This window comes from Streptomyces sp. L-9-10 (assembly GCF_004151105.1).
Lineage (GTDB): Bacteria > Actinomycetota > Actinomycetes > Streptomycetales > Streptomycetaceae > Streptomyces.
The window spans coordinates 1-56,770 of record NZ_PHRF01000161.1; the positions used below are offsets into that span (position 1 = coordinate 1).

At 70.0% G+C, this 56,770-nt stretch carries 53 protein-coding genes, 1 tRNA gene, 1 pseudogene and 1 riboswitch; of the genes and pseudogenes, 21 read left to right on the plus strand and 34 right to left on the minus strand.

Annotated features, from left to right (window positions below; genetic code table 11):
• Both CU044_RS38915 and CU044_RS32410 read left to right on the plus strand, forming a co-directional pair.
• Nucleotides 1–375 (plus strand): hypothetical protein (locus tag CU044_RS38915; RefSeq protein ID WP_165372036.1); only part of this gene is annotated, 375 nt, incomplete at its 5' end.
• 291 nt (nt 376–666) lie between these two features.
• Entirely contained in the window at nt 667–1,761 is a 1,095-nt protein-coding gene (locus tag CU044_RS32410; RefSeq protein ID WP_129772313.1) for a glycoside hydrolase family 5 protein, read from the plus strand.
• A gap of 262 nt (nt 1,762–2,023) precedes the next feature.
• Here the strand turns inward: CU044_RS32410 and map are convergent, their stop codons facing one another.
• Nucleotides 2,024–2,806: a type I methionyl aminopeptidase gene (gene map, locus CU044_RS32415; RefSeq protein WP_129772314.1), complete on the minus strand. Its 783-nt coding sequence runs from the start codon at nt 2,804–2,806 to the stop codon at nt 2,024–2,026.
• A 145-nt stretch (nt 2,807–2,951) separates the two neighbouring features.
• Nucleotides 2,952–3,143 (minus strand): annotated as a pseudogene (locus CU044_RS39890) (TetR/AcrR family transcriptional regulator); the annotation flags it as partial.
• Nucleotides 3,144–3,235: 92 nt separating this feature from the next.
• On the opposite strand from CU044_RS39890, the gene CU044_RS32425 reads away from it, so the two are divergent.
• Entirely contained in the window at nt 3,236–4,216 is a 981-nt protein-coding gene (locus tag CU044_RS32425) for a D-cysteine desulfhydrase family protein (RefSeq protein ID WP_129772488.1), read from the plus strand.
• 7 nt (nt 4,217–4,223) lie between these two features.
• Here CU044_RS32425 and CU044_RS32430 read toward each other — a convergent pair whose 3' ends face one another.
• The gene (locus tag CU044_RS32430) at nt 4,224–4,700 is read right to left on the minus strand and encodes a DUF6194 family protein (RefSeq protein WP_129772489.1); all 477 of its coding nucleotides are present in this window, start codon (nt 4,698–4,700) and stop codon (nt 4,224–4,226) included.
• A 47-nt stretch (nt 4,701–4,747) separates the two neighbouring features.
• Here CU044_RS32430 and CU044_RS32435 point away from each other — a divergent pair, with 47 nt between their 5' ends.
• The gene (locus tag CU044_RS32435) at nt 4,748–5,485 is read left to right on the plus strand and encodes a MerR family transcriptional regulator (RefSeq protein WP_129772315.1); all 738 of its coding nucleotides are present in this window, start codon (nt 4,748–4,750) and stop codon (nt 5,483–5,485) included.
• An 82-nt stretch (nt 5,486–5,567) separates the two neighbouring features.
• Here the strand turns inward: CU044_RS32435 and CU044_RS32440 are convergent, their stop codons facing one another.
• Entirely contained in the window at nt 5,568–6,707 is a 1,140-nt protein-coding gene (locus tag CU044_RS32440; protein ID WP_165372037.1) for an amidohydrolase family protein, read from the minus strand.
• 303 nt (nt 6,708–7,010) lie between these two features.
• Complete coding sequence (locus CU044_RS32445; RefSeq protein ID WP_129772317.1) at nt 7,011–8,267, minus strand: amidohydrolase family protein; 1,257 nt, start codon at nt 8,265–8,267, stop codon at nt 7,011–7,013.
• A gap of 80 nt (nt 8,268–8,347) precedes the next feature.
• On the opposite strand from CU044_RS32445, the gene CU044_RS32450 reads away from it, so the two are divergent.
• Nucleotides 8,348–8,794, plus strand: coding sequence for a MarR family transcriptional regulator (locus CU044_RS32450; protein ID WP_129772490.1), 447 nt, complete (start codon nt 8,348–8,350; stop codon nt 8,792–8,794).
• Between the two features lie 249 nt (nt 8,795–9,043).
• Here the strand turns inward: CU044_RS32450 and CU044_RS32455 are convergent.
• Nucleotides 9,044–9,120, minus strand: a tRNA-Pro gene (locus tag CU044_RS32455).
• Nucleotides 9,121–9,258: 138 nt separating this feature from the next.
• On the opposite strand from CU044_RS32455, the gene CU044_RS32460 reads away from it, so the two are divergent.
• The 3 genes from CU044_RS32460 to CU044_RS32470 all read left to right on the plus strand — a co-directional run bounded on the left by CU044_RS32460 (nt 9,259) and on the right by CU044_RS32470 (nt 11,708).
• Nucleotides 9,259–9,960, plus strand: a complete 702-nt coding sequence (locus CU044_RS32460) for a transketolase (protein WP_129772318.1) — start codon at nt 9,259–9,261, stop codon at nt 9,958–9,960.
• Nucleotides 9,961–10,072: 112 nt separating this feature from the next.
• Nucleotides 10,073–10,975 (plus strand): transketolase, encoded by a 903-nt coding sequence (locus tag CU044_RS32465; protein ID WP_129772319.1) that lies wholly within the window; start codon nt 10,073–10,075, stop codon nt 10,973–10,975.
• 220 nt (nt 10,976–11,195) lie between these two features.
• A complete protein-coding gene (locus CU044_RS32470; protein WP_129772320.1) occupies nt 11,196–11,708 on the plus strand; it encodes a DUF664 domain-containing protein in 513 nt (170 codons plus the stop codon).
• Here CU044_RS32470 and CU044_RS32475 read toward each other — a convergent pair.
• Nucleotides 11,680–12,669: a LysR substrate-binding domain-containing protein gene (locus tag CU044_RS32475; RefSeq protein ID WP_129772321.1), complete on the minus strand. Its 990-nt coding sequence runs from the start codon at nt 12,667–12,669 to the stop codon at nt 11,680–11,682. The two genes, CU044_RS32470 and CU044_RS32475, sit on opposite strands and share 29 nt — an antisense overlap.
• Nucleotides 12,670–12,884: 215 nt before the next feature.
• Between CU044_RS32475 and CU044_RS32480 the strand changes: the two genes are divergently transcribed.
• From CU044_RS32480 to CU044_RS32490, 3 genes are all read left to right on the plus strand, one after another.
• Nucleotides 12,885–13,742: an aldo/keto reductase gene (locus CU044_RS32480; protein WP_129772322.1), complete on the plus strand. Its 858-nt coding sequence runs from the start codon at nt 12,885–12,887 to the stop codon at nt 13,740–13,742.
• A gap of 322 nt (nt 13,743–14,064) precedes the next feature.
• Nucleotides 14,065–17,589, plus strand: a complete 3,525-nt coding sequence (locus CU044_RS32485; protein WP_129772323.1) for a ThuA domain-containing protein — start codon at nt 14,065–14,067, stop codon at nt 17,587–17,589.
• A 17-nt stretch (nt 17,590–17,606) separates the two neighbouring features.
• The gene (locus tag CU044_RS32490) at nt 17,607–18,485 is read left to right on the plus strand and encodes a sugar phosphate isomerase/epimerase (RefSeq protein WP_193564128.1); all 879 of its coding nucleotides are present in this window, start codon (nt 17,607–17,609) and stop codon (nt 18,483–18,485) included.
• 101 nt (nt 18,486–18,586) lie between these two features.
• Here the strand turns inward: CU044_RS32490 and CU044_RS32495 are convergent, their stop codons facing one another.
• From CU044_RS32495 to CU044_RS32515, 5 genes are all read right to left on the minus strand, one after another.
• On the minus strand, nt 18,587–19,111 hold the full coding sequence (locus CU044_RS32495) for a GNAT family N-acetyltransferase (protein WP_129772324.1): 525 nt from the start codon (nt 19,109–19,111) through the stop codon (nt 18,587–18,589).
• Nucleotides 19,108–19,647, minus strand: a complete 540-nt coding sequence (locus CU044_RS32500; RefSeq protein WP_240045988.1) for an XRE family transcriptional regulator — start codon at nt 19,645–19,647, stop codon at nt 19,108–19,110. Before CU044_RS32500 ends, CU044_RS32495 begins: the two co-directional genes overlap by 4 nt.
• Before the next feature lie 131 nt (nt 19,648–19,778).
• Nucleotides 19,779–20,576, minus strand: coding sequence for an ABC transporter ATP-binding protein (locus CU044_RS32505; RefSeq protein ID WP_240045982.1), 798 nt, complete (start codon nt 20,574–20,576; stop codon nt 19,779–19,781).
• Between the two features lie 86 nt (nt 20,577–20,662).
• Nucleotides 20,663–21,682: an ABC transporter substrate-binding protein gene (locus tag CU044_RS32510; RefSeq protein WP_129772327.1), complete on the minus strand. Its 1,020-nt coding sequence runs from the start codon at nt 21,680–21,682 to the stop codon at nt 20,663–20,665.
• A gap of 37 nt (nt 21,683–21,719) precedes the next feature.
• The gene (locus CU044_RS32515) at nt 21,720–22,562 is read right to left on the minus strand and encodes an ABC transporter permease (RefSeq protein WP_129772492.1); all 843 of its coding nucleotides are present in this window, start codon (nt 22,560–22,562) and stop codon (nt 21,720–21,722) included.
• 279 nt (nt 22,563–22,841) lie between these two features.
• Here CU044_RS32515 and CU044_RS32520 point away from each other — a divergent pair, with 279 nt between their 5' ends.
• Nucleotides 22,842–23,891: a LacI family DNA-binding transcriptional regulator gene (locus tag CU044_RS32520; RefSeq protein ID WP_129772493.1), complete on the plus strand. Its 1,050-nt coding sequence runs from the start codon at nt 22,842–22,844 to the stop codon at nt 23,889–23,891.
• A 33-nt stretch (nt 23,892–23,924) separates the two neighbouring features.
• Here the strand turns inward: CU044_RS32520 and CU044_RS32525 are convergent, their stop codons facing one another.
• From CU044_RS32525 to CU044_RS32550, 6 genes are all read right to left on the minus strand, one after another.
• Entirely contained in the window at nt 23,925–24,455 is a 531-nt protein-coding gene (locus CU044_RS32525; RefSeq protein WP_129772328.1) for a GAF domain-containing protein, read from the minus strand.
• A gap of 13 nt (nt 24,456–24,468) precedes the next feature.
• The gene (locus CU044_RS32530; protein WP_129772494.1) at nt 24,469–25,068 is read right to left on the minus strand and encodes an ATP/GTP-binding protein; all 600 of its coding nucleotides are present in this window, start codon (nt 25,066–25,068) and stop codon (nt 24,469–24,471) included.
• Nucleotides 25,069–25,129: 61 nt separating this feature from the next.
• Entirely contained in the window at nt 25,130–25,501 is a 372-nt protein-coding gene (locus tag CU044_RS32535; RefSeq protein ID WP_129772329.1) for a DUF742 domain-containing protein, read from the minus strand.
• A gap of 2 nt (nt 25,502–25,503) precedes the next feature.
• A complete protein-coding gene (locus tag CU044_RS32540) occupies nt 25,504–25,941 on the minus strand; it encodes a roadblock/LC7 domain-containing protein (RefSeq protein ID WP_129772330.1) in 438 nt (145 codons plus the stop codon).
• 7 nt (nt 25,942–25,948) lie between these two features.
• Nucleotides 25,949–27,958, minus strand: coding sequence for an ATP-binding protein (locus CU044_RS32545; protein WP_129772331.1), 2,010 nt, complete (start codon nt 27,956–27,958; stop codon nt 25,949–25,951).
• 320 nt (nt 27,959–28,278) lie between these two features.
• Nucleotides 28,279–29,166 (minus strand): sugar isomerase, encoded by an 888-nt coding sequence (locus CU044_RS32550; protein ID WP_129772332.1) that lies wholly within the window; start codon nt 29,164–29,166, stop codon nt 28,279–28,281.
• A 146-nt stretch (nt 29,167–29,312) separates the two neighbouring features.
• Here CU044_RS32550 and CU044_RS32555 point away from each other — a divergent pair, with 146 nt between their 5' ends.
• Nucleotides 29,313–30,110, plus strand: coding sequence for a DeoR/GlpR family DNA-binding transcription regulator (locus CU044_RS32555; RefSeq protein WP_129772333.1), 798 nt, complete (start codon nt 29,313–29,315; stop codon nt 30,108–30,110).
• Nucleotides 30,111–30,180: 70 nt separating this feature from the next.
• On the opposite strand, the gene CU044_RS32560 is transcribed toward CU044_RS32555, so the two are convergent.
• The gene (locus CU044_RS32560; RefSeq protein WP_129772334.1) at nt 30,181–31,440 is read right to left on the minus strand and encodes an MBL fold metallo-hydrolase; all 1,260 of its coding nucleotides are present in this window, start codon (nt 31,438–31,440) and stop codon (nt 30,181–30,183) included.
• A gap of 293 nt (nt 31,441–31,733) precedes the next feature.
• Between CU044_RS32560 and CU044_RS32565 the strand changes: the two genes are divergently transcribed.
• Together CU044_RS32565 and CU044_RS32570 are read left to right on the plus strand one after the other, a co-directional pair.
• On the plus strand, nt 31,734–32,360 hold the full coding sequence (locus CU044_RS32565; RefSeq protein WP_129772335.1) for a TetR family transcriptional regulator C-terminal domain-containing protein: 627 nt from the start codon (nt 31,734–31,736) through the stop codon (nt 32,358–32,360).
• Nucleotides 32,361–32,411: 51 nt separating this feature from the next.
• A complete protein-coding gene (locus tag CU044_RS32570; RefSeq protein ID WP_129772336.1) occupies nt 32,412–33,323 on the plus strand; it encodes a PfkB family carbohydrate kinase in 912 nt (303 codons plus the stop codon).
• Nucleotides 33,324–33,421: 98 nt separating this feature from the next.
• Here the strand turns inward: CU044_RS32570 and CU044_RS32575 are convergent, their stop codons facing one another.
• Together CU044_RS32575 and CU044_RS32580 are read right to left on the minus strand one after the other, a co-directional pair.
• Nucleotides 33,422–34,423, minus strand: a complete 1,002-nt coding sequence (locus CU044_RS32575) for a DUF6745 domain-containing protein (protein WP_129772337.1) — start codon at nt 34,421–34,423, stop codon at nt 33,422–33,424.
• Between the two features lie 141 nt (nt 34,424–34,564).
• On the minus strand, nt 34,565–34,903 hold the full coding sequence (locus tag CU044_RS32580) for a hypothetical protein (protein WP_129772338.1): 339 nt from the start codon (nt 34,901–34,903) through the stop codon (nt 34,565–34,567).
• A 157-nt stretch (nt 34,904–35,060) separates the two neighbouring features.
• On the opposite strand from CU044_RS32580, the gene CU044_RS32585 reads away from it, so the two are divergent.
• From CU044_RS32585 to CU044_RS32605, 5 genes are read left to right on the plus strand one after another with little or no spacing between them, the layout of a single operon-like run.
• Nucleotides 35,061–36,014, plus strand: coding sequence for an STM4015 family protein (locus CU044_RS32585; protein ID WP_129772339.1), 954 nt, complete (start codon nt 35,061–35,063; stop codon nt 36,012–36,014).
• A 3-nt stretch (nt 36,015–36,017) separates the two neighbouring features.
• On the plus strand, nt 36,018–37,193 hold the full coding sequence (locus CU044_RS32590; protein WP_129772340.1) for an STM4014 family protein: 1,176 nt from the start codon (nt 36,018–36,020) through the stop codon (nt 37,191–37,193).
• A complete protein-coding gene (locus CU044_RS32595; protein WP_129772495.1) occupies nt 37,190–38,002 on the plus strand; it encodes an STM4013/SEN3800 family hydrolase in 813 nt (270 codons plus the stop codon). The genes CU044_RS32590 and CU044_RS32595 overlap by 4 nt, the downstream gene beginning before the upstream one ends.
• Nucleotides 37,999–39,351 carry an STM4012 family radical SAM protein gene (locus CU044_RS32600; RefSeq protein WP_129772341.1) on the plus strand — a complete coding sequence of 451 codons (1,353 nt, stop codon included), beginning with the start codon at nt 37,999–38,001 and terminating at the stop codon, nt 39,349–39,351. The genes CU044_RS32595 and CU044_RS32600 overlap by 4 nt, the downstream gene beginning before the upstream one ends.
• A gap of 5 nt (nt 39,352–39,356) precedes the next feature.
• Complete coding sequence (locus CU044_RS32605; RefSeq protein ID WP_129772342.1) at nt 39,357–40,250, plus strand: STM4011 family radical SAM protein; 894 nt, start codon at nt 39,357–39,359, stop codon at nt 40,248–40,250.
• Here CU044_RS32605 and CU044_RS32610 read toward each other — a convergent pair.
• Together CU044_RS32610 and CU044_RS32615 are read right to left on the minus strand one after the other, a co-directional pair.
• On the minus strand, nt 40,240–41,064 hold the full coding sequence (locus CU044_RS32610) for an SGNH/GDSL hydrolase family protein (RefSeq protein WP_129772343.1): 825 nt from the start codon (nt 41,062–41,064) through the stop codon (nt 40,240–40,242). The genes CU044_RS32605 and CU044_RS32610 overlap by 11 nt on opposite strands.
• A 170-nt stretch (nt 41,065–41,234) precedes the next feature.
• The gene (locus CU044_RS32615) at nt 41,235–42,263 is read right to left on the minus strand and encodes a M23 family metallopeptidase (protein ID WP_129772344.1); all 1,029 of its coding nucleotides are present in this window, start codon (nt 42,261–42,263) and stop codon (nt 41,235–41,237) included.
• 4 nt (nt 42,264–42,267) lie between these two features.
• Nucleotides 42,268–42,459, minus strand: a riboswitch (cyclic di-AMP (ydaO/yuaA leader).
• A gap of 417 nt (nt 42,460–42,876) precedes the next feature.
• On the opposite strand from CU044_RS32615, the gene CU044_RS32620 reads away from it, so the two are divergent.
• On the plus strand, nt 42,877–43,689 hold the full coding sequence (locus CU044_RS32620) for a tyrosine-protein phosphatase (protein ID WP_129772345.1): 813 nt from the start codon (nt 42,877–42,879) through the stop codon (nt 43,687–43,689).
• A gap of 68 nt (nt 43,690–43,757) precedes the next feature.
• Here the strand turns inward: CU044_RS32620 and CU044_RS39115 are convergent, their stop codons facing one another.
• The 11 genes from CU044_RS39115 to hpnC form a co-directional block, all read right to left on the minus strand.
• Nucleotides 43,758–43,907: a DUF6126 family protein gene (locus CU044_RS39115; protein WP_240045989.1), complete on the minus strand. Its 150-nt coding sequence runs from the start codon at nt 43,905–43,907 to the stop codon at nt 43,758–43,760.
• 89 nt (nt 43,908–43,996) lie between these two features.
• Nucleotides 43,997–44,620 carry an XRE family transcriptional regulator gene (locus CU044_RS32630; RefSeq protein WP_129772346.1) on the minus strand — a complete coding sequence of 208 codons (624 nt, stop codon included), beginning with the start codon at nt 44,618–44,620 and terminating at the stop codon, nt 43,997–43,999.
• Nucleotides 44,621–44,694: 74 nt separating this feature from the next.
• Nucleotides 44,695–46,086 (minus strand): aspartate aminotransferase family protein, encoded by a 1,392-nt coding sequence (locus tag CU044_RS32635; protein WP_129772347.1) that lies wholly within the window; start codon nt 46,084–46,086, stop codon nt 44,695–44,697.
• Entirely contained in the window at nt 46,083–48,071 is a 1,989-nt protein-coding gene (gene dxs / locus CU044_RS32640) for a 1-deoxy-D-xylulose-5-phosphate synthase (protein WP_129772348.1), read from the minus strand. The genes CU044_RS32635 and dxs overlap by 4 nt, the downstream gene beginning before the upstream one ends.
• An 88-nt stretch (nt 48,072–48,159) precedes the next feature.
• Nucleotides 48,160–49,179, minus strand: coding sequence for an adenosyl-hopene transferase HpnH (hpnH, locus tag CU044_RS32645; RefSeq protein ID WP_129772349.1), 1,020 nt, complete (start codon nt 49,177–49,179; stop codon nt 48,160–48,162).
• Between the two features lie 5 nt (nt 49,180–49,184).
• Nucleotides 49,185–49,874, minus strand: a complete 690-nt coding sequence (locus tag CU044_RS32650; RefSeq protein ID WP_129772350.1) for a 1-hydroxy-2-methyl-2-butenyl 4-diphosphate reductase — start codon at nt 49,872–49,874, stop codon at nt 49,185–49,187.
• Nucleotides 49,874–51,883, minus strand: a complete 2,010-nt coding sequence (gene shc, locus CU044_RS32655) for a squalene--hopene cyclase (protein WP_129772351.1) — start codon at nt 51,881–51,883, stop codon at nt 49,874–49,876. The genes CU044_RS32650 and shc overlap by 1 nt, the downstream gene beginning before the upstream one ends.
• 134 nt (nt 51,884–52,017) lie before the next feature.
• The gene (locus tag CU044_RS32660) at nt 52,018–53,076 is read right to left on the minus strand and encodes a polyprenyl synthetase family protein (RefSeq protein WP_165372041.1); all 1,059 of its coding nucleotides are present in this window, start codon (nt 53,074–53,076) and stop codon (nt 52,018–52,020) included.
• A 53-nt stretch (nt 53,077–53,129) separates the two neighbouring features.
• Nucleotides 53,130–54,515, minus strand: coding sequence for a hydroxysqualene dehydroxylase HpnE (gene hpnE / locus CU044_RS32665; RefSeq protein ID WP_129772353.1), 1,386 nt, complete (start codon nt 54,513–54,515; stop codon nt 53,130–53,132).
• A gap of 166 nt (nt 54,516–54,681) precedes the next feature.
• Nucleotides 54,682–55,620: a presqualene diphosphate synthase HpnD gene (hpnD, locus tag CU044_RS32670; RefSeq protein ID WP_129772354.1), complete on the minus strand. Its 939-nt coding sequence runs from the start codon at nt 55,618–55,620 to the stop codon at nt 54,682–54,684.
• 8 nt (nt 55,621–55,628) lie between these two features.
• The gene (gene hpnC / locus CU044_RS32675) at nt 55,629–56,549 is read right to left on the minus strand and encodes a squalene synthase HpnC (protein ID WP_129772355.1); all 921 of its coding nucleotides are present in this window, start codon (nt 56,547–56,549) and stop codon (nt 55,629–55,631) included.
• Nucleotides 56,550–56,770: the final 221 nt, after the last annotated feature.

Here is a 56,770-nt window from a genome sequence, read left to right on the forward strand (position 1 = left end):
GCCGTCGAGGACTGGCTGCGCGGACGCGGCGACGCCCCCGCCAGCAACCCCCTGCCCACCCCCTCCGACGCCGCCGAAGCACTCGACGACGACGCGGGACCCATCGAACGCCTGCTCCACGACAAGGGCAAGCTCTCCAGGCTCGACTACAAGGCCAACACCGACTGGTGGAACGCCTCACTCGGCATCGGCTTCGGCATCTCCGCCGGACAGGTCAGCCTCGGCTTCAAACTCTTCGGCATCGAGATGACCCATGAATCCAAGAACCAGACGATCACCGGCGATCCGACCTACGCCACCGGCCCCAAAAGCGGCGGCGCCAGGCCCTGGGTCGAATGGAAGAACTGCACGCGGACCAAGCCCATCCCGACCTGACCGGCAGGGCGCGTCCGGGACCGTCGACCCCAGATCCCCCATGCGTCCCACGCGCCACCGGGACCCGCATTGAAAACTGCGTTTCCGCAGGTCAGAGCCTGCAACAGCGACAACGACGGCGCCCGGGGCGGAAGTCCGCCCCGGGCGCCGCTGTCTGTACCAAGTCTTTACCCGGCCCTTGACGGTTAACTGTAAACAATCCTAACTTTTAACCGCCACCCCCGTGGAGCGCACCACATCCATGGACCCCCACCACGGATTTGTCATGTCCGCATCATGAAGGGTCTCGCCATGTCCCCATCGCTCCTCAAGAGACTGCGTCCCACCGCGGTCCTCGCCCTGGCCGGAGCCCTGTTCCTGGGCCTCGGCGTCACCGCACAGGCCGGAGCCACCGCACAGGCCGGCGCCTCCGCCCCGGCCGCCGGCCAGGACCGCATCTCCCAGGCCGCCCCCGCGGCGGACACTCCGGTCAGCGTCAACGGCAAGGTCCGCGTCTGCGGCACCAAGCTCTGCAACGCCTCCGGCACCCCGATCCAGCTGCGCGGGATGAGCACCCACGGCACCCAGTGGTACGCGCAGTGCGTGACCGACGGTTCACTGGACGCCCTCGCCAACGACTGGAACGGCGACATCCTCCGCGTCTCCACCTATGTACAAGAGGGCGGCTACGAGACCGACCCGACCAGGTTCACCGACCTCGCCAGCCGGATCGTCGACCAGGCCACCGCCCGCGGCCTGTACGTGATCGTCGACTGGCACCAGCTCACCCCGGGCGACCCCAACGCCAACACCGCCCGCGCCCGCACCTTCTTCACCGAGATGGCGCGCCGCCACAAGGACAAGGTCAACGTCCTGTGGGAGATCGCCAACGAGCCGAACGGCGTCTCCTGGCCGCAGATCAAGAGCTATGCCGAGACCATCATCCCGGTGGTCCGGGCCCAGGACCCCGACGGCGTCGTTCTCGTCGGCACCCGCGCCTGGTCCTCACTCGGCGTCTCCGACGGCGCCAACGAGACCGAGGTCGTCAACAACCCGGTGAACGCCGCCAACATCATGTACACGTTCCACTTCTACGCCGCGTCCCACAAGTCCGAGTACCTGAACACACTGTCCCGGGCCGCGGACCGCATCCCCATGTTCGTCACGGAGTTCGGCACCCAGAACTACGCGGGTGAGGGTGCCAACGACTTCGCCCAGTCGCAGCGGTACATCGACCTGATGGCCCAGAAGAAGATCAGCTGGACCAACTGGAACTACTCGGACGACAACCGGTCCGGCGCCGTCTTCAAGACCGGTACCTGCGCCCGCGGCCAGTGGACCGGCACCTCGGTCCTCAAGGAGGCCGGTATCTGGATCCGCGACCGGATCCGGAGCGGCGGCTTCTAGGGCGGGTTGCGAAAGTCCCGCCCGGAACCCTGCCGGGACGGCAGTGGCATGAGGGGCTCTCTTCCCGGATCCGGATCCGGGAAGAGAGCCCCGGTCCGTTCCTGAACAGCGCCTTCCTGGCCACCGCGACCGCCGCGGCCACCGGCCTGGCCCTCACGGCGCCGAGGCTCCGCTTCCCACGGAAGCCGGGTGCTCCTGCCTCATCCCGAGCAGGAGCGCCTTCCTCCACCGATGCTCGAAGAAGAGGAACGGGGCTCCGACCTCACAGCCGCGCGCGCTTCGGCAAGGTGAGGATTTCGGCTCCGTCCTCGGTGATGGCGATGGTGTGCTCACTGTGTGCCGTCCGGCAGCCTGTCGCACTTCGGAGCGTCCACCCGTCCGCATCGGTGACGAGTTGAGCGGTGTCCGCCATGACCCACGGCTCCAGTGCCAGCAGCAGCCCGGGGCGCAGTTTGTATCCACGGCCGGGCCGTCCGGTGTTCGAAACGTGCGGGTCCTGGTGCATCGTCGATCCGATGCCATGACCTCCGAACTCGGTGTTGATCGGGTACCCCGCCTTGCTGAGGACCGTACCGATGGCATGCGAGATGTCGCCGATGCGAGCCCCGGGCCCGGCAGCGGCGATCCCGGCGGCCAGCGCGCGTTCGGTCGCACTGATCATCGCGACGCCCTCCGGGGGCCGCGCGTCGCCCACGATGAAGCTGATGGCAGCGTCCGCGGCGACTCCGCCCTTGGAGACGGCGAGGTCGAGTGTCAGCAGATCGCCATCGGCAAGCGTGTAGTCGTACGGCCGTCCGTGGAGCACGGCATCGTTGACCGCCGTGCAGACGTAGTGGCCGAACGGGCCGCGCCCGAAGGACGGCTCGTAGTCGACGTAACAGGACAGCGCCCCCGACTCGACGATCATGGCCTTGGCCCACCGGTCGATGTCCAGCAGGTTCGTGCCGATCACGCTACGGCTCTTCAGCGTCTGAAGGATGTCAGCGACCAGGGCGCCTGTGTCTTTTGCTCGGGCCAACAGGGTGGAGTTCAGAATCTCGATCATGCGGCGTCCTTCTCGTGCAACCAATAACTATACCGGCCATACTGTACCGGTACTGGAATGGGAGGCATGGCCGTGCCGGCGGATGGGCTTGAGTCTCCCGCAGGCGGAGACGCCAAGGTGGGGGCATGGACGACGGCACGCTCTGGCGGATGACTTCGGTCTGGTTGCTCATCTCCAGGGTCAGATTCCCGAACAGACAGCCCGAGATGGTGCCGCAGCTCTGCTGCCCGGCGCGCTGGGCGGATTCAGTGGCCTCGAACAGCTCCCGTAGCCGCTGAAGGGGCGGGGCGTCGCTGCGCAGAATACGGTTCCAGCCGCTGCGCTGGCTGCTGTGCTGGGCTGGGCCGTGCTGTGATGGATGATCATGGATGGCTCCTCAGCGATCCACATCCGCCCACGACCGTGTTCGCCACTCCGGACGGAGACTTTATGAGTGAGAAGATCGCCCTGTCGACATGGCCCACGCCGATGGAGCCCATGCCTCGCCTCGCGGCGGCCCTGGGCCTGCACGAGGATGACCTCTGGATCAAGCGGGACGACCTGATCGGCCTCGGAGGAGGCGGCAACAAGGTCCGCAAACTGGAATGGTTGGTTGGCGCCGCGGTGGAGGCGCGTGCGGACACACTGGTCACCACTGGTGCCCAACAGAGCAACCATGCCCGTCTCACCGCAGCCGCGGGCGCCCGCCTGGGACTTGATGTCGTACTCGTCCTTCCCGGTACATCCGACAGCGCGGCGAACGCTTCCGGCAACCTTGTTCTCGACAGCCTCTTCGGAGCCCGCGTCTTCTGGGCCGGCGACGGCCACCCGGGCGGCATGGCCGACGTGGCCGAAGATGTCTGCCGGCAGTTGAGCCGCGACGGAGCGCGGCCGTACTTGATCCCCTTCGGAGGCTCAAGTCCCCTCGGAGCGCGAGGTTACGTCGAGGGCGGCGAGGAGATCCGTTCCCAACTGCCCGATGTGGACCACGTTGTCGTGGCAGTGGGTTCCGGGGGCACCATGGCCGGCCTGACAGGTGCGCTCGGGGAGGAGCGTGTGCTCGGTGTCCACTGCGGGGCGGTGGCGGATCCGGCCGCCACCGTGGCCGCTCTCGCCGGCCCGCTCACCCCACACGGCATCGCTCCCGATTCCCTGCGCATCCGTACCGACCAGGTCGGCGCGGGATACGGAGTCCTCCATGAACCAGTCCTGGAAGCGATGAGGACAACCGCGGCCACCGAGGGCATCGTTCTGGACCCCGTCTACAGCGGGCGTGCCATGGCCGGACTCATCGCCGCTGTGCGGGATCGCGACATCCGCCGGGGCGAGCGCACCGTGTTTCTCCACACTGGTGGGCTTCCGGGGCTGTTCGGACATGCGGAGACCGTGCACCGATCCGTCACAGCACTGCATTCCTGCGACCCCGTGTGAGCGGGGGTCATTGCCCAGTGGCTTCCCCCGGTTCGTGTCGCCGCTCGAACCGGGAACGCGCGGCGTCGTGGGCGCCGCGCAGAAGCCGTACGAGCGTGCCCATCGTCTTCTCCGCGGGATTGACGACAGAGATCCAGCCGAGCGCGCCGTATACCGGGTGCGGCATCACGCTGTCGGCGGCCGTGTAGTCGCGAGGGCGGCTGAGACCGCGCGGCTCCTCCCCCGTGAGCTCCCGGAACGTTGGCCGGTCGATGTGCACGTTCACACGCCAGCGGCCCGGATGATCAAGGTCGGAAGCGGTGTCGTCGGGGTAGTTCTTGGTGACGATCGTCCCGTAGGGCTGGACGTTCCGAGGCATCTGCCCGTCGGGGGCGTAGTAGAAGAACGCGTCTCCCCACACGAGCTCGGGGAAGTCGCCTCCCGGTTCCGGGCTGAAGACGAGTGCGCCGTCGAGGCCTCGCACGGCCGCGCTGATCTGTTCCATACTCATGGTTCAAGCATCACCTTCAAGTGCTGATGTGGGGTTGGCCCATGGGGAAGCCGGTGAGCGGTTCACAACAGGGGCCGCTCCGAACAGTCGATGTCGCCAGGGAGTCGGGGTACTCGGTACAACAGGTTCGCGACCTGGAGCGGCTGGGGGTCCTTCCCCCAGCCGCTCGGTCGAGCAACGGCTACCGTTCCTACACACCGCTTCACGTGCACGCCCTTCGCGCCTATCGAGGACTCGCCGGTGCCGTTGGGCCCGTCGAGGCCCGGCAGCTGCTCGCGGAGCTGCGAACAAAGACGATCGCGGAGGCTGCCGCGGGGATCAGCGCGGTGCATGTTCGGCTCGCGCGGGAACGGGACGAGGCTCTGCGGGCGCAAGAGGCGCTGCGCGCGATCCAGGCCGAGGCGGACACACCCGAGTTCGAGCAGGAGACCGACGCGATGACGATCACGGAGCTCGCCGGAGCGCTCCATGTACGTCCTTCGGCTCTGCGGTTCTGGGAGCAGGAAGGGCTGGTCATCCCCGAGCGAGTGACGTCACTGCGGGCACGTCGCTACGGTCTCTCGGCGATCGGAGCGGCCAGAATCGTCGCGGCCCTGCGCGGCGCGGGCTACGGCATTCCCGCGGTGCGCGCGATCATGGATTCCCTGCACCAGTTCGACGGCCTGGAAGCGGCCCAGCACATCCTGCGGCAACGTCTGGACCAGATCGCCATGCGGACCGTGGCGCTGCTCCGGGCGGGCACGGACCTGGCAGCCGTCGTGGCGCCCGCCGGACAATGACGGCTTCTTCCGTCCCCGCCCCGGTTTCGAGCACGGCACCAACGCGGTTGCCACCCGCGCCCGACCGGCGTTGCCTCCGCTGTCAGCGAGCGGCGATGTGGCCGGAGCTGACAACGGCACGGACGTGTCGCTGGTCGACCAGGTGGGAGATGTCCGCGAGGGGGTCGGCGTCCAGGAGGAGGGCATCGGCGACGCTTCCCACGGTGATGGTTCCCATCGTGGGAAGCTGACCGGCCTTCTCTGCCGCCCGGCTGGTGGCGGCGGCGATGACCGCGGAGTTCGGCACGCCGGCTTTCGCGAACAACTGCAGCTCACGCCGCAGTGCGCGGGCCGGTGTGGGCATGACCCTCGCGATGTCACTGCCCGCGACGAGTTCGACGTCGGCTTCCTGGAAGATCGGCAGCGTACGCATCGCGTAGTCGAATCGGATCCGGCACTCGTCCGCAGGGTGCTTGGGAAACGGTTGACCGTAGGTGGGACGTGCGGCGATCTCCTTGGCCTCGTCCGGGGTGAGAATGCCGTCGCTGCCGAGCCGGTCCAGGTAGTCGGGGCACGCCCCGAAAGCCAGTTGCTCCCAGGTGGCGATCGTCGGGCAGTAGAGCGTTCCCGCTTCGGCCATGATGGCGGCGAGTTGCTCGGCTTCGCTCAGGTCGCGGGGGTCTCGCGGAATCGGAGAGTGCTCGATGCAGTCGGCGCCCGCCTGGATCGCCTCCCGCATGTCGGTGCCTGTCGCGATGTGCACGAATACCTTTTTGCCTGCCGTGTGTGCGGCGGTGATGATCACCTCAAGCGCTTCCGGGGGCAGTCGTCGGCCGCCTCCGGGCTTGCCGTCGAACATGCACTTGATGTAGTCGACCTCACTGAGCCGCAGTCCCCGAAGGAAGCGGCGTGCGTCGTCGGCACTGCCTACTTCCATGACCCCCGAACGGTCACCCTTGAGGCCGGTCACCGGCCAGCCGTCGATACCGGTGAACGCCACTTCGGTGGTGAACAGCGACGCCATGGCGCTGTCCGCCTTGCTCACGTCGCGCAACTCGGGACTCAGTTCCGGCATACCCCCCAGATCACACACCGACGTGACACCCTCCGCGAGATACCCCGCAAGCACGTCCCGCAAGTGGGCGAACCGCTCAGGTCGGGGGAGCAACGCGCCGTAGTCCCTCAGGTGGGTGTGACCTTCCCACAGGCCGGGCAGCAGATAGCCACCACGGCCGTCGAGCACGGGCTCCCCGGCCGGCGTCGACGAACTCTCAGGGCTCGACGGGCGGATGTCCGTGAACCGTCCGTCCGCGATGTGGACATCCATCCCGGCCCGCGGAGCGCTGCCGGTGCCGGTGCCGTCGATGACGGTCACATTCTTGATGATCAAAAGGGTGCCTCGATTCCGTTCTGTCGTGCGGTATCAACCGTCGAGAAGGTGAGTGATGTTCGGCGACCGCCCGCATCCGGTGCCGTCCGGAGACAGAACGTGGTCCTGCCATACGCGGAAGGTGCGCACCTGGTTGCGACGAGCATGGACCGGGGGTCAGAGCATCCGGCCACCTCGGAGTGTCCACACCCGGTGGGCCGGACTGATGAGGTGCGCCAGGTCTGTGCGGGGGTCGGCGCTCAGCAACAACGCATCGGCGACGGCGCCCGGCCTGATCGTCCCCGCATGCGCTCCCTGACCGATCTTCTCGGCCACGTGCCGGGTGCCGGCGGCCAGGACGGCGCGCAGCGGTAGGCCCGCCTTGGCCAGTAGTTGCAGTTCACGGAAGAGGGCGATCGGTGCGGAAGGCATCAGGATGGCGATGTCGCTCCCGGCGGCGATCTTGACGCCGGCCTCGTGCATCAGCCCCAGCGTGCGCATCGCGTAGTCGAGTCGGACGCGGGATTCCTGGGCGGGGTGGCGCCGGAAAGGGCGCCCGTACCAGGCACTGCCGGCGATCCGCGGGATGTCCGCAGCGGTGAGGATGCCGTCCTTGGCGAGTTCGTCGAGGTAGCTCGCGTCGCCGTTGCGTCCGATCTGTTCCCATGTGACCAGGGTGGGGCAGTAGTAGGTGTTCGATTCGGCCAGCAACGCGGCGATGTCGACGGCTTCTTGGGTGCTGCCGGCGTCCTGGGGCAGGAAGGCGTGCTCGATGCCGTCCGCGCCGGCCGCGACCGCCTCCTCGACGTCACGTCTCCGATGGACGTGCACGAGGACCTTTTTGCCCTTCTCGTGCCCCGCCGCCACGATGGCCCTCAGGGCGTCGAACGACAGTTTGTCGGGTGCGCCCGGTTCGCCGTCGTAGACGCATTTGATGAAGTCGACTTGGTCGGCCAGCGCCAGTGCCTGTTGGTGGGCCAGGCCGGGATCATCGACCTGGAAGGCGATCGCGGCGCGCTCGGTGTCGTCGAGGACCGGCCAGCCCTTGACTCCGGTGAACAGGCGCCCGGCGAAGAACAGCGTGGCTGCCGGGTCGGTGGCCGTCCGCCGGTAGTCACGGATCTCCAGCGCGACGTCCAGCGAGCCGCCCAGATCTACGACGCTGGTGATCCCGGCGGCCAGGTAGTCCGAGAGCAGCCGTGAAATGTGCTGGACGCGTTCACTCTCGGGGATGTCCCGGGTGTGAACCCCGGCCAGATGGGTGTGCCCCTCCCACAGTCCGGGCACCAAGTACCCGCCCCGCCCATCGATGGACGGCCCCTCACCGGTCGTTGGCCGGATGGCGGTGAATCTCCCCTCGGACACGACGACCTCCACGTCGGAAAGGGGGGCGCCGCCGGTGCCGTCGACGACAGTCACGTTCCGAATGATCATCTGCGTCTCCGTGGGTTGGGCCAATTACATAGGTACCTATGCATCCTATAATACATAGGTACCTATACGATGTGTACGTGATGCTTCCAACTCCGAGTTCGCCGCCCGCTTCCCTGGTCAACACCGCCGCCCGCGTGCTCGCCCGGCTCAACGACCGCCGGCTGCGACCGCTCGGACTGAGCTTCGGACAGATGCCGGTGCTGGCCGCATTGGCAACGGGAGGCCCGCTCCCCCAGAAGGAGCTGGTCCGGCTGGCCCGGATCGAACAGCCGTCCATGGCCCAGCTGCTGGCACGCATGGAGCGCGACGGACTGGTCGAACGCGCACCCGATCCCGACGACCGGCGCGTGAGCCTGATTTCACTGACCGACGAGGGCGCGGCGAAGCTGCCCCAGGCCCGCTCGGCACTCCTGGACACCAACAACCGGGCACTCGACGGCTTCAGCGCCCAGGAGATCGAGACCTTGCAGAGTCTGCTGCGCAGATTTCTCGCGAATCTCGACAAGGAACTTGCCGATCAGCAATGACGCACCGGCAGCGTCGAGCGCGGCCGGCGCGATACAGCCTTCCTCGATGACGTCGCCGCCGGAGGCGACGTCATCGCTGTCACCGCCCACCTCAACCCCGTCCGCACCCCCGTCGGCCTCGCCGTCCGGCCGGCCCCCGGCCCCCACCGCCGGGCCACGTGGTCCCCAACTGACGCCCAGTTGGTCCCCAGAAGAACGGAAAAGGCGGTACCGGATTTCTCCGATACCGCCTACGACCTGCGAAAACGCTGGTCGGGACGACAGGATTTGAACCTGCGACCCCTTGACCCCCAGTCAAGTGCGCTACCAAGCTGCGCCACGTCCCGATGCCCGTCTGACCTGGGGTTTCCCCGGCCCGAACGCGCATGAGAACAATACCGCACTCGGACCGGTGGTCACGAATCCCTTTCCGGGCGGATCGGGCGCTTGACCTCAAGTGTGGTTGAAGTTGCAGCCTGGATCCTATGACGACGACAGAGATGACCTCCGTAGCGGGATACCAGGATCTGAACCGGCTGCTGGCCCTCATGACGGGCGACGAGAAGCACGGACCGGCGGCGACCTCCACGCTGGACGCTCTGTGGGTGCTGTACGACCGGGTCCTGCGCGTGTCGCCCGGGACCGTCGACGCGCCGGGGCGGGACCGGTTCCTGCTCTCGAAGGGGCACGGGCCGATGGCGTACTACGCGGTTCTCGCCGCGAAGGGGTTCCTCGCCGAAGAGACGCTTCCCGGCTTCGGCTCGTACGACTCGCCGCTCGGGCATCACCCCGACCGGACCCTGATCCCGGGCGTGGAGATCGGCAGCGGCTCGCTCGGGCACGGACTGCCGCTCGCCGTGGGCAGTGTGCTCGGGCTCCGTGCGCAGGGGCTCACCGATCCGCGGGTGTGGGTGCTGATCGGCGATGCCGAGCTGGACGAGGGCAGCAACCACGAGGCGCTCGCCTACGCGGGGCCGGCGGGGCTCGATCAGCTCCACACGCTGGTGATCGACAACGCGTCCGCTACCTACGGCTGGCCCGGCGGCATCGCGTCGCGGTTCGAGGCGGCCGGCTGGTCGGCCGAGACCGTCGACGGCAGGGACCACGAGGCGCTGTACGCGGCCTGCACCGCGCCGCACGCGGGCCGGCCCCGGGCGGTCGTGGCCCGTGTCGAGCCCAAGTCCTGACCCGCCGCGCCACGCCTTCCACCGCTCAAAGCACCCGCCCGAAGCACCCGCCCGGGGCACCCGCCAAAGCACCCGGGCACAGCACCCGCCCACCGTATCGAGGGGTATTTCCATGGACACCATGCGCGACCGCTTCATCTCCACCACCTCCCAGCTGCTGGACGACGACCCACGGCTCGCCGTCGTCCTCGCCGAGATCAGCCGGGACGGCTTCGACGCCGCGGAGCGGCGCCATCCGGACCGCGTGATCAATGTCGGGATCCGTGAACAGCTGCTGGTCGGGGTGGGCGGCGGGCTCGCCCTCACCGGGCTGCGGCCGATCGTGCACACCTTCGCCAGCTTCCTGGTCGAGCGGCCCTTCGAGCAGGTCAAGCTGGATTTCGGGCATCAGGGCGTGGGCGGCGTGCTCGTCAGCGCGGGGGCCTCGTACGACTGGCCCGCGGGCGGCTTCACGCATATGGCGCCCGGTGATGTGGCGCTGATGGACACGCTCGACGGCTGGGCGGTGCATGTGCCGGGCCATCCCGACGAGGCCGAGGCGCTGCTGCGGCGCGCCGCCGCCGGGGACGGACGGGATTACGTACGGCTGTCCATGCAGAGCAACGAGCGGGCACGGCCGGTGACGGGCACCGGGTTCAGCACCGTACGCGAGGGGCGCGCCGGGGTCGTGGTCGCCGTCGGGCCGATGCTGGACAACGTGCTGGCGGCGACGGAGGGCCTGGATACGACGGTGCTGTACGCGACGACCGTGCGGCCCTTCGACGGCGCGGCGCTGCGCCGGGCCGTCGCGGGCGGTGACGCGGCGGACGTCGTGCTCGTCGAGCCGTATCTCGCCGGCACCTCCACCGCCGCGGCCAACGACGCGCTGGCCGAGACCCCGCACCGGGTGCTGGGGCTCGGTGTGGCCCGTCGCGAGCTGCGCCGTTACGGACAGCTGGAAGAGCATCTGGCCGGGCAGGGCCTCGACGCGCGGTCGCTGCGGGAGCGGATCTCGGGATTCCTGACGCGCCCCTGACACCGCCCCTGGTACCTTCGCGGCGCTTCGTGGGGCGTGCGTGAGGCGGGCAAGAGGCGTGCGGAGAACCGACCTCGTCCGGATCGGTCCCCCGGAGCGCATCACCTGGCCGCACGAGGCAACCTTGGAGAGGACCGTGGCCACCGATCCGGGAACGGCCGGCATCGAAGGCGCCACGGAAGACGGACAGAAGCGCAGACCGACAGAAGTGGAGCCTGCCATGACCGCGAGCGGTGATCTGCTCATCGACGCCTTCGGCCGTATCCGCGAGACCGTCCACGAGGCGGTGGACGGCCTCTCCCCCGATGAGCTGGCCGTACGGCTGGACGACGGGGCGAATTCGATCGCCTGGCTGGTCTGGCATCTCACCCGGATCCAGGACGATCACATCGCCGACGCGGCCGGTACGGAACAGGTGTGGATCGCGCAGGAGTGGTCGGAGAGGTTCGAGCTGCCGTTCTCGCGCCGCTCCACCGGATACGGCCACTCACCCAAGGACGTGTCCTCGCTCGACGGGATCTCCGGGGAACTGCTCGGCGAGTACCACGACGCCGTTCACGAACGGACGGTGAAGTACCTCGGCACGCTCAAGGACACGGACCTCGGCCGGGTCGTCGACGACGCGTGGACCCCGGCCGTCACTCTCGGCGTACGGCTGGTCAGTGTCATCTCCGATGATCTCCAGCACGCCGGGCAGGCCGCGTTCATCCGGGGGTGGCTGGAGCGGCCCTGAATCCGGGACAGTCCTGCGTCCTGTCGGCGACGGCTCGGGGCGACGGCCTCCGGGGAACGTCCGGTGCGGGGGTCCGCGTCCCGGAGTGCGTCAGGTACGACAGCAGCTCCCGTGCGGCCGGGCCGGTGCGCTGGTCCTCCGGAACGGCCGCCGAGACCTCCCAGAGATGGTCCTCCGCACCGGCCAGCGCTATGGTCCTCAGCGCCGCGGCCTGCTCCTTGCGGGCGATCGGGCGGGGTACGACCGCGATGCCGAGGCCGTGACCGACCAGGTCGATCAGACTGTGCACGTCATTGACCTCCAGGGCGACCCGGCGCTCGATGCGGGCGGCGGCGAAAGCCCGGTCGGTGAGGCCGCGGGCGCCCCAGTCCTCGTGGAAGTCGACGAAGACCTCGCCACCCAGCTCGGCCCACCCGGCCCTCTCCGCCCCGGCCAGTGGATGATCCGGATGGCAGAGCAGCACCATCGGCTCACTGGCCAGTGGCACCAGTCGTACCCCCTCGGGCACGGCCCCGGACACGGCGACGAAGGCCAGGTCGAGCCGTCCGTCCGCCACATCGTCCACGAGCGAGGCGGAACCGGCCTGCCGCAGCCGTACCTCGACCTCGGGGTGCTCCGACCGGAACCGCGCGAGCAGACCGGGTACGTGTACGCCCGCGACGCACTGCTCGGTGCCGACGGACAGGGTGCCGCGCAGCAGCCCCTGGACCGCCGCGACCGCCTCCCGGCCCGCCCGTACGCTCGCCAGCGCGCGTGAGGCCTCCACGAGCAGGGCGTGGCCGGCGCCGGTCAGCTCGACGCTCCGGGTGGAGCGGACGAAGAGGCGGGCGCCCAGCTCGCGTTCCAGGGCGCGGACGGATGCCGAGAGTCCCGACTGCGAGACCATCAGACGCTGGGCGGCCCTGGTGAAGTGGCGTTCTTCCGCGACGGCGACGAAGTATTCGAGGTGTCGGAGTTCCACGACGTACGAGCCTAGACGCACGAGCGGAGACGTACGAGCAGGGACGAGCGGAGACGTACGGGCCTGATCGAGACGATCCGCCGGACGACCCGATTGAGAAACCCGGTCACTCAATGCGTTCGTTTTCTTCTATTGGACGCCTCACGGGCCGGCGACGAAGCTGGAGGGTGTCCGCCGGATCCGGCGGACACCGCAGCAGGAAGGTGCGCCACACCATGAAGACTCGCCGCATCGGAACCGTCGAGGTCAGCGCGATCGGTCTGGGCGGTATGCCGATGTCGATCGAGGGACGGCCCGACGAGGCCCGGTCCATCGCCACCATCCACGCGGCGCTGGACGCCGGGGTGACACTGATCGACACGGCGGACGCCTACCACCAGAACGCCAACGACGTCGGCCACAACGAATCCCTGATCGCCAAGGCGCTGGATTCCCACAGCCGGGGCTCCGAGGTGCTGGTGGCCACCAAGGGCGGCCATCTGCGTCCCGGAGACGGTTCCTGGACGCTGGACGGCTCCCCCGAGCACCTCAGGCGCGCCTGTGAGGCGTCGCTCGGGCGGCTCGGCGTGGAGGCGATCGGGCTCTACCAGTTCCACCGTCCCGACCCGGAGGTTCCCTACGAGGAGTCCGTCGGCGCGCTGCGCGAGCTGCTCGACGAGGGCAAGATCCTTCAGGCCGGTGTCTCCAACGCCGACCCGGATCAGATCCGTTCGGCGCACGAGATCCTCGGCGGCCGGCTGGCCTCCGTGCAGAACCAGTTCTCGCCGGCGTTCCGGTCCAGCGAGCCCGAGCTCGAACTCTGCGCGGAGCTGGGCGTCGCGTTCCTGCCGTGGAGTCCGTTCGGCGGGATCAAGCGCGCGGGCGAACTCGGTTCCTCGTACGCCCCGTTCGCCCGGATCGCGGAGGCTCACGGCGTGAGCCCGCAGCGGGTGTGCCTGGCGTGGATGCTGGCCAAGTCGCCCACGGTTCTGCCGATCCCGGGCTCCAGCCGTCCGGAGACCATCCTCGACTCGGTCGCCGCGGCCGATCTCGTCCTGACCTCCGCCGAGGTGGCGGAGCTGGACGCGGCGTGACGACACCCGCGTTCACGGAAGCACCCGCACCACACGGACCAGACGACTGACCAGACGACTGACCGCAGGACTGACGCACGACTGAGCGCACGTCTCGTCACACGTCTGATCCCACGCGTCACCGACCCGCCCCGGCACGATGGCCCGGGGCGGGTCCGCCGTATGTCCGGGCGGAACATGGCGGGGAACGGCGCCAACTCCCGTATCACAGTGGGCCCTTCCGACCCATTGACCCCCTGTAACAGGTGAACCTACGCTGTGCGACGTACTTCGGAAAGCGCTTTCTAACCCGCAGCTCGGCTCACCAGCACCGGGAGCGCCCATGAGAACACCCTTGAGAACGCCCGCAAGGACGTCGTCCGTCAGAGCGCCGTCCCCGTCCCCGTTCCGGTCCTCCTCTCCCTTCCTCGTCATCTTCGCGTTACTGGCGCTCGTCCTCGGTCTCGGGCTGGCCACGCCGCCCCGCGCCGACGCGGCTCCGTACCGCGTCCTGGTCTTCTCCAAGGTCACCAACTTCTCGCACGACTCGATCCCCGCCGGGATCAAGGCAGTCGAGCAGCTCGGCAGCGAGAACGGGTTCGAGGTGGAGGCCACCAACGACGCCACGGCCTTCACCGCGGACAATCTCGCCCGGTTCCAGGCGATCGTCTTCAACAACACCAACTCCACGCCGGAGAGCGGCGATCTGCTCGACGCCGACCAGCGCTCCGCGCTCCAGGGCTTCGTACGGGCGGGCGGCGGCTGGGTCGGTCTGCATGCCGCGTCCGCCAGTGAGCGTGACTGGGGCTGGTACGAGGGGCTGGTCGGCGCGATCTTCGACAAGCACCCCGCCGTCCAGACCGGCCGGGTGAAGGTTCTCGACCAGACCCACCCCTCCACCCAGGGCCTTCCCCAGCTCTGGGAGCGTACGGAGGAGTGGTACAACTGGCGCACCAACCCCACCGGCAAGGTGCACACGCTCGCCCAGATCAAGGTGAACGACGGCATCGACGGGCTGGACGAGGGCGTCGACCACCCGTGGTCGTGGTGCCAGAACTACGACGGCGGACGCTCCTGGTTCACCGCGGGCGGGCATGACTCGTCCGCCTTCCAGGAGGACGCCTTCCGTAAGCACCTGCTGGGCGGGATCCAGTGGGCCGCGGGCAACAAGCCCGGCGACTGCACCGCCACCAAGACGGGCGCTTTCCAGCGCACCGCGCTGGCCACCAGCGATCTCGCCGACCCCTTCGAGCTGGCCGTCGCCCCGGACCGCAGGGTCTTCTTCATCCAGCGGACCGGCAAGCTCAAGGTGATCGACCAGACCACGCTCAAGGTCTCGACCGCGATGGACTTCGCGTACACGCCGGAGATGACGAGCCAGTCCGACGGGCTGCTCGGGCTGGCGCTCGACCCGGATTTCGCGGCGAACAACTGGCTCTATCTGCTGCACTCCGACAAGGTCGAGAAACGGCTCAATCTGTCGCGCTTCACGGTCACCGGAAACACCGTCGATCCGGCCTCCGAGAAGCGGCTGCTGACCGTTCCGACGCTGCGCGGCGAGGGCCGGGCCAATTCCCATATGGCGGGTTCGATCGCCTTCGACAAGAACGGCGATCTGTATGTCGCGACCGGCGACAACACCGATCCGTTCGCCTCCGACGGCTTCAGCCCGATCGACGAACGCGACGGACGCCGCGCCTGGGACGCCCAGACGACCGCCGGGAACACCAACGATCTGCGCGGCAAGGTTCTGCGGATCACGCCGGAGGACGACGGCACCTATTCCATCCCGGACGGGAACCTCTTCGCGCCGGGTACGGAGAAGACGCGTCCCGAGGTCTACGCGATGGGCATGCGCAATCCGTTCCGTATCACCACCGACCCCCTGAGCGGCGCCCTGCTGGTGGGGGACTACGGGCCGGACGCGCGGGAGCCCGTGGCCGACCGGGGGCCCGAGGGCACGGTCGAGTACAACAGGATCACCGAGGCGGGCAATTACGGCTGGCCGTACTGCACCGGCGACAACACCCCGTTCAATGACTACGACTTCACGACCGGGACCTCGGGCGCGAAATTCGACTGCGCCAAGCTGGTCAATGACTCGCCGAACAACACCGGTCTGCGGGAACTGCCCGCGGCCAAGCCGGCGACGGTCTGGTACGCGTACTCCGCCTCGGCCGACTTCCCCGAACTCGGCGCGGGCGGCGGCGGACCGATGAGCGGTCCTGTCTACGACTACGACCCCGCGAACACCTATCCCTCGAAGTTCCCGGAGTACTTCGAGGGCAAATGGCTCAACTACGAGCTGACCAGGACCTGGTTCAAGGCATTCTCGTTCCAGCGAGAGGACCAGACCTTCACGGATCCGCGCTTCGATCCGGCGAAGGCCGGCGATCTCCACTCCATCAACGGTGTCTTCGGCGATCTGAAGTGGAACCAGCCCTTCGACGCCGACTTCGGCCCCGACGGAGCGCTGTACGTCATCGACTTCGGGCTCGGCAGCGGTACGGGCCGGGGCGGCAGCAACGAGGGCTCCGGCATCTACCGCATCGACTATGTCGCGGACGGCCGGCTGCCCGACGCCAAGGCCACGACGACCCCGGACAGCGGCCCGGCGCCGCTGAAGGTGAAGTTCTCCAGCGAGGGATCGGGGCTGCCGGGCGACAAGCCGGTGACGTACGCGTGGGACTTCGACGGCGACGGGACCACCGACTCCACCGAGCCGAATCCGTCCCATGTCTACAGCGACAAGGGCCGGTTCACCGCCCGGCTGACCGTCACCGGGCCCGACGGGCTGACCGCGCTCTCCGTCCAGGAGATCACCGTCGGCAACACGAGACCGGTGGTCACCCTCCAACAGCCGCCGAACGGCGGGATGTTCAGCTTCGGCGACACCATCCCGTTCACCGTGAAGGTGACGGACCGCGAGGACGGCACGACCGGACCGGACGGCCGCATCGACTGCTCGCGCGTGGTCGTACAGTCCCAGCTCGGCCATGACAGCCATCTGCATCCGCTGGACAACTACACCGGCTGTACGGGGGAGATCGTCACCGATGCCGGGGACAGCCACGGTCCCGGACAGAACCTCTACTACGGCATCACCGCGCAGTACGAGGACAAGGGCGCCGAGGGCGTGCCCGCGCTGACGGGCTCGACGTCGCTGACGCTGCGTACGACCTTCCGGGAGGCGGAGCACCGTACCGCGACCGGGGGCGCGCACGACGGCACGGTGATCGCCGACCGCGCCGACTCCTCGGGCGGCAAGCGGGTGACCGAGATCGAGGACGGTGACTGGATCTCCTTCGACCCGGTGCATCTGAAGGGCATCACGTCCGTGACGGTGGGCGCATCCTCGGGCGGTCTCGGCGGCGACATCGAGTTCCGCAACGGCTCACCGACCGGGCCCCTGCTGGGGAAGGTGACCATCCCCAACACGGGAGGCTTCGGCAATGTGGTCTCCCCCACGGTCTCGCTGAAGAGCCCCGGCGGCACGGTGAAGCTGTACGCGGTGTTCACCAATCCGGCCTGGTCGGCGGAGAAGCCGGATCTGTTCGCGGTCGACTGGCTGCACTTCAACGGCGCCGGGGTGGAGAAGAAGCCCGCCACGAAGGTGTCGCTCAAGGCGACGCCCGCCGAAGGAAGCGCACCGCTGGCCGTACAGCTCACCAGCACCGTGAAGCCGGCGGCCGGGCGCACCATCGCCTCGTACCACTGGGACTTCGGCGACAACACCAAGGTGACGGGTACGGAGGGGCCGAGCGCGGCTCACACCTACACACGGCCGGGCGCGTACACGGCGCGTCTGACCGTCACCGACGACAAGGGCGACACGACGACCGGCGCGGTCCCGGTCCACGTACGCTGAGAGGAGAGACAGTGACGATGAACAGCACCCGAAGAGCGTTCCTGGGCACGGCGGGCGCGGCGGCCGGTCTGGCGGCACTGGGCATGAGCACCCCCGCGGCGGCTGCCACCACCCGTCCCGGCACCGGCACCGGTCGGCGGCGGCGGCGCGTCCCGCCGTCCGGGATCGGTATGCACCTCTTCACGATGCGCACCCCGCTCGCGACGGATTTCCGGGGGACGCTGGAGCGTCTGGCGGAGATCGGTTACGCGACGGTCGGTGTCAGCGGCCGACACGGCCACAGCGCCGCCGGGATCCGGCGGATGCTGGACGAGACCCGGCTCAAGGCGGTCCTGGAACATGTCGCCTACACCACGGTCACCGGCAGCGGTCTGCCGCAGGCGATCGAGGACGTCCGCACGCTGGGCGGCTCATGGGTGGTCGTACCGAGCCTGCCCCCGGAGATGCACTCGCCGGCCGGATACCGTGAGGCGGCCCGGCAGTTCAACATAGCGGGGCGCGTCGCCAGGGAGTCCGGGCTCAAGGTGCTCTTCCACAATCACGACGGCGATCACGACGTGGTCGACGGCGAGAGTCTGTACGGCATCCTGCTCAAGGAGACCGATCCGGAGCTGGTGGGCTTCGAGCTGGATGTGTACTGGGCGGCGAAGGGCGGGGACGACCCGCGCCGGCTGTTCGTGACGGACCGCCGCCGGTTCCCCGTGCTGCATGTGAAGGACATGGCGGCGAACGGCGGTTTCGAGGACGTCGGTTCGGGGGTGCTGGACTTCCCGGCGATGTTCGACACGGCGCGCAGCGGGGGCGTACGGCAGTGGCTGGTGGAGCACGACGCGCCGGCCGATCCGTTCGCGAGCGCGCTGAACAGCTACCGCTATCTGTCGACGCTGCGGTACTGAGCGCGTACCGGGCACAACGCCGAACGCGCTGAGCACCGGCGTTCGTCGTCCGTAGTGGCTTCCGGCCGCCGTCAGGGGCGGCCGGGGGCCATGCGGCTCCTTCAGCTGTTCAGCCGCTTGTAGAAGAAGGTGGTCATGCGGAGCGTCCCCGCCGGGTCCGCCGCGTGCCCGGGGACCACCCCGATCGCGGTCCACCCCGCGGAGCGGTACAGCGTGTCGGCGGGGCTGCCGGTCTCGGTGTCGAGCAGCAGCAGCGTCACTCCGCACTCGGCCGCGGCCCGCTCCCCCGCACTGAGCAGCGTCCGGCCGAGGCCCTTGCCGCGGGCGTCGCGATGGACCATCAGTTTCACTATCTCGGCGCGGTGGCGGGCGTTGGGCTTGTCCGCGAACATGACGCCGACCGTCCCCGTGATGCGCCCGCCGTCCCTGGAGACCTGTACGCAGAGCCGTCCCGCCCGGACGGCGGGGATCTGCGCCCGCCACCAGGCCGTCGCGTCCGCCGGGTCGAGAGGGCCGAGAAAACCGATCGAGGCGCCCCCGTCGACGGTGTCGATCAGCAGCTCCGCGAGGTCGTCCAGCGCGCCGGGCAGCTCATCGGCGGAGAGCCGCGCCACCTCGGGGCTCATGAGTGGACCACCACGACCGCGTACCGTACGGGCGCGGGCCCCGGGCAGTGGAACCGCGTGGGCCCCCACAGGCGCGTCCGCAGGCAGTCGCCCGCGTCCAGGGTGTGCCGCTCGCGCCCCATCGTGAACTCGACCGAGCCTTCGAGCACCCAGATGTGCTGCTCCAGACCCGGCACCGGAGGCCGCTCGTACGCGATGTCCGCGCCCGCGGACAAGGTGCCCTCGACCACTTCCGCGCGCAGGCCGGGCTGCGGCGGGGAGACCGAGCGGCGGACGAAGCCGGAGGCGGTGTCCCTCCATTCGGTCTGGTCGGCCGCGCGGACCAGTTGGGCCGGTTCCGCCTCCACCTCGCTGAGCAGTTGCGACATCGTGCGTCCGTACACCGCGCACAGCCTGCCGAGCAGCGAGGCCGTGGGGCTGATCTCGCCCCGCTCCGCACGCGACAGCGTCGAGCGGCTCACCCCGCTGCGTCCCGCCAGCTCCTCCAGGGACCAGCCGCGCTCGCCCCGCAGTTCGGCGAGGCGAGCGGCGAGCAGTGCGTCGACGGGGCCGGGTCCTGGGCCGGGTCCGGATGCGGGGCCGGTGGTATGTCCCGAGGTGTGTCCGGGATCGTTCTCTCTCACATATGGAACGGTATCCCATATGCGGGACGCCGCTCACCTCGATTTCATTCCTGCGCCGAGGCCGCCCCCAGCAGTCCCCGGATATGCCCGGCCGCCTCCCGGAACTCGGGCCGTCCGAGCGTCTCCGTATAGTCCCGCTCGGCCTCCAGACCCACGTCGATGATCTCGGTGATCGTGCCGGGGCGCGGGCTCATCACCACCACCCGGTCGGCCAGATAGACCGCCTCGGAGATCGAGTGGGTGACCAGCAGCACTGTGGTGCCGGTCTCCCGCCAGATGCGGTTCAGCTCCATGTTCATCTGTTCGCGGGTGAGGGCGTCGAGCGCGCCGAACGGCTCGTCCATCAGCAGCACGGGCGGCTCGTGCAGCAACGCCCGGCACAGGGCGACCCGTTGCTGCATCCCGCCGGACAACTCATGCGGATACGCGTCCTCGAACCCGCTGAGACCGGTCATCTCGATCAGCTCGGCCACGCGCCGGCGCGCCGGTTCCGCGGGCATCCGGCGCATCTCGGCCTGGAGGAGGATGTTGCGCCGGGCGGTACGCCACTCCAGCAACGCCGCCCGCTGGAAGACGTATCCGATGTCGTGCCGCGGCCCGTCGACCCGCTCGCCCTGGAGCCGTACGGCGCCCGAGGATGCCTTCAGGAGGCCCGCGACCAGCTTGAGGAGCGTCGACTTGCCGCACCCCGAGGGGCCGACGATGGCGACGAACTCCCCCATCGCGACATCGAGCGAGACATCGTGGAGGGCTGTGACATCGCGCTTCTTCGTACGGAAGCGGACGGCCACGTCCTCAAGACCGACCGCCGCCGTCCGCCCTTCCCCCGTCCCGTCTCCCACGGTCCTTCCTTCCGCGGCCTTCCCTGCCGTGAGGGCGCCGCCCTTCGTGGCGGCCGGCTTCCGGAGTGCCGTATCCCTGGCCATCGTCATCCCTTCAGCGCCGTGCCGCTGTCCCAGTACTCCGCGACGGCCTTCGGGCTCTTCACCAGACCGGCTTCGGCGAAGACGTCGATGGTCTGCTGCCAGTCGCCCTCGGTGTTGACGCCCGGGGCCTTGCCTCGCGTCGCGTCGGTGTGGAGCAGTGTGACGGTCGTCTTGAACTGCTCCAACAGGACGTTCGCGGGCGGCAGTTGCTCCGAGGCGCCGTCCATCTCCGCGACGGCCGCCTCCGGTGCCTTCTCCGCCGCCGCCCATGCCTCGCTGACGGCCCGCACCATGCGCCCGGCCAGCTCGCCCCTGCCGGAGAGAATCTTCTGACCCGCGATCAGGCCGTTGGAGTAGAAGTTGAGTCCGTGCTCCGAGAAGCGCAGATACGACACGTCCTTCTTGGCCTTGTCCCGCATGGTCGGACCCTGGTCACTGGCGTAGCCGAGCAGCGCGTCCGTCTTGCCGGAGATCACCGCGGCGATCTTGCCCGCCGGGTCGGTGTTCTGGATCCGGACGTCCGACTCCTTGAGATCGTTCTTCTCCAGGAAGATCGGGAACGTCTTGGTGAGCGCGTCACCGGCCGTGCCCGCGATGGTCTTTCCCTTGAGATCGGCGGGGTGGGAGACGTTCTCGCTCGCGAAGAACTGCACGGAGGAGGGCGTGGTCTGGAGGAAGACACCGAGGCTCTTGACCTTGACGCCCTGGTCCACCCCGCTGAGGACGGCGGGTGTGTCGGCCCAGCCGAAGTCGGTCTGGCCGGCGGCCGTCGCCTGCACGGTCTTCTGCGAGCCCTGGCCCGCCCGGATCGTCAGATCGATGCCGTGCTTCTCGAAGATCTTCTGCTGCTTGCCGTAGTAGAACGGCGCGTGTTCGCCGTACGGATACCAGTTGAGGGTGAGCGTCACCTTGTCGAGCTTCTTGCCGGAGTCGCTCGTGGTGGTCCCCGAGCCGTCCTCACCACAGGCCGTGGCGACCAGGAGCAGCGGTACGAGGCCGATCAGGAGTCTGCGCGCATGCATGGCTGGCCCTTCCCTGAAAGGGATCGAGTCGAGTCGGTCAGTACGAGGTGGTGACGTTGGTGTCCCGGCGGCTGGCGTGCCAGGGCAGCAGCAGCTTCTCGGCGATCTCGACCAGGACGAAGAGGACGACGCCGATCAGTGACATGACGAGCAGTCCCGCGAAGAGCATCGGGGTGTCGAGGTTGCCGTTCGCCTGGAGGATCACATAACCGAGTCCCTCGTTGGCGCCGACGAACTCACCGACGACCGCTCCGGTCACGGCCAGGGTCACGGCGACCTTGAGACCGGAGAAGAGATGCGGCAGCGAGGCCGGGAAGCGGATCTTCGCGAAGGTCTGCCAGGGCTTCGCGCCCATGGTGGCGGAGAGCTGGAGCATCTCCGGATCGACCGCCTTCAGGCCGGTGACCATGGAGATCACCACCGGGAAGAAGGCGATGAGGACGGCGATCAGGATCTTCGGTGTGATGCCGAAGCCGAGCCAGACCACGAACAGCGGTGCGATGGCGATCTTGGGCACGACCTGGGCGAAGAGCAGAATGGGGTAGAGCGTCTTCTCGACGGTCGAGGAGTAGACCATGACGACCGCCGCGAGCACCCCGACCACCACCGCGATCACGAAGCCGAGCAGCGTCTCATAGGTCGTCACCCAGGTGTGCTGCCAGAGGTAGTCGGCCTTGCCCGTGAGCACGTCGAGGGTCGCACCGGGCGACGGGACGAGATACGGCTCCACCAGTTCGGCCGCCGCGATGATCCACCAGAGGGCGAAACAGCCCGCGAGCAGGACGAGGGGCCGCCAGCCGGCCTCGACGGCACGGGCGAGCCGCTCCCCCGTCCCCGGACCGTTCCGTTCGGCGACCCCGGACACTCCCTTGTCCGGTATGGGCGCGGGTGCGGGTTCCGGCTGCGGTGCCGATGCCGGCGCGACGCTCTGGCTCACTGTGAACTCCTCGGGAAAACCGGGCAGTTATAAGTGCGCTGTTCGCCTACAAGCGCTTTCAGAAAGCGCTTTCTGATAGGGTGATCGCCACGCTAATGACTGCCCGTCCGTACGGTCAATAGGTCGTCCCGAAATTTCGGGGTCCGCCACGGACCCCGCCGCCACCGCGACCCGGGGGTCGAGTTGAGTGAACGGGAAGCACAGACCGAAGCACAGACCCATGTGACACTGGAGGCCGTCGCCCGCCGCGCGGGTGTCTCCCTGGCGACGGCCTCCAGAGCGCTGAACGGCACGACGAGAGTCCGCGAGGAACTGCGCCAGCGGGTGCACGCGGCGGCCGATCTGCTCGGCTACATCCCCAACGCCCATGCCCAGGCCCTCGCCAGCGCCTCCAGCAATACGGTGGGGCTCATCTGCCACGATGTGGGCGACCCGTACTTCGCCGCGATCGCGGGCGGGGTGATGCGGGCGGCGGCCGAACAGGACGTCCTGGTCATGCTCGCCAGTACGTTCAGGGAGCCGGCCAGGGAGATCGCCTATGTCTCGATGCTCCGCGCCCAGCGGGCCCGCGCCATCCTGCTGATCGGCTCGGGCTTCCAGGACCCGTCCTGGGAACGGAAGCTGGCCGCCGAGCTGGCTCCGTACATCCGCGCGGGCGGGCGCGTCGCCGTGGTGAGCCGGCACCGGAGTCTGCGCGCCGACGCCGTCCTTCCCGAGAACCGCGCCGGGGCCGCGGCACTCGCCCGCGCTCTACTGGCCCTGGGTCACCGGGAGTTCGGGGTCCTCAGCGGGCCGCGCGAACTCACCACGGTCTCCGACCGGCTGGCCGGGTTCCGGGAAGGGCTCGGCGAGGCCGGAGTCGTCCTCAGGCCCGGGTCCGTCGTCCACGGCGCGTTCACCCGCGACGGCGGCTACACGGCGGCCCGCGAACTGCTCGACGGCCCGGCTCGCCCCCGCCCCACCTGCGTCTTCGCGGTGACGGACGTGATGGCGGTGGGGGCGCTCGCCGCCTTCAGGGAGGCGGGCTTACGGGTCCCGGAGGACCTGTCGCTCGCCGGTTTCGACGACATCCCGCTCGTACGGGAGCTGACTCCCCCGCTCACGACCGTCGCCCTGCCGCTCACCGCCATGGGCGAGAGCGTGATCTCGCTCGCGCTGCGCGAGCCGCGTGGAGCGCGCTCGCGGGTGCTGCGGGTCGGCGGCGAAGTCGTACTGCGCGCCAGCACCGCGCCTCCGTCACCCGCCACCACCCCGCTCTGGGACTCGTGCTGACGGTCCCTCACCAAGCGGTATCGGGAGGCAGGGTCAGATCAGCCCGTCCTCCCTGCGGTGGATCTGCGCCATCAACTCGGCGGCGAAGGACTTGATGGTGTCCAGACCGGTCCGCCCCCACCGCCTCGGCTCGGTGTCGGCCACACAGACGGTGCCGAGCGCCATCCCCGTACGGTCGATGAGCGGAGCCCCGAGATAGGAGCGGATACCGGTCTCGTCCACCAGCGCGTTCCCGGCGAACCGGGGGAAGTCCCGTACGTCCTCCAGGGCCAGCGCCTTGTGCCGTACCACCACATAGGGGCAGTAGCCGTGGTCACGGGCCATGAACCGCTCCCTCCCGGCGCCCGGAGGAGCGTGCAGCCCGGCGAAGAACTGCCGCTCCTCGTCGATGAAGTTGACCATCGCGTACGGAGCGCCCGTCAGCTGGGCCAGTTGCTGGGCGACGGCGTCGAAGGCCGGTTCGGCACGCTCCCCCAGCCCGAGCCCACGGAGCCGGACCACACGGTCGGGCGCCTCACGGTCCACGGGGGTGAGCAGCAGACGCCCGATCGGGTCGTACGTCATACGCGTAGCTCCGTCACTCTGAGGGGGCCGTGGGCGGCGCCGGGGTCGCGGTGATCAGATGCTGTACGAGGGTGACGAGCGTCTGGATCCCGGAGCTGGCGATGCGCGCGTCGCAGAGCACGATCGGCACCTCCGGCTTGAGATCGATCGCGGCCCGCACCTCCTCCGGCTCGTAGCGGTACGAACCGTCGAACTCGTTGACTGCGACGACGAATCCGATCCCGCGCCGCTCGAAGAAGTCCACCGCGGAGAAGGAGTAGTCCAGCCGCCGGGTGTCGGCCAGCACGATCGCGCCGAGCGCGCCGCGCGACAGCTCGTCCCACATGAACCAGAAGCGCTCCTGCCCCGGCGTCCCGAACAGATACAGCACATGGCGCTCGTCGAGTGTCAGTCTGCCGAAGTCCATGGCGACCGTCGTCGATGTCTTGGCCTCGACGCCCGTCAGATCGTCGGTCGCGGCGCTGACCTGCGTCAGCAGCTCTTCCGTACTCAGCGGCGCGATCTCGCTGACAGCTCCCACGAACGTGGTCTTGCCGACCCCGAAACCGCCGGCGACCAGGACCTTCAGCGCGGTGGGAAACGGCTCGGGGACGACGGACGCGACGGGAGCCATGGGGGCGGTGGAAGCGGCGGGGGCGACGGAAGCGGCAGGGGCGACAGGGGCGGCGAGTGCGTCAGAGCTGTCGTCGTAGACCATCGAGGACTGCCTCCAGCAGGAATCGATCGGTGGGGTGGTCGAAGGTGTGGGGCGGCCGCGCGGTGATCGCCCCACAGTCCACGAGATCGGAGAGCAGCACCTTGGTGACCGTCACGGGGAGCCGCAGATGTGCCGCGACCTCCGCGACGGAGGTCGGTCCCTGGCAGAGGCCGACGGCGTGGGCGTGCTCAGGCCCGAGATGCGTCTGGGGCCCCGATCCCGTGGAGATGACCAGCGTGAGCAGGTCCAGAGCTGTGGTCGGCCGGGTCCGGCCCCCGCTCACGGCGTACGGGCGGATGAGCCGGCCGGCCGCGTCGTCGAGCCACGGCCCGTCCGTCGGAAGCGGCACCGTCAGTGCCCCGCGACGCTCGGCGAGAAACCGGCCTCGTGCCTGAGCGGGGTGACCAGATACGACCGTACGCTCTTGACCAGCATCGCCATCTCGTAGCCGAGGACGGCGGCGTCCGCCTCACGGCCCGCCAGCACGGCGAGACAGGTGCCCGAGCCCGCGGTGGAGACGAAGAGCAGGGTCGAGTCGAGTTCCACGACGACCTGGCGGACCTCCCCGCCGTCACCGAACCGCGCCCCGGCACTGCGGCCCAGGGAGTAGAGGCCGGAGGCGAGCGCCGCCATGTGATCGGCGCTGTCGGGGTCCAGGCCGTGCACGGACCTCACCAGACCGTCGGAGGAGAGCAGCACCGCGCTTCGGGTGTGGGGGACTCGCTGGACCAGACCGCTCAACAGCCAGTCGAGGTCGGAGGCATGGCCGGTCGGCACATCGCTCGCCATGGTGCATCTACTCCTTGGGGGTGGTGTCGTGGCGCTGCGGTTCCGGCGGTTGCGCGAGGGACTCGGACAGCGGGTCGGGCAGGAGATCCGGCAGAGGATCGGTCAACGGATCCGGCGGCGGACCGGTCAAGGGACCGGTCAAGGGACCGGTCAAGGGACCGGTCAAGGGACCGGTCAAGGGACCGGTCAAGGGACCGGTCAAGGGATCGGTCAACGGGTCGGGCACGGAGGCCGATGGGCGGACCGGCTGGGATTCGGCGAGACCGATGCCCCGCTGGAAGGCGGCCATCAGTCCGGGGTCGTGGAGCACGGCCTCCTCGACGGACGGCGGCGCGGGCGGGGCCTCGCGCAGTTGCGGGACCATGTGCTCCTGGCCGCGGCGTCTGGGCAGTTGGGGCCGGCTCGCGGTGGCGTGGATGGTGCCGTCGCCAAGAGGCTCGACCCGCGGCCGGGCCGGATCCGGTGCGGCGGGCGGTCGCCGCCGGTCGGGGTGGACGGCGCCGGGGCGCGCGGCGGCGGGGGTGGGACGTTCGGCGCCCGTGTCACGTACGGGGAGCGGGGCCGGGGCGCCCGCGGGTGGTGTCGGTCCCGGCTGGGCCGGGGGCTGGGCCGCCGACGACGGCGGTGGCTGCTGGGGCAGCGGAGGCGGCTGGGGTGACTGCGGCTGCTGGGACGGGGGCTGGGGCCGCGCCTCGTACATCTGCGGCTGCGGGGGCTGCGATTGCGGCGGTGACTGTGGCTGCGTCGCGTACGTCTGGTGCTCGCCGTTCCGCTCGTCCGGCCGGTCGGAGCCGAGCAGCGCCTGCGGCAGCACCAGTACGGCCTGGATCCCGCCGTAGATATTGGACTGGAGACGTACGGCGATGCCGTGCCTGCGCGCCAGGGCCGACACCACGAAGAGCCCGATCCGCCCGTCCTGGAGCAGATGCGCGACATTGACCTGGTCGGGGTCGGTGAGGAGTCCGTTCATCTTCTTCTGCTCGTTGAACGGCATCCCCAGGCCCCGGTCCTCCACCTCGATGGCCAGACCCGCCGTCACATGCTGCGCACGCAGCAGCACTTGGGTGTGCGGGGAGGAGAAGACCGTGGCGTTCTCGACCAGTTCGGCCAGCAGATGGATGACATCGGCCACGGCATGGCCACGCAGAGTGCCGTCGATCGGCGGTACGAGCTTGATCCGCGGGTACTGCTCGACCTCGGCGATGGCCGAGCGCAGGACCTCTGTCATGGTGACCGGCCTGCTCCACTGGCGCCGGGAGATCGCCCCGCCGAGGACGGCGAGGTTCTCGGCGTGCCTGCGGATACGGGTCGCCAGATGGTCGACGTGGAAGAGGCCCTTCAGCAGCTCCGGGTCCTCGACCTCGTTCTCCAGCTCGTCGAGGAGCTGGATCTCCCGGTGGACGAGGGACTGGAGCCGGCGGGCCAGATTGACGAAGACCTCCACCTTCTGTTCGTCCCCGACGCTGCTGGAGAGCCGGGACGCCTGCACCACTGCGGCGACGGCGGCATCCCGGGAGCGGCCCAATTCCTGCGCCAGCAGATCGAATTCGTCACCGCCGGGAACCGCGGGCGGGGCAGGTGCGGGGCGTACGGGCACTCGCTCGCCCCGCCGGAGCTGCTCGACGACCGCGCGCAGCTCGGCCTGTCCGCGCGCGCTGGAGCGGCGCATCGCGTTGCAGCGGTCCAGGACGGACTTCGCGGTACGTTCCGCGCCGAGGGCGGCCGCCGCGATGGCGGCGAAGGCGAGCAGCGCCATGCCGAACAGCGCCGTCCAGAGCGCGACGGTCGGTTCCGCCGCGGTGGAGCGCAGGATGAGCACGACGGCGGCGGCGCCGCTGAGCGCCGCGACTATCGCCGGAAGAACGGCGGTGCGCAGGAGTTGAGGCCGTATGCGGGCGTCCGGCGGCGTCGGCGTGTCCGTCCTGGCCGGGGACGGGAACGGGCGGGAGCCCGGCCTGCCGTGCCGCCCGCCCTCGCGGCGCTCCGGCCGCGCGACGGGTGCGCGAAGTTGAGACATCAGTGTCCTCGGTACGTCGGGCCCCAGGAAGCGGCGTCGTGCGGGTGGTGCGGTTCCGGCGGCAGCGGCAGGACCTGCGCATACCGCGTACGCCCTCCGTTGATCACCGAGCACTTACGGTAGTCGCCAAGCGTTCCTTCGCGGTGGGCAGTTGACGAAGTTCCCCACAGAGCATCCCGCTCCGGTATGAGGCATCGCACATCAGCGCGAAATACGACGTTCGGCCCGGTGCGAGGCACCGGGCCGAACGTCTCTACGAGGACGGGAGGGACAAAGGAGACAAAGGAAGCGGAGGAGGGAGGGGGAGGAAGGAAAGAGGTTCAGAAGGACGGCGAAAGAATCACGGAGCGGCTGAGATGGCGCGGATTGTCCGGGTCGAGACCGCGCCGGTCCGCCAGTGCGAGGGCGAGCCGCTGGATCCGTACCAGCTCGGCCAGCGGGTCCAGCGTCCCCGGCACCCACAGCCCGCCGGTCGCCCGTACCTGCTCCTCAAGCCCTTCGGGAGCCGGCCCGAGCGCCCACGTGGCCGTCCCCTGGGTCGTGATGCTGATGGGACCGTGGCGGTACTCCATCGCCGGATACGCCTCGGTCCAGGCCAGCGCCGCCTCCCGCATCTTGAGCGCGCCCTCCTCCGCGAGCCCGACGGTCCAGCCCCGGCCGAGGAACGTGAACTGCGTGCACTCGGTCACCCCGGCCGGCAGGGGCTCCGCGAGGGCCGTCTCCGCGTCCGTCACCGCCGCGTCCGGGTGCAGCCCGAGGTGCGCGCGGAGCAGTGTGAGCGCGGTGGTGGCGAAGCGCGTCTGGACGACGGACCGCTCGTCGGCGAAGTCCAGTACCACCAGATCGTCGGCGGCCGTACGCACCGGCGTCCCGGGGTCCGCGGTGATCGCGGTCGTACGGGCGGTGCCGCGGACGTCCGCGAGCAGCGACAGCACCTCGGTGGTCGTCCCCGACCGGGTCAACGCCACGATCCGGTCGTAGCGACGGCCGGCGGGGAACTCGGAGGCGGCGAACGCGTCCGTCTCGCCCAGCCCCGCTCCCTCCCGCAGCCCGGCGTAGGCACGGGCCATGAACAGCGAGGTGCCGCAGCCGACGACGGCCGTGCGCTCACCCGGCTGCGGCAGCTTGTCGCGCACCCCTTCGGCCAGGGCCGCCGCCCGGCGCCAGCACTCGGGCTGACTGGCCAGTTCCGTCTCCACATGCGTCATGTGCGTCCCCACTCCCCTGAGCCCTGCGACTCTCGAACCGTATGATTGTTTCTGCATGCTAGACGACACTTTCAATCACTAACAAGCAACTCGGACGAGGTCACGAGCACATAGGATCAAGGCTCCACGGGATCGAGGGGGTTACGGTGAATCGCCATGAGCGGCATACGACCTTGCTTGAGCTGCTGACCGAGCGGCATCAGCTGGAGGTCGAGGCCGTCGCCGCGGAGCTGGGGGTGTCCGTGGCGACCATCCGCCGCGACCTCGATCACCTCGCCGAGCAGCAGTTGGTGACGCGCACCCGGGGCGGGGCGGTGGCGCACTCCGTGGCGTACGAACTGCCGCTGCAGTACAAGGCGGTACGGCACGCCTCGGCGAAGGAGCGCATCGCGCGCGCCGCCGCGGCGATGACGGAACGCGGCATGGTCGTGGGGCTGAACGGCGGCACGACCACCTCGGAGGTGGCCAGAGCCCTCGCCACCCGCGGTGAGCTGCGGGGAACGGCGGAGGAGCGGATGGCCGAGGAGCCCGCGCTCACGGTCGTCACCAACGCGCTGAACATCGCCCATGAGCTGGCGGTCCGGCCGCACATCAAGGTGGTGACGACGGGCGGGGTCGCGATGCCCCAGTCGTACGAACTCGTCGGGCCGCTGGCCCGGCACATCATCGGCGAGATCAGCCTCGACATCGCGTTCATCGGCGCGGACTCCGTCGACACGGAGTCGGGCGCCGGTGCCCACAGCGAGCACGAGGCGAGTATCAACGCGTTGCTCGCCGAGCGGGCGCGAACGCTGGTCGTGGTGGCGGACAGCTCCAAGCTGGGCGCCCGCGCGTTCGCGCGGATCTGCCCGGTGGAGGACATCGGGACGCTCATCACGGACTCCGGCGCGCCCGAGTGGGCGCGCCGGTTCGAGGAGCGCGGGGTACGCGTCGTCCAGGTCTGAGCGTCCGACGTGAGCCGCAAGGGCGGGGGCCCGATCCCCGTGGGGCCCGATCCCCGTGGGGCCCGCGCGCTTACGCGGAGGACGTGGTCTCGGCCGTCTCCTCCGTTTTCCCGCCGTCACCCTTGCCGGTGACGTCGCCCGCCGTACCCACCTTCGCCGCCGGAGCCCCGGCGGCGGAGCGTGCGGTTACGGAGGGCCAGCCCCCGGCCGGCACGGCGGCCACAGAGCGCCACCACGGGGCGTCGGGAACCTCGTCACCGGTGGGCTCGAAGGGCTGGCCGGGGCGCGGCAGCGCGATCCCGGCACCCGCTTCGGCGGCGGCGGTGACCGTGCCCTCGCCGGGCTCGGCCCACGGGTGCGGGGCGAGGTTGAACGTACCCCAGTGGATGGGCAGCATCACGCCGGACGGACGGCCGCCCTGGAGATCGAGATGGGCGCGCATGCCCTCGGCCGGGGTCATGTGGATATCGGGCCAGTACTCGCTGTACGCGCCGATCTGGATCATGGTGGCGTCGAACGGGCCGTGCTCGGCGCCGATGTCGCGGAATCCGGGGAAGTAGCCGGTGTCCCCGCTGTGGTAGATCCGGTGCTCGGGACCGGCCACGGCCCAGGACGCCCAGAGTGTGTGCTGCTGGTTGCGCAGACCGCGGCCGCAGAAGTGCCGCGCGGGGGTGGCGGTCAGCCGGATACCGGCGACCTCGGTGGACTCGTTCCAGTCGAGTTCGCGCAGCCGGGACGCGGGCACGCCCCACCTCTCCAGGTGGGCGCCGACACCGAGCGGTACGGCGAAGACCGTGTCCGTGGAGGCGAGGGCCCGGATGGTGGGCAGATCCAGGTGGTCGTAGTGGTCGTGGGAGATCACGACGACATCGACGGGACCGAGGGAGGCGAGCGGGACGGGCGCCGGGTGCAGCCGCTTGGGCCCCGCGAAGGCGAACGGCGAACACCGCTCACCCCAGACGGGGTCGAAGAGCACGCGCCGGCCGTCGATCTCGGCGAGCACGCTCGAATGCCCCATCCAGGTGAGGCGGAGGCCCGAGACCGGGGGCGCGGCGAGGTCCGCGAGGGTGGTGGAGTGCACGGGAATGGTGCCGATCGGCGACCGCCGGGCCCGCGCTTCCTTCTGGAAGTAGATCTTCGCGAACTCCAGTCCCGAGGCGCCGGACGGTCTGGTCCTGGCCCCCACCGGGTTCTGGAACACCCCGTCGACAAAGTTCGGCGAGCGGTGGATCCGCTCCAGCCGCTCGCCCGCCGAATCGGCCCCGAAGGCCGCGGGTCGCAGCGAGCGCAGCCGGGAGCGCAACGAAAGGGGGGAACCAGCGCCTGTCACAGCACCTCCTGGAGGTTCGGTGTCGTCCCATTATGTCCGGGTGTGTACATCGGTGCGGGTCGAGTCGATCGGATGCGATCGGGTGCCCCACCCGGGCCGGCGTACGCACGTCCAACGTCGTCACTGCCCCCGGGATTCCCGGCTACGCCCCCGAGTCGGGTGATCTCCCCGGCAGTCACCCCGGCAGTGACCCCGGTGGTCGTCGCGGCGCCCGGCGGCCGTCCGCCGGTCGTCGGACAACGGTACGGCTGGTACGGGTGAGACGCGGGGGTCGGTCTCGGTAGGGTGGCGTCGTGGCGAGAGTGCGGCTGAGTGTGGCGGAACGGCGCGAGGACCTGCTGCGCGCCGCCGTCGAACAGATCGAGGCGCGGGGCGTGGCCGCCGTGCGGATCTCCGATGTCGCCGCCGTGCTCGGCGTCAGCAACGCGCTGGTGCTCTATCACTTCTCAACGAAGGAGAAGCTGGTCGCCGAGGCCTTCGCCCATGCCGCACGGGGCGATCTCGACCAGCTGCGCGCGCTGCTCGGCCGGCGCGACAGCGCGCTGGCGCGGCTGCACGGCGCGGTCCGCTGGTACGCGCCGGCCGGGGAGGCCAAGGGGTGGCGGCTGTGGATCGAGAGCTGGGCGGCGGCGCTGCGCGACCCCGCGCTGCGTGAGGTGGCGGGCGCCCTCGACCAGCAGTGGAAGGCGGCGCTCGCCGAGGTCATCGCGGAGGGCTCGGCGGCGGGCGAATTCCACTGCGCGGACCCGGTGTCGGCGGCCTGGCGACTGACCGCCATGCTGGACGGCCTCGCGGTTCAGATGACGTCGTACGAGGGTTCACTGCCGCGCGCCACCATGCTGGAGTGGGCCGACGAGACCCTCGCCCGCGAACTGGGGCTGGACAGCACGGCCTTCGGAAGACCCGGCCCCGGAACGTAGAGCCGCACGGACACGCGTACAGACCTCACTCAGGCAGCGGAAAGGGAGATCGTGGCGCAGCAGCGGACCGACCAGCTCCATCATGATGTGCTGGTCGTCGGGGGCAGCGGGGTGGATACCGTCGTCCGGGTCGACTCGCTGCCGGTGCCACTCGCCGACTCGGTCCCGGTGGGGCCGATCCTCGAATGGCCGGGGCACACCGGCGGCAATGTGGCGCTCGGCTGCCGGAATCTCGGCCTGAACGTCAAGTTCCTCGACTACCTGGGAGACGACTGGACCGGCGAACAGGTCCGGGAGCGGCTCGCCCGGGGTGATGTGGACTTCGAGGCCCTGCTCTCCCCGGCGGGCACCCGGCGCGCCGTCAACCTCGTGGAGAAGACCGGCCGCCGGATGTCGTTCCACGACGCCAGGGACCCGGACGATCTGCGGATGCCGCGCGACTTCTATCTGCCCCATCTCGAACGCACGCGCCATGTCCATCTGTCGATCACCAACTTCGCCCGGTTCCTCTATGACGACATCGAGGCGCTGGGTGTCCCGGTCTCGACCGATCTGCACGACTGGGACGGTCTCTCCGACTATCACCGGGACTTCGCCTTCCGGTCCGACCTGGTGTTCCTCAGCGCCGCCGGGGCGAGCGAGCGGATCGCCTCGGTGATGCGGGAGATCCTGCGCGAGGGCCGGGCCGAGGCGGTCGTCGCCACGGCGGGCGCGGGCGGCTCGTATGTGATGAGCCGTGAGGGAAGCCGTACGCCGCGCCCGGTCAGGGCGACCGTCCCGCCCGCGCCGGTGGTGGACTCCAACGGCGCGGGAGACGCGTACGTCTGCGGCTTCCTGTACGGCCGGCTGGCCGGACGCGACCTGGAGGAGTGCGCCCGGCTCGGCGCCGTGGCGGGTGCCCACGCCTGTACGGGCGAGGGCAACGAGGCGCTGATCGGGCCGGACGCGCTGCTCGCGGCCTGAACACACGGTCCAGCGGCCCGAGCCACCGGTCCGGTCGCCCCGCACCCCCGGTCACTGCGCACCACCGAGACGACCGCCCCCACCGGCGTACGCTCCGTTCAGGTCTGTCGCACCGGCGCGTACGCCTCCTCCTCCACCCCGAAGGTCCACGCGACCCCGGCCTTCGCCGTGGACACCGTGGGCGGCACGCGCAGCCAGTAGGTGCGGTACGTACCATCCGGCTCCGGTGTCGAGTTGACGACCTCGACCATCGCGACGTCCTCGTCGCCGTCCAGCGCGATCCGCCACAGCACACCGGTCTCGTCGCTGTGGACGGGCCGCGCTCCCGACTCGTTCAGATAGCGGTCGTAGCCGTAGTACTCCAGCATGACGCGGCGCAGTTCCGCATTGGCCTCGGTACGGATGCGCTCGGGGGTGAGGGACGGCAGCCCGGCGAGGAACTCGGCCGGTACGGGCATCCCGCGCCACGCGTGCAGGGCGAAGCCGTCCGGATAGGCGAGCGCCGGGCCGTCACCGCGGTCCAGCCGGCCCGCCTCGTCGCGGTACAGCGCGACGGGACGCTCGCAGATCACCACGGCGCGTTCGTACGGCCACCACCAGCCGGCGTGCCGCGCCACCTCGGCGAGTCCTTCGAGGCGTTCGCTGCGGCCGTCGAACGCGGCGAGCCAGGCCGCGTCCTGCTGGCCGAGAACCGCGTCGAGCAGCACCGCGCGGAGCTCGGCCGCCTCGGCGGGCCGGTCGGCGAGGCTCTCCACGATTCCGGTGCGTATCCGCTCGGCGAGCGCCCGGGTGGTGTCCCACAGCCGGGCGCCGGTCACGTTCCAGTGCGCGGCCCAGCCCGCCGGTCCCAACTCGTCGTGCACCCTGCGCCGTTCCTCGGCCCACGGGTACGTACGCACCTCGTCACGTACGGACCGTCCCGCGTCGCCGAGTGACCGGGCGGTCCGCGCGCCGGCCAGCGGCGAGCCGGCCCAGATGATCCGCTCAGGCTCCGCGAGGGCCGCCCGGCGGTAGGCGAGCCGCACCCCCCGCTCGGCGGCGGCCCTGTCCGTCTCCCCCGTCGCCGCCGCGACCGCCCGCCACGTACTCACGTCATTCATCCCCGAAACCCCATCCGATGTCATTCCCGTCCCCTGTCATGCCCGTCCCCCTGTCAGTCCGCCGTCCGCGTACCGCTGTACCGCTGTTGTCCGTCGCCCCGCGGCCCGCCGCGGGGCCGTGCCGGGCACTGTCCGCCGCGCTCAGTCCGCGACCATGCGCACCGCGCCCGGCAGGTACTCGCGCTGGCGCACCACCCGGAACCACCCCTTGGGCAGCGGTATCGCCGCGTGCTCCTCGTGCACCACCCGTCCGCCTTCCGGGAGATGGAGGAACATCGGTCCGAGCTCGTCGCCCGGTTCACGGACCAGCCGGCCCGGTCCGGCCACCGCGTGGGCGTGGCCGGTGACCTCGCCGAGGGCCAGGACCAGCCGCCCCCATGCGTCCCTCGGCTCTCCCGGGGTGCGCGCGGCGTCCACGACGCGCGGCGGCACCGTCTCCTCCGCGACGGGCACGATAAGGACGTCTCCCTGCCGGAACATGGCTCTCCCCTCGACCGGTGGCGCCGGTGCGCCGACCTGTGAACGACGCTAAGGGGAGGGTCTGACAATCGGCCCCTGCGAGGGTGTTGTCAGTGGCCGCTGGTAGAACTGCTCCACATCAGCCGATCACATGTCACAGACGTCTGGAGCGTTCGTCATGGCCAATTCGAACCATCTGCGGGAGTTCTACGGCCTGCCCGCGTTCGACTTCCCCGAAGCGGAAACGACGGCGGAGCTCCCCGACCCGGCCGCCGTGGCCTGGCGCATCTCGGTCGACTTGAACGAAGCCGAGGGGGAGTGGGAGGCGGCGTTCGCGCGCTTCACCGCGTCCGTGGACACCACCGAGGTCCGGGCGCTGATCGTCGGATCGTGGAGCGATGCCTACGAGTCCGGCCCCGACGAGGTGATCTCGGCCCTCGTCGCCGCCCGCGACCGGCTGCCCGCCCTGCGCGCGCTGTTCCTCGGTGACATCATCTGCGATGAGTGCGAGATCTCCTGGATCAACCAGGGGCTGGTGACCCCGCTGCTCGACGCCTTCCCCGAGCTGTTGGAATTCGGTGTCCGCGGCGGCCAGGACCTGCGTTTCCCCGCCGTCCGGCACGCGCGGCTGCGCTCGCTCACCATCGAGACGGGCGGCCTGGACGCCGAGGTGGTGCGGTCCGTCGCGGCGAGCGACTTCCCCGAGCTGGAACATCTCGACCTCTGGCTCGGCACGTCGTGGTACGGCGCGAACGCCAACGTGGCCGATCTGGCGCCGATCCTGGCCGGGGCCCGGCTGCCCCGGCTGCGGTCGCTGGCGCTGCGCAACAGCGAGATACAGGACGAGATCGCCGCGGCGCTGGCCGGCGCCCCGGTCGTGGCCGGGCTGGAGACACTCGATCTCTCGATGGGCACGCTCGGCGACGACGGCGCGGAGGCTCTCCTCGGCGGCCAGCCGCTCAGCCATCTCAAGAAGCTCGATCTGCACCACAACTACCTCGGCGAGGCGATGCGGAAGCGTCTCCTCGACACGCTGGGCGCGGCCGGTGTAGAGATCGACCTCTCCGAGAGCACGGAGCCGGGCCGTGAGTCGGACGGCGTCGAGCACCGCTACACCGCGGTGTCGGAGTAACGGATGACCCCGGACCCGAGCAACGCGCCCCCGGCCGGCGCCGATCCGAGACTGGTCGTGGTCGGGGTCCCCGGCAACCGCCGTGTGTCCCTGTTCCAGGACGCCGTGCGGGCCGCCGGGCTGGCCCCCGCCCGCGAGGTGACCTGGCGCGATGTGCTGAACGGCCGGGCGCGGTTCACGGCCGGGGAGACGGTACGGCTCGACTCCCCGGGTGAGGACCCGGAGGTGGACCGGCTGCTGCGCGACCTGGACGATCCGACCCGCGTCGAAGGCACGGCCCGCTGGTACGAACGGTTCATGGCGGCGGCCCGGGACCTCGGCCGGGCCGTCTCCGCCGCCGGAGCCGATCCGCTGGACGATCCCGGCGAGCTGGCGGTCCTCTTCGACAAACGGCTGTGCCATGGCGTGCTGGACGCGGCGGGGGTGCGCGTTCCCGTGTCCCCCACCTCGGGCTCCGAGGGCCCGGCCGTGTCCGGCTGGGACGACGTTCGCGCCCTGATGGCCGGAGCCGGACTGCGCCGCGCGTTCGTCAAGATCGCCCACGGCTCGTCGGCCTCCGGTGTCCTCGCCATCGAGAGGGCCGGTCCCGGCCGGGTGCGTGCCCTCACCTCCGTCGAACGGGACGGCGCGGGCTGCCTCTTCAACTCCCTGCGGGTCCGGGACTACACCAGCGAGCGCGACGTGGCCGCGATCATCGACACCCTCGCGCCCGACGGACTGCATATCGAGCAGTGGGTACCGAAGGGCGTCCTGGACGGCCGGTCGGCCGATCTGCGGGTGGTGGTCGTCGCGGGCCGTGCCACGCACGTGGTCGTACGGACCAGCCGGTCACCCATGACCAATCTGCATCTGGGCGGGAAGCGCGGGGATCTCGACGCGGCCCGCGCCGTCATCGAGGCGTCCGGCGGCAGCCTCTCCACGGCTCTCGCCCTCGGTGAAGCGGCGGCCGGCTGCTTCCCCCTGACCCATTGCGTGGGTGTCGATCTGCTGCCCGCCCCGAGCTGGCGGCGGTACGCCGTCGGCGAGGTCAACGCCTTCGGCGATCTGCTGCCCGGTCTCACGGGGCTGCCGGGCGGTGGCGCCGAGGGCCTGGACACGTACGCGGCGCAGCTCGCCGCCCTGCCGAGGCGCGCGACCCGCAGGACGACCGAGGAGCCGGTGTGCGGACACCTGACATGAACGAGGTCGTCGGGCGGGACGATCTCCTGCTCGTCACCCTCGACACACTGCGCTTCGACGTCGCGGAGGAACTGGCCGCCGCGGGCCGCATTCCGCATCTCGCCCGGCATCTCCCGGACGGCCGCTGGGAGAAGCGGCACGCGCCGGGAAGCTTCACCTACGCCTCGCATCAGGCGATCTTCGCCGGATTTCTGCCCACCCCTGCCACGCCGGGTCCGCATCCACGGCTGTTCGCCGCGCGCTTCGGCGGCAGCGAGACCACGGCCGACCGGACCTTCGTCTATGACACGCCGGATCTGGTCTCGGGTCTCGCGGCGGCCGGCTACCGCACGGTGTGCCTGGGCGGGGTCGGCTTCTTCAACCAGCGGGGCGCGCTCGGCTCCGTACTGCCCGGGATGTTCCAGGAGAGCCACTGGGAGCCTGAGTTCGGCGTGGCCTCCCCCACCTCCTTCGAGTCCCAGGTCGACCGCGCGGAGAAGCTCGTCGCCGGCCTGGGGCCCGACCAGCGGCTGTTCCTGTTCGTCAATGTGGCGGCGCTGCACCAGCCCAACTGGTTCCATCTGCCCGGTGCCACCCGGGAGGCGGGCGACTCGCGGGCCACGCACGCCGCCGCGCTGGAGTACGTCGACCGCCATATCGGCCGGCTCTTCGCCGCCGCGAGCAGCCGTCGGCGCTGCTTCACGATCGTCTGTTCCGACCACGGCACGGCCTACGGCGACGACGGCTGGACCGGCCACCGTCTGGGCCACGAGGTGGTCTGGACCGTGCCGTACGCCCATTTCTTCCTGGAGAGCGGGACAGCCCCATGAGCACCACCCTCGCACCTCGTCCGTACGAGAGCTACGTCTACGCCTATCCGCACAAGACCGCCTACCGTCCGCTGGAGGACCGCCCGGCGCTGCGCGGGCTGTGGGCCGGTGAACGCAAGGACGCGCTCTCCCTCTATCTGCACATACCGTTCTGCGAGGTCCGCTGCGGCTTCTGCAATCTCTTCACCCGGATCGGCGCCCCCGACGAACTGACGACGCGCTATCTCGACGCGCTCGACCGGCAGGCGACCGCCGTGCGCGACGCCCTGGCGGACTCGGAAGGCGGCGCGGACACCGTGCGGTTCGCCACGGCGGCCTTCGGCGGCGGCACGCCCACCTACCTGGACGCGGACGAGCTGGACCGGCTGTGCGACATCGCGGAGAAACGGATGGGGGCCGATCTGCGGGCCATCCCGCTCTCCGTGGAGACCTCCCCCGCCACGGCCACCGCCGACCGGCTGGCGGTGCTCGCCGAGCGGGGTGCCACGCGACTGAGCATCGGCGTCCAGAGCTTCGTCGACACGGAAGCGAAGGCCGCCGTACGCCCACAGCGCCGCGCCGAGGTCGAGGCCGCGCTCGGCCGCATCCGGGACGCCCGGATCCCCGTCCTGAACATCGATCTGATCTACGGCATCGACGGCCAGACGGAGGAGAGCTGGCGCCACTCCCTGGATGCCGCGCTCGCCTGGCGGCCCGAGGAGCTGTATCTCTACCCCCTGTACGTACGTCCGCTCACGGGCCTCGACCGGCTCGGCGCCGGCGGTGACGCTGCCTGGGACGAGCAGCGGCTGCGGCTCTACCGGCAGGGCCGCGACCAGCTGCTCGCCCACGGCTACGAGCAGACGTCGATGCGTATGTTCCGCCGTCCGGACGTCCCGTTCGAGGACGCCGGCGCGGACGACTACGCGTGCCAGACCGACGGGATGATCGGTCTGGGCTGCGGGGCCCGCTCCTACACCTCCGCGCTCCACTACTCCTTCGACTACGCGGTCGACATGCGCGAGATACGCGGCATCATCGACACCTACACGACGACGGAGGACTTCTCCCGCGCGGAGGTCGGCCGCCGGATCGACGAGGACGAGACGCGCCGCCGTCATCTTCTCCAGTCCCTGCTCCAGGCCGAGGGGATGGCGGAGGCCGGCTACCGCGAGCGGTTCGGCTCCGGCCCCGCCGAGGACTTCCCCGCCGAGCTGGCCCGGTTCGCGGCCCTCGGCTGGCTCGACGAGAGCGCGCCGGCCGGACTGCTGCGCCTCTCTCCCGAGGGGCTCGCGTACTCGGACGCGCTGGGTCCCGCGCTCTTCTCCCCCGCCGTACGGGCCGCGATGGCCGCGTACGAGAGGAAGTGAACCCCGTGGACCTGACGATCCTCTACCGCGGCCCGCTCGCCTCCTGCGACTACGACTGCCCGTACTGCCCGTTCGCCAAGCGCCGCGACAGCCCGGACCAACTGCGCGCGGACCGGGCCGCCCTGGAGCGCTTCACCGCCTGGGCTTCGGAGCAGCGGGAGGACAGGCTGTCGGTGCTGTTCACCCCGTGGGGCGAAGGGCTGGTGCGCTCCTGGTACCGGCGCGCTCTCACCGAGCTGTCGCGGCTGCCGCACATCGGCCGCGTGGCGATCCAGACGAATCTCAGCTGCCGCACGGACTGGCTGGCGGACGCCGATCCCGCGAAGCTCGCCCTGTGGTGTACGTACCACCCGGGCCAGACGCCCTACGACCGCTTCCTCGCGAAGACCCACGAGCTGGCGGACCGGTCGATCCGGTTCAGTGTGGGGGTCGTCGGTCTGCCGGACCATCTGGAGCACGCCCGCCGGCTGCGCGCGGACCTGCCCGAGCAGGTGTATCTCTGGATCAACGCGGCCGAGGGGCACAGCTATACGGACGAGGAGGCCGACCGCTGGACGGCTCTCGATCCGCTCTTTCCCTACAGCCGCAGCCCGCATCGCTCGGCCGGTCTGCCCTGCCGTACGGGCGAGTCGGTGATCTCGGTGGACGGCGAGGGGACGGTGCGGCGCTGCCACTTCGTCCGCGCCGAGCTGGGCAATCTCTACGACGGGTCCTACCGGCGGGCGCTCGCTCCGCGGGCGTGCCCGCTGGCGGTGTGCGACTGCCATATCGGCTATGTGCATCTGGAGACGCTGCCGTTGTACGACGTCTTCGCCGGAGGGGTGCTGGAGCGGATCCCTGCGGGGATACGGTCGGCCCGACCCACCCCGGGAGGGGAGTCTCCCCGGGTCAGTGCTTGAGGGGCAGAAGGTCGGGCCGTTTCGCCTCGACATGGTCGCCGGACGACTCGCCGCGCAGCCGTCGCCCGATCCACGGCACCAGATACTCGCGCGCCCAGTGGATGTCGTCGCGCCGGCCCTCCAGCGTCCCACGCGGGGGCTGCGGCGGCCACGGCTGGTCCGGGTCCGCGGGCACATCGAGGCCGAGGACCTGCGCGGCGCGCAACGCCACGCGCGTGTGCCCCTCGGGTGACAGATGCAGCCGGTCGCCGTCCCAGGCGCGCCTGTCCTGGACGGACTTGAGCGACCAGAGATCGAGCACCGGGCAGTCGTAGCGGTCCGCGATGGCCCGCACATGGGCGGTGTACGTGGCGATCTTGCCGCGGAGATGGCGCAGCACGGGCACGCCCCGGGTGTCGAAGCCGGTGGTCACCATGACCGTGCCGACGGCGCCGGAGAGATCGGCGACGGCCCGCTCGAAACGCTCGGCGACATCGTCGGGGTCGGTGCCGGGCCGGATGATGTCATTGCCGCCGGCGCAGAACGTCACCAGATCCGGGGCGAGTTCCTTCGCGCGCGGTATCTGTTCATCGACGATCTGGTCGAGGAGCCGGCCGCGTACGGCGAGATTGGCGTACCGGAAATCGCCGTGGGCGGTGTTGTCCGTCGGACCCGAGACCGGCAGTTGGTCGGCGAGCAGGACCGCGAACCGGTCCGCCCAGCCGACATACATCCCGTCGGGGCCCGGATCTCCCACCCCCTCGGTGAAGCTGTCGCCGATCGCCGCGTACGACCCGAGTACGCCATTTCTTCTTGATCTCGAATCGTCTGCCACAGCACCACATCATTCACCGGCAGATGTGACCTACGCGACCGTAAGGAGGGGTTGACGCCGGGTGAGATATGCCATCGGTCAAGATTCGACCAAGCGGGAATAGCCGAAAACCGCCGCTGCCCGGCACGGGAAGTGCCGGGCAGCGGAATGGGCTGACGTGATCTGACGAATCAGAGGTTGACGCCGTTCTCCCGGAGGTAGGCCACCGGGTCGACGTCCGAGCCGTACTCGGGGCCGGTGCGGATCTCGAAGTGCAGGTGCGGTCCGGTGGAATTGCCGGTGGAACCGGAGAGTCCGATCTCCTGGCCCGCGCTGACACTGTCGCCCGCGGAGACCTCCAGGGACGACAGGTGGCCGTACTGCGAGTACATGCCGTCGCTGTGCTGGATGACGATCTGGTTGCCGTACGAGCCGCCCCAGCCGGCCGTCACGACCGTGCCGTCGCCGACCGCCTTGACGGGGGTGCCCGAGGACGCCGAGAAGTCGACACCGGTGTGGTAGCCGCTGGACCAGCTGGCGCCGGAGGCCCGGTACGGCGTGGAGGTGGGTCCGTCGACCGGCGCGGTGAAGCCGGAACCGGCGCTCGGCTCCGCCGTGTCGGGGGCGGGGGCCTGCTCGGTGGTCGAGGCCGCGGACTCGTCCGTCGAGCCGCTCGACGCGGAGTCGTCGGACGGGGCGGCGGCGGAGTCGGGCGAGGAGGAGTCGGCGGACGTGGAGGCGGAGTCGGCCGAGGAGCTGGAGGGTTCCGCCGGGGTCTCGGACGAGGAACTCGCCGCGGCCCTCGCGCCGAGGGTCAGCTTGAGGCCGGGGTGGATCAGCGACGGGTTGTCGCCGATGGCCTCCCGGTTGTCCTTGTACAGCCTGTGCCAGCCGCCACGGACATGGTGCTCGACGGCGATCTTGGAGAGATAGTCCCCGGCGACCACGGTGTAGGTCCTCGCGACCTTGGTGGCGGCGGCTCGGGCGGCGGTCTGCTTCGTCTCGGCCCGCTGCTGGGCGCCGGACAGGTTCTGGGCCGTGAGCGCCGAGGCGGGAACGGCGGCCTGCGGAGCGGTGGCGGGAGCGGCCTTCTCCGCGGCGTGCGCGCCGGTGGCGCCGATGAGCGGAAGCGCGATGGCTGCGCCACCCGTGCCGGCGGCGATGAATCCGCGCGAGATGGGGTTGGTCTTGGGACGGCGGTGCTTACCCTTCGCGGGCATGGCGAATTCCTCTCCGGCGCCTGCGAGGTGAGCTGTCGGGTTCGGGCTGGAGCTGCCCGGCCGCACGTCGTGCGCGACTTCACCCCAAGCCGTCCGGAGTTCCGGATCGGCGTACTACCTGGGTCCCCCGCTCCTGCCACGCGTTGATGGATGGATGCGAATTCCAAGCGGCGGCAGGATTCGGCGATCCGCTCGGATTGAGGCTGAAGGTAAGCGAGTCGGACGGCCGGAACAAGATGCTGTATTCCGGTGGTCTCAGCCGTTCCGGATATCGCCCGGGTTATCCGGTCACCCTGCGTGGATTCCGCTCTCCAATTTCCTTACGGGGAAGCAATTCCCCTTCCCGATACCACCACGCAACGTCACGGATATGATCCTGCTCACGGACCCGAGCCCATCTCCCCCGTGACCGGGGCAGGTTATACGGAATCACCCATTCCGGACAGATGGGCATGTGGGCGATATTCATCGACGCGGCGTGTCCGAATAATGCGCTTCTGCCCCCTCGGGTGCTGGGCTGATTGCCACAGGTTGCCTGAGGAACAAATGTCGTAGGGTCGGGAATCGACATCGTCGGCGAGCCGCGCCGACGGCAGACACGGAGGAGCACGCCGTGACGCAGCAGCTGCCGCAGGTCCCGTCGACAGAGCCCGAGTTGTCCGGCGTGCGCAACTTCCGCGACGTGGGCGGGCTGCCGACCACGGACGGCCGACGGGTGGCCCACGGCAGGCTCTTCCGCAGCGGGCATCTCGCCAACGCCACCCCGGCCGACGCCGCTTTCCTCTCCTCCCTCGGCCTGCACACCATCTTCGACTTCCGCAACGGCGCCGATCTGAAGCTCGACGGCGCGGACGTGGAGCTGCCCGGCGTACGCAATGTGAACCTGCCGCTCACCGATCCGGCGGACGGCGCCGAGTTCTGGCTGATGGTGCGGGACGGCGATCTCGACCAGTTGCGCTCGATCCTCTCGGACGGCAAGGCGGCGAACCGGATGATCGACTCGTACCGGACGATCATCACGGAACGCACCGCCGAGCACAGCCGCGTCCTGCACTCCCTCGCCGAGGACAGTGTCCCCGCGCTCATGCACTGCGCGGCGGGCAAGGACCGGGCGGGGCTCTCCATCGCGGTGTCCCTGCTCGCCGTCGGGGTGGAGCCTGAGGCGATCGAGGCCGACTATCTCAAGTCGAACGACCCGCACCGCCGCTACCCGATCCGCCGCAGCGACAGCTCGGCCGCCGGGATGTCCTCGGAGGTGATGGAGCTCCTCAGCCCGCTCTTCGACGCTCGCGCCGAGTACCTCGCGGCGGCCTTCGAGACCATCGAGAAGACCTGGGGCACCACCGACCGCTATCTGGCCGAGGGGCTCGGGCTCGCCCCCGAGACCCGCGAGCGGCTCCGCGCCCGCCTTCTCGACCAGGCCTGAGCGAGCGACGACGACGGCGACAGCGCCACTCCCGAGCCGCCACCCCTCGGGCCGCCACCTCCGAGCCGTTACCCCCGCGCGCCCATCTCGAAGAGCAGATAGAGGAACGCCGCGAAGAGATGGCCGGCGATCAGATAGGCGAAGAGCCGGATGACCAGCCCGCGGGGGAACTTCCCCTCCTCCTTCATGACATGACCGGGCGCGGCATTCTCCGACACGGCGTTCTCCGGCACGGGGTTCTCCGACACTGGGTTCTCCGACACGGGGTTCTCTGACTCGGGCATGGTGGCAGACCTCTCTCAGCAGGTCAGCGGCGATGAGCCCCGGCGCCGAGGCACAGCTCGGCGGCGGGGCTCTGCAGCAGGGTATGGACGAAGAGCAGCTCGGTCCCCTCGGGTCCGGCCGCCGCGATCCGGTGCGGGGTGAGCGAGTCGAAGTGCGCGCTGTCCCCGGGGTCGAGTACGTGTACGGCGTCCCCGAGGGTCAGCCGCAGCCGCCCTTCGAGGACATGGAGCCACTCCTCACCCGGGTGTACGCGGACGAGGTCGCCCTGCGCCCCGTACGGGACCTGGAGCCGCAGCGGCTGCATGGCCCGGCCCGAGCCGCCGGCCTGGTAGTAGGTCCAGCCGTCGGCTTCGACCGGTTCCATCCGGTCGGCCCGGACGATGGGATCCCGTTCCGGCGGAATCTCCCCGAGCAGCTCGGAGACGGTCGTACCGTAGATACGGGCGAGGCTCAGCAGCATCGGGAGCGACGGTTGTCTACGGCCGGTTTCCAGCCGGGAGAGATGGGCCGGGGAGAGTCCGGCCCGCCGGGCGGCGTTCTCCAGGGTGAGCCGCCGGCCGCGGCGCAGGTCGCGCAGGCGGGGTGCGACATCGGGCAGCTGGCCGGACAGGTCTTCGCCGGCCTCTCCGGCGGGAGGTGTGCTCATACGTCCATTGCGCCAGGAACTTTCCTCCGAGGCAAATTTCTTACCTCGGAGGCAAAACGACCTCCGGACGCGCGCTACCGGTTGGCCACGGCCTGCTTCACCAGGGTCCGGCCGAAGTCCCACATCAGTCCGCCACCGCCGTGGGCGTCGTCCATGACCGCCGTGAAGGCGTCCACGAAGCGCTCGACCTCCCTCTCCCCGATGGTCAGCGGCGGAATCAGCTTGATCACTTCCAGATGGTCGCCGGAGACCTGGGTGAGGATCCGGTGCTTCTGGAGCAGCGGTACGACCACCATCTGCGCGAAGAGTCCCTTGCGGGCCGCCTGGAGCATGGTCCACCGACCGCGCAGCTTGATCGAGTTCGGCCGGCCGAACTCGATGCCGATCATCAGGCCACGGCCGCGTACCTCGTACAGCAGCTCATAGCGGTCGACGAGCGCGGCCAGGCGTGACCGGAGCAGATCCCCGGTGGCCCGAGCGTTGGCCACGACGTTCTCGTCCTCCATCACGGACAGCACGGCCAGCCCCGCGGCCATGGCCTGGGCGTTGGATCCGAAGCTCGCCGAGTGGACCAGCACCCGGTCCATCGAGGAGTAGACCTTCTTGAAGATCCAGTCCTTGCCCAGGGTCGCGCCGACGGGTACGTAGCCGCCGGAGAGCGCCTTGGCCACACAGACGAGATCCGGCTCCACCCCCTCCTCGTGCTGGTACGCGTAGAAGTCCCCGGTCCTGCCGAGGCCGGTCTGCACCTCGTCGACGATGAGCAGTGCCTTGTGCCTGCGCAGCAGCTCCTGGGCCGCGCGCAGAAATCCGGGCGGTGTCTCGTGGACGCCCTTGCCCTGGATCGGCTCGACGACGAAGGCGGCCACATCGCCCCGCTCGAGCTCCCTCTCCAGACCGTCGAGATCGCCGAGCGCGAGAGCGGTGTCGGGCAGCAGCGGTGCGAAGCCGTCCCGGAAGCCGTCCTCGCCGTTGACCGACAGCGCGCCCGTGGTGAGCCCGTGGAAGGCGTGCGAGCAGTACAGGATCCTGGGCTTCCCGGTCGCGTACCGCGCGAACTTCAGCGCCGTCTCCACCGCTTCCGTACCGCTGTTGCCGAAGAACACCCGGTCCAGATGCGGGGAGTGGGCGAGCAGCTTCTCGGCGAGGAGTCCGGGCAGCGGCTGGCAGTCGAAACGGGTGAGATCGGCGAGCGAGGCGTCGAGGACGTCGTGCAGCGCCTTGCGTACGACGGGGTGATGCCGGCCGAGACCCATGACGCCGAAGCCGGCGAGCATGTCCAGATAGTCGTTGCCCTCCTCGTCCCAGAAGTAGGCTCCCTCGGCCCGCTCGTAGAACCGGTCGAAGCCGATGGTGTGCAGCATGCGCGGGAGCTGGTGGTTGAGGTGCTTGGTGTACAGCTCGTAGCGCTCGGCGCCGCGCTCGGCGAGCAGCCGCGACAGGTCGAAACCCGTGGGCTCGGTCATTCCGCGCTCTCCTTGCCTGCCGGGCTCGTCCTGCCTGCCGTGTTCTCCCTGCCCGCCGGGTTCTTCCTGCCCGCCGGGTTCCGCTCGCTCGCCGGCTTCCCCACCCGTGCCCGGCTCTCGTGGCGCGCCAGGGCCGCGCTGATCCGGCCCGCGATCTCCACCGGGGTGAGACCGATGTCGGCCAGCACCTCACCCCGTTTGGCGTGGGCGAGGAACTCCTCCGGAATGCCGAAGGTCCGCAGCGGTACGTCCACCCCGGCGTCACGCAGCGACTGTCCGACGGCCGAACCCACCCCGCCGCTGCGGCTGTTGTCCTCGACGACCGCGACCAGCCCGTGCCGTTCCGCCAGCGGGGCGAGCTGTTCGTCGACAGGCTTGACCCACCGGGGATCGACCACCGTGCAGCCGATACCGCGCTCCGCGAGCAGCTCCGCCGCCTGGAGGCACACGGGCGCGAGCACCCCCACCGCAACGAGCAGCACCTTCGCGTCCGCCGCGCGGCGCAGGACGTCCATCCCTCCCACGCGTCCGACGGCCGGGATCTCGGCGCCCGCCGGCTCCTTGGCGAACCGGACGACCGTCGGCGCGTCGTCCACGGCCACCGCCTCGCGCAGCTGCGCCCGCAGCTGTCCCGCGTCGCGCGGCGCCGCGATCCGCAGCCCGGGTACGCACTGAAGGACCGACATGTCCCACATGCCGTTGTGCGAGGCCCCGTCGACCCCGGTGACCCCGGCCCGGTCGAGTACGAACGTGACGCCGCACCGGTGCAGGGCGACATCCATCAGCAACTGGTCGAAGGCGCGGTTGAGGAACGTGGCGTAGACGGCGACGACCGGATGCAGCCCGCCCGTGGCGAGCCCCGCCGCGGAGACCGCCGCGTGCTGCTCGGCGATCCCCACGTCCCAGACCCGGTCCGGGAAGCGCTCGGCGAACTTCGTCAGCCCGACGGGGTGCAGCATGGCCGCCGTGATCGCCACCACATCGGGCCGCTCCTCGCCGATCGCGACGAGCTCGTCGCGGAACACCGAGGTCCAGGTCGGGCCGCTCGACGGTGCCAGCGGCTCGCAGGTCAGCGGATCCATCACGCCGACCGTATGGAAGCGGTCCGCCTCGTGCTCCAGCGCCGGCGCGTAGCCGCGCCCCTTCTCCGTCAGACAGTGCACCAGCACGGGCCCGTGGAAGCGTTTCGCGCGCCGCAGCGCCGATTCCAGGGCGGCTGTGTCATGTCCGTCGACCGGTCCGACGTACTTGAGACCGAGGTCCTCGAACATGCCCTGCGGGGCGAAGGCGTCCTTGAACCCCTTCTTCGCGCCGTGCAGCGACCCGTACAGCGGCCGGCCCACCACGGGGGTGCGCTGGAGTACCTCCTTGCCCCAGGCCAGGACGCTCTCGTAGCCGTCGGTGGTACGGAGGGTGGCGAGGTGATCGGCGAGTCCTCCTATCGTCGGACCGTAGGACCGTTCATTGTCGTTGACCACGATGATCAGGGGCCGGTCCTTGGCCGCGGCGATGTTGTTCAGTGCCTCCCAGGCCATCCCGCCGGTGAGCGCCCCGTCCCCGATGACCGCGACGACATGGTCCTCGCCGCCCAGCACCTCACGGGCCTTGGCGAGTCCGTCGGCCCAGCCGAGAACCGTCGAGGCGTGCGAATTCTCGATGACATCGTGTGCGGACTCGGCGCGCGAGGGATAACCGGACAGGCCGCCCTTGCCGCGCAGTTTGGAGAAGTCCTGTCGGCCCGTGAGGAGTTTATGGACATAGCTCTGATGGCCGGTGTCCCACAGAATTCGGTCGACAGGCGAATTGAAGACCCGGTGCAGGGCGATGGTCAGCTCCACCACCCCGAGATTGGGCCCGAGATGGCCGCCGGTTCTGGCGACCGCCTGGATCAGGAACTGTCTGATGTCCTCGGCCAGTTCACCGATGTCGCTTTCACTCAGCGCCTTGAGATCGCGCGGCCCCCGGATATTCTCCAAGACTGACACGCTCGGGCCCCCTCTCGGAATGCTTCCTCAGCTCACGGTGACGGCGGGAGTCCCCGGCGGACCCCGTCGTCGGACTGTCCGGTCGTCGTCACCGCGTCCCGGCGACCGTCTCACGGACCGCCCGCAGCGACTCCTTGAGGGAGCCCATGGTGGCGAGGACGGCGGTCGGCTCATAGCCGCAGTGCGCCATGCAGTTGGCACAGCGCGCGTCCTTGCCGCGGCCGTACTTGTCCCAGTCCGTCTCCTCGATGAGCTGCCGGTACGTCGGCACATACCCGTCGCTCATCAGATAGCAGGGCCGCTGCCAGCCGAAGAGCGAGTAGTTGGGAATGGCCCACGCCGTGCAGGGGAAGTCGGCCTTGCCTTCGAGGAAGTCCAGGAACAGCGGTGAGTGGTTGAGACGCCAGCGCGCCCGGTTACCGCCGGCGAACGACTTCCTGAACAGCTCCCTGGTCTGCTCGACGCCCAGGAAGTGCTCCTGGTCGGGGGCCTTCTCGTAGGCGTAGGCGGGCGAGATCATCATCTCGTCGACCTTCAGATCGTCATTGAGGTAGTTGAGCACCTCGATGATGGTCTGCGGGGTGTCGGTGTTGAAGAAGGTGGAGTTGGTGGTCACCCGGAAACCGCGGCGCTTGGCCTCCTTGATGGCCGCCACGGCCTCGTCGAACACCCCCTCCTTCGCCACGGACTCGTCGTGCCGCTCACGCAGCCCGTCGATGTGCACCGCGAAGGCGAAATACGGCGAAGGGGTGAACTTCTCGATCTTCTTGCGCAGCAGCATCGCGTTGGTGCACAGGAAGACGTATTTCCTCTTCGCCACCAGCTGCCGGACGATCTCGTCGATCTGCGGGTGCATCAGCGGCTCGCCACCGGCGATGGAGACCATGGGCGCCCCGGACTCCAGCACCGCCCCGACGGCCTGGGCAACGGGCATACGCTGCTTCAGGACGCCGGCCGGGTGCTGGATCTTGCCGCAGCCCTCACATTTCAGATTGCAGGCGAAGAGGGGTTCCAGCTCGACGATGAGCGGAAACTTCTCACGCTTGCGGAGCTTCTGTTCAAAGAGGTACGTCCCGACCCTGATGGTCTGACGGAGCGGCATGGCCATCTAGCTCACCTCCTGGGGAGCAGCAAAGAACGGTGCCATTCGTGGAAAGCCGGAAGGACGGCACGGAGAACACGGAAGGCTGATATTCCACCGCGCACTGTGCCAATACGGACGAGCTCATGCTCTGGAGCGTCCACGACCACCCGGACGGCCGCAACCGGGCGGGACCCGGCGCTCAGAGCACTTCGGAGCGTTGCCGCGGACTCCATGTCCACCGCGACCGCCCCCGTGGCGCGCAGTTGGGCCCTCTCCTGACCCCGGACCACATGGTCGGAGCCGGTCAGCGGGCCGGTGTGGACCATATGGCCCGGCACGGCCCTGGCCAGCGCGTCCACCAGCAGCCCTGTGCTCGTACAGGGCGTGGAACCGTCCGGGTCCCGGGTCTCGTCGGCGACGATCAGATCCCCCGGGTTCATCCCCGGCACGAGTCCGGCGCAGAACCCGGAGGCGATCACGGCCGCGTCCCTGTTCCGGGCCTCTCCCAGCGCCCGTACCACGGCGCGCTCGGCGTTCCTGGGTCCCATGCCCGTACGCAGGACGGTCACCGGGCCCGCCGCGCCGGACCGGCCCGCGCGCAGGGCGAACCGCTCGATGCCGAGCGCGCAGGCGATCAGCAGCGGCACGGCGGGACCGGGTGCCGGACGCGACGACGGACCGGAGGACGGAGCCGAGGACGGACCGGAGGACCGCTCCATCAGCTTCCCTTGCGGACGCCCGCGCGGACCGCGAGCGGCTTGGGCTCGCCGTGGAGGTACCGGCCGAGAGCGGTGAGCGGGAAGACCTGCCGGTAGAGGTGGTAGTTGATGGAGAAGTCCCAGGGGAAGCCGGTGCCGGTGAAGTACGGCTCGTCCCAGGAGCCGTCCTCCCGCTGGGACCCGGCGAGCCAGGCGATCCCCCGTTCGACGGCCTTGCTCTCCCGCTCGCCGGCCGCGAGGAGCGCGAGCAGCGCCCACGCGGTCTGGGAGGCGGTCGTGGCACCGCGTCCGATCCACGCCTCGTCGTTGTACGACCGCAGATCCTCGCCCCAGCCGCCGTCCTCGTTCTGCACGGACCGGAGCCAGGCGACGGCGCGGCGGATCGCGGGGTGGGAGGCGGGCAGTCCGGCCGCGGTCAGCGCGGGCACCACGGAGCCTGTCCCGTATACGTAGTTGACGCCCCAGCGGCCGAACCAGGCGCCGTTGGTCTCCTGCTCGGCGAGGAGCCACTCGATGCCGCGGCGGGTGCCGGGGTGGTGGGACTTGCCCTCGAAGGCGAGCATCTCGACGACATGCGCGGTGACGTCCGCGGACGGCGGGTCGATGACCTCGCCGAAGTCGCAGAAGGGCAGCCGGTTGGGGAACGGGCTGGTGTTGTCGGCGTCGAAGGCGCCCCAGGCCCCGTTCCGCGACTGCATGCCCAGATTCCACCGGGCGCCGCGCTCGATGGCCGCGTCGAGCCGTCCGGCGTCCGGGTGTCTGACCCGGCGCAGCGCGAGGATGACCTCGGCGGTGTCGTCGATGTCGGGGTAGTTGTCGTTGTGGAACTCGAACGCCCAGCCGCCCGGGGGGAGTCCGGGCCGGCGTACGGACCAGTCGCCGGGGCGCACGATCTGTTCGCCGATCATCCAGTCGGCGGCCTTGACCAGGGCCGGATGGTCCGGGTTCAGCCCGGCGTCGGCGAGTGCGATGGTGGCGAGGCAGGTGTCCCAGACCGGGGACTGACAGGCCTCGATCATCCGGGCGCCGTCCGCGCGCCGGACGGCGAACCGGTCGAGCGACTCCAGACCGGCACGCATGATCGGGTGGTCGAGGTCGTAGCCGAGCAGATGCAGCGCGATCAGGGAGTAGACGGCGGGGGGCTGGATTCCGCCCCAGCAGCCGTCGTTCTCCTGCCGTTCGATGATCCAGCGCGCGGCGGCGTTCATCGCGGTACGGCGCAGCCTGCGCGGCGCGACCTTGTGGTAGGCGTGCAGCGCCTTGTCGAGGCGCTGGAACACACCGTCCCAACTGGTCATGGGCGCGAAGGACTTGTCCGGGCGAGGACGCGCGGGGTCGGAGTGCAGCTCGTCCAGGGCGAACGGAGCGGGCCGTACGGGCCGCTTCGCGGAGACGATCGTGAGCGGCACGATCGTCTGCCGAGCCCAGCAGCCGAAGTCATAGATGTTGAGCGGGAACCACTTGGGGAAGAAGATCAGCTCGGGCGGCAGTTCGGGCAGGTCGTCCCACTTCCACCAGCCGAAGAGGGCGAGCCACACCCGGGTGAAGACCCGGGAGCGCGCGATGCCGCCCCGTTCGCGCACCCAGTGGGAGGCGCGCGCCATGTGCGGGTCCTCGGGGCTGTCTCCGGCCAGCCGCAGGGCGACATACGCCTCGATGGTGGCGGAGAGGTCGGCGGGGCCTCCGTGGAAGGTGGCCCACGTTCCGTCGGCGCGCTGCTCACCGCGGATGAAGAGGGCCGACGCCTCCGTGGTGCGCGCGTCCTGGACTCCGAGGAACTGGCGGAGCAGCAGATCCTCGGCGTCCATCGTCACATTGGTCGCCAGGTCGCCCTTCCACCAGCCCTGGGCGTCCTGCCTGCCGAGCAGATACTCGACGGATCGTGCGGTGGCCCGCTCGGCGGCGACCCGAAGGTCACCGCCCGCGGGGGTGATGGTTTCGGTCGGTTCGCTGGCCGAGGCTGCGCGGGGTCCCACGGCCCCGGTGCTCCCGTCGGTCGTCGCTGTCATGGCTTCCCCTTCGTGCAGTGGTGTGCTTCTGCTGTGCTGGGGTCTCCGTCGTCCGGCGCCCTACGGGCTGTGGACGGCGACTGCTTGGGGGTATGGAGGTCAACCCCCGGAAGGAAGGCATATGGGAATAGCGATCATCTCTTTCGTACGACGACGAAATCCGCGAGCGCGATGAGTCGCGCCCTGACCTGTTCCGGCATATCGACTCCGTCCAGGGCCTCGATGGCTACGGCGTGCTGCCTGCGGGCCTCCTGGGAGGTCCACTCCCGGCCACCCGCCTCCTCGATCAACGCCGCCCTGGTGGCGAACTCTTCCTCCGAAAAGGTCTCGAAATCGTTGCTTTTGGCGTCGGCGGCGAGCAGTTCACCGAGCCGTTCGGACGCCGGTCCGCCCGCGGCGAGCGCGGCGACGACCGGCAGGGACTTCTTGCGCTGACGCAGGTCACTCCAGGTCTGCTTGCCGGTGGCCTCCGGGTCGCCCCAGATGCCGAGCAGATCGTCAACGGCCTGGAAGGCGAGGCCGAGATGGTGCCCGTACGCCTCCAGCGTGTCGGCCGTACGGTCGTCGGCGCCGCCGAGGACCGCGCCGATGGAGACGGCGCAGGCGAGCAGGGCGCCGGTCTTGTTGCCCTCCATCTCCAGGCACTCCTCGACGGTGACCCGCTCACGGTGCTCGTAGGAGATGTCCTGCGCCTGACCGTCGATCAGTTTGCGGGTCGCGGTGGTCAGGCGGCGTGTCGCGCGGCCCGCCTCGACCGTGCCGATCTCCAGCAGCACCTCGTTGGCGAGCGCGAAGAGGGCGTCGCCGACGAGGATCGCCTGGGCGGGACCGTGCATCTTCCATACGGTGTCGCGGTGGCGGCGCTGCTCGTCGCCGTCCATCAGATCGTCGTGCAGCAGCGAGAAGTTGTGGACCAGCTCCACCGCGACCGCGCCGGGGACGCCCATTTCGGCGGGGGCGCCGGCGGCCTCCGCGGAGAGCAGAGCGAGCGCCGGCCGCACCGCCTTGCCGCCGTCTCCGGCGGCGGGCCGTCCCTCGGCGTCGATCCAGCCGAAGTGGTAGGCCGCGACGGTGTCCATGGGCGCGGCGAGCCGCTCAACGGCGGCGCGCAGCACGGGCGTTGACAGGCTCCGCCCACGCTCCAGCAGCGCGTGGACGTCCGCGGTGTCGACAGCCGGATTCGCCGGGGGCACAGTCGGCACGGTCTCTCCTCTTGTTCCAGTACTCGTTGGTGCGGTACTCGGGCTCATGCCGCCTCCCGCAAGGGGTGTTCATGGCGGTGCCCCAGTTCGGAGAGGGCCGCGCCCGCGGCGCTGAAGCCGCTGCGCACCGCCCCCTCCATGGTCGCGGGCCAACCGGTGGCGGTCCATGCGCCGGCCAGGAAGAGACGGGGGGCGCGGGTGTGGGCCGTCGGCCGCAGCCTTCCCACCCCCGGTGCGGGCGCGAAGGTCGCGGTGCGCTCGCGTGTCACGAAGAAGTCCCGGACCTCGGCACCCCGGGTGGCCGGAAGGAGTCGTTCCAGTTCGGGCAGATAGCGTGCGCGCAACTCCGACACGGGTGTGTCGATCTCGTCCTGGGCGGCTGACTGCGACACGGCCAGATACTGGCCGTCCGTCAGTCCGGAGGCATCGGTACGGTCGAAGACCCACTGGACCGGGCTGCCGAGCGCGGCGAAGAACGGCCGGCGCAGCACCTTGCGACTATACACGACATGGAGGTTGAGGATCGGCGCGGTGCCGATATCCAGCAGCCGGTCGGGGTCCGCGAGCGCGCCCCCGGGCAGCAGCGCGTGGGCCTCGCGCTGGGGTACGGCGAGGACGACGGCGTCCGCGTCGAGCCGCTCTCCGTCCATGTCGACATGCCAACCGCCGTTCTCCGCACGGGAGACGGAGCTGACACGGGTACGGGTCTCGGTCCGTACCCCCGCGGAGTCGAGTGCCTTGCGGGCCAGCGTGTCGTGCAGTTCACCGAGCGGGACCCGCGCCCAGCCGATGTCCGCGGCGCCGGGCTCGGAGAGCAGTCCGGTCTTGAAGACCATCGCGGCGAGCCCCATGGACGCGTGCGGCGCGGTGGCGTTGAGGGTCGCCACGCCCACCAGGTCCCAGAGCGCCTCGATGGTGCGCTTCGACTGGCCGTGCCGGCCGAGCCAGGTGGCGAAGTCGATTCCGTCCAGCGCCGGATCGGCGGGATCCAGCCGCTTCAGCGCGAGCGCGGCGCGCCCGACGGAGGCGCGCTCGGCGAGCGAGAGATGGGGATACGTCGCGAGCCCGGCGGCCAGGTGCAGCGGTACGGGCAGCCCGTTGCGGCGGATCCGTCCCAGCCTGGGCCCGCCCGCCGGGGCGACATCGAGTACGGGTACGTCCAGCCGGTCCTGGATCGGCGCGAGCGCGGCGCCGTCCACCCGGTCGAGGAACCAGCGGTAGGCCGTGCAGCAGCGCAGATACACATGCTGACCGTTGTCGACCGTGAGGTCACCGCGCTGGAAGGAGAACGCGAGTCCACCGAGCCGGGGCCGCCCCTCGACGAGGGTCACCCGCACGCCGGCGTCGGCGAGCTGAAGGGCGGCCGTGATGCCGGCGAGTCCCGCGCCGACCACGACCGCGTGGCGGGACGTGCCCTCGGCCGTCGTCATTCATGCCCTCCTGGGGTCTGTCCGTGACATTTCGCCAGAACCGCCGGTTCTGTCACGGTCAGGGACGTGTCACATCGACTCAAGGTTGAGAACCGCTGGTACGCGTACGTGTCGCGGTGGATTCCGTGGAACATGGAGATCAGGCCGAATCGGGCGGAAAGCCGCATCAGCCACGCCTCCTGATGGTCTGCCGGGAGATCTGGCGCGCGTCGAGCCCCGAGAGCCCGCGCACGGCGACATACGCCTTCTCATGTCCCGGCAGCGAGACCCGGCCGCGCAGCACGGCTTCGGGGTCGCGTTCGATGCGGTCGAGCAGCCTGCGGTAGATACCGGCCATGGCGGCGACGCAGGCTCCGCTGCGCCGGTCGAGCATGGGCAGCAGGCGCAGTCCCTCGGCGAAGAGCGCGCGGGCGCGGCGCACCTCGAAGTGCACCAGTCCGGCGAAGTCGGCCCCCGCGGCCGGGGCCGCGCTGTGGAAGCCGGCGGAGCAGCCGAACTTGGCGAGGTCGTCGGAGGGCAGGTACGTACGGCCGTTGCCCGCGTCCTCCCGCACGTCGCGCAGGATGTTGGTCAGCTGGAGGGCGAGTCCCAGCGTGTCGGCGTACTCCGCGGCGCGCTCGGCGCCGGGCGCGCCGGGGGTGGTGCCGAACACGCCGAGCGACACCCGGCCGATGGCGCCCGCGACACACCGGCAGTAGGCCTTCAGGTCGTCCCAGGTCTCGTACGAGTCGCCGCGTACGTCCATCAGCACGCCGTCGATCAGCTCGTCGAGGCCGCCGAGCGGGATCGGGAAGCGGCGCGCCGCGTCGGTGAGCGCGACGGCGACGGGGTCGGTGTCGTCCTCGTCCACCGCGCCCTTCCTGACCCGGTCCAGGAGGGCACGGGTGTCGTCGAGGCGTGCCAGCTTGGCTTCCGGGGCGAGTGTGCCGTCGCCGATGTCGTCCACCCGCCGGGAGAGGGCGTACAGCGCGGACATGGCCTGCCGCTTCTCGGCAGGCAGCAGCCTGATGCCATAGGCGAAATTACGGGCCTGCTGCCCGGTGACGGCCTCGCAGTAGCTGTAGGCCGCCAGTACCGGCGCGGACATGGGCGTCTGTCCCTCCATGTTCCGGCTCACCCCTTTCTGTGCGCACTTCGCAGGACAGCTCCCACTTCGCGCAGCAGACGCGGCTTGGTGGGTTTGGGCGGTCCGGGGAGCACATCGTGCCCGGCGGCCGCGATCGAAGCGAGGGCGGCACGCCCTCCGGCGACGAATCCGGCGAGCAGCAGCCGGAGCCGGCCGTGGACGCTGCCCACCAGGGGGGCGCCCTCGTTCAGCAGCTGCCCGGCACGTTCGGCCTCGAAGGCCACCAGCGCGCGCACCGACGCGTTCGCGGTGCCCGCGGCCAGATCCGCCTCCGTGACATGAAACCTCTTCATGTCCTGGGCGGGCAGATAGACACGGTCGTTGCCGAGGTCCTCGGTGACGTCCTGGAGATGTTCGACGATCTGGAGCGCCGTGCAGACGGCGTCGGAGCGGCGGACACGCTCGGGGCTCGCGGTGCCGGTGATCTGGAGGACGAGACGGCCGACCGGGTTGGCGGACAGCTCGCAGTAGGCGAGCAGGTCGTCGTAGGTCTCGTAGCGGCGTACCAACTGGTCCTGGCGGTTGGCCGCGACGAGTCCGAGGAACGGCTCGGGGGTGAGTGAACGGCGCCGTACGGTCGGGGCGAGGGCGTGCAGCAGCGGATGCGCCGGGGCCGGGCCCTGCGGGTCGAAGACGCGCCGCAGATCGGCCTCGAAGGCGTCGAGCATGACCAGCCGGTCATCGGCCTGGGCGGCGGCGACACCCAGGTGGCGGGCGTCGCCGCCGCCGGGGGCGAGATCGCCGTCACCGATGTCGTCGACGAGCCGGGCGAAGCCGTACACGGCCATCAGATCGTCTCGCCACGCGCGCGGCAGAAAGAACGGGGCCACGGGAAAGTTCTCATCCGCGGCCTTGTCCAGGGTGGTGCGCGAGGAGGCGTCGGAGCGTACCTCCGGGGGGCCCGTCATCGCGTGCTGCCCAGTACGGGGACGGCGGAATCCTCGCGGAGCTGGAGATTTTCCGTCATTGCCGTCACATCTTCCGTTCTACACTGCCGACCTAATACATCCCATTTCGGACACGCCGCCCACTCCACCGAGTACAGAAGGCTGCCAGGCCGGGCCGGGCGCTCCGCGGGAATGACCGCCACTTGCCGCGCATCAGCCCAGCACAGCTTACGTTCTACAGC

Excerpts from the sequence above, each read along its gene's own strand:
- CU044_RS32450 (WP_129772490.1), top strand. The coding sequence starts at position 8,348 with ATGCTTCCAACTCCGAGTTCGCCGCCCGCTTCCCTGGTCAACACCGCC.
- shc (WP_129772351.1), bottom strand. The coding sequence starts at position 51,883 with ATGACAGCGACGACCGACGGGAGCACCGGGGCCGTGGGACCCCGCGCA.
- hpnE (WP_129772353.1), bottom strand. The coding sequence starts at position 54,515 with ATGACGACGGCCGAGGGCACGTCCCGCCACGCGGTCGTGGTCGGCGCG.
- CU044_RS32430 (WP_129772489.1), bottom strand. The coding sequence starts at position 4,700 with ATGGAACAGATCAGCGCGGCCGTGCGAGGCCTCGACGGCGCACTCGTC.
- CU044_RS32460 (WP_129772318.1), top strand. The coding sequence starts at position 9,259 with ATGACGACGACAGAGATGACCTCCGTAGCGGGATACCAGGATCTGAAC.
- CU044_RS32485 (WP_129772323.1), top strand. The coding sequence starts at position 14,065 with ATGAGAACACCCTTGAGAACGCCCGCAAGGACGTCGTCCGTCAGAGCG.
- CU044_RS32595 (WP_129772495.1), top strand. The coding sequence starts at position 37,190 with ATGAACGAGGTCGTCGGGCGGGACGATCTCCTGCTCGTCACCCTCGAC.
- CU044_RS32615 (WP_129772344.1), bottom strand. The coding sequence starts at position 42,263 with ATGCCCGCGAAGGGTAAGCACCGCCGTCCCAAGACCAACCCCATCTCG.
- map (WP_129772314.1), bottom strand. The coding sequence starts at position 2,806 with ATGATCGAGATTCTGAACTCCACCCTGTTGGCCCGAGCAAAAGACACA.
- CU044_RS32425 (WP_129772488.1), top strand. The coding sequence starts at position 3,236 with ATGAGTGAGAAGATCGCCCTGTCGACATGGCCCACGCCGATGGAGCCC.
- CU044_RS32545 (WP_129772331.1), bottom strand. The coding sequence starts at position 27,958 with ATGTCTCAACTTCGCGCACCCGTCGCGCGGCCGGAGCGCCGCGAGGGC.
- CU044_RS32470 (WP_129772320.1), top strand. The coding sequence starts at position 11,196 with ATGACCGCGAGCGGTGATCTGCTCATCGACGCCTTCGGCCGTATCCGC.
- CU044_RS32590 (WP_129772340.1), top strand. The coding sequence starts at position 36,018 with ATGACCCCGGACCCGAGCAACGCGCCCCCGGCCGGCGCCGATCCGAGA.
- CU044_RS32525 (WP_129772328.1), bottom strand. The coding sequence starts at position 24,455 with ATGACGTACGACCCGATCGGGCGTCTGCTGCTCACCCCCGTGGACCGT.
- CU044_RS32490 (WP_193564128.1), top strand. The coding sequence starts at position 17,607 with ATGAACAGCACCCGAAGAGCGTTCCTGGGCACGGCGGGCGCGGCGGCC.
- CU044_RS32435 (WP_129772315.1), top strand. The coding sequence starts at position 4,748 with ATGGGGAAGCCGGTGAGCGGTTCACAACAGGGGCCGCTCCGAACAGTC.
- CU044_RS32630 (WP_129772346.1), bottom strand. The coding sequence starts at position 44,620 with ATGAGCACACCTCCCGCCGGAGAGGCCGGCGAAGACCTGTCCGGCCAG.
- hpnC (WP_129772355.1), bottom strand. The coding sequence starts at position 56,549 with ATGACGGGCCCCCCGGAGGTACGCTCCGACGCCTCCTCGCGCACCACC.
- CU044_RS32465 (WP_129772319.1), top strand. The coding sequence starts at position 10,073 with ATGGACACCATGCGCGACCGCTTCATCTCCACCACCTCCCAGCTGCTG.
- CU044_RS32585 (WP_129772339.1), top strand. The coding sequence starts at position 35,061 with ATGGCCAATTCGAACCATCTGCGGGAGTTCTACGGCCTGCCCGCGTTC.
- hpnH (WP_129772349.1), bottom strand. The coding sequence starts at position 49,179 with ATGGCCATGCCGCTCCGTCAGACCATCAGGGTCGGGACGTACCTCTTT.
- CU044_RS32410 (WP_129772313.1), top strand. The coding sequence starts at position 667 with ATGTCCCCATCGCTCCTCAAGAGACTGCGTCCCACCGCGGTCCTCGCC.
- CU044_RS32530 (WP_129772494.1), bottom strand. The coding sequence starts at position 25,068 with ATGGCTCCCGTCGCGTCCGTCGTCCCCGAGCCGTTTCCCACCGCGCTG.
- CU044_RS32580 (WP_129772338.1), bottom strand. The coding sequence starts at position 34,903 with ATGTTCCGGCAGGGAGACGTCCTTATCGTGCCCGTCGCGGAGGAGACG.
- CU044_RS32650 (WP_129772350.1), bottom strand. The coding sequence starts at position 49,874 with ATGGAGCGGTCCTCCGGTCCGTCCTCGGCTCCGTCCTCCGGTCCGTCG.
- hpnD (WP_129772354.1), bottom strand. The coding sequence starts at position 55,620 with ATGGAGGGACAGACGCCCATGTCCGCGCCGGTACTGGCGGCCTACAGC.
- CU044_RS32575 (WP_129772337.1), bottom strand. The coding sequence starts at position 34,423 with ATGAATGACGTGAGTACGTGGCGGGCGGTCGCGGCGGCGACGGGGGAG.
- CU044_RS32445 (WP_129772317.1), bottom strand. The coding sequence starts at position 8,267 with ATGATCATTCGGAACGTGACTGTCGTCGACGGCACCGGCGGCGCCCCC.
- CU044_RS32480 (WP_129772322.1), top strand. The coding sequence starts at position 12,885 with ATGAAGACTCGCCGCATCGGAACCGTCGAGGTCAGCGCGATCGGTCTG.
- CU044_RS32550 (WP_129772332.1), bottom strand. The coding sequence starts at position 29,166 with ATGACGCATGTGGAGACGGAACTGGCCAGTCAGCCCGAGTGCTGGCGC.
- CU044_RS32635 (WP_129772347.1), bottom strand. The coding sequence starts at position 46,086 with ATGACCGAGCCCACGGGTTTCGACCTGTCGCGGCTGCTCGCCGAGCGC.
- CU044_RS32540 (WP_129772330.1), bottom strand. The coding sequence starts at position 25,941 with ATGGCGAGCGATGTGCCGACCGGCCATGCCTCCGACCTCGACTGGCTG.
- CU044_RS32600 (WP_129772341.1), top strand. The coding sequence starts at position 37,999 with ATGAGCACCACCCTCGCACCTCGTCCGTACGAGAGCTACGTCTACGCC.
- CU044_RS32510 (WP_129772327.1), bottom strand. The coding sequence starts at position 21,682 with ATGCATGCGCGCAGACTCCTGATCGGCCTCGTACCGCTGCTCCTGGTC.
- CU044_RS32495 (WP_129772324.1), bottom strand. The coding sequence starts at position 19,111 with ATGAGCCCCGAGGTGGCGCGGCTCTCCGCCGATGAGCTGCCCGGCGCG.